The following is a 55,147-nucleotide window of genomic DNA, read 5'->3' as shown; positions in this document are numbered from 1 at the left end:
GAAGTTCTCGGGCCTGCCCGCGAACAAGGTCTGCGGCATGGCTGGCGTGCTCGATTCGGCGCGCTTCCGTCACTTCCTGTCGGTGGAATTCGGCGTGTCCATGAAGGACGTCACCGCCTTCGTTCTGGGTGGCCACGGCGACACCATGGTGCCGTCCGCGCGCTACTCGACCGTTGCGGGCATCCCGCTGCCGGATCTGGTGGAGATGGGCTGGACCACTCAGGACAAGCTCGACGCGATCATCCAGCGCACCCGTGACGGCGGCGCCGAAATCGTCGGCCTGCTGAAGACCGGTTCGGCCTACTACGCCCCGGCGACCTCGGCGATCGAGATGGCAGAGGCCTACCTGAAGGACCAGAAGCGCGTTCTGCCCTGCGCCGCCTATTGCGACGGCGACCTGGGCGTGAAGGACATGTACGTGGGTGTTCCGACGGTGATCGGTGCCGGCGGCATCGAGCGCGTGGTGAACATCAAGCTCAACAAGGAAGAGCAGGAGATGTTCGACGTCTCCGTGAAGGCCGTGCAGGGTCTCGTGGAGGCCTGCAAGGGCATCGACAGCTCGCTGGCGTAAGCCTTCGAACCTTGGAAATCGAGGGACCCCGGCCATTGCGCCGGGGTCTTTTCTTTGGAGCCCCGGGTGCGAAACTTGGGGGAGGTTTCGCGGCGAAGCCTCCGATTGCTCAAACCATATTTGCACAACCTTACGATTTACGACCGAAGGGTTAATGCCCGCGACGCGCGCTCTTTCGACACGCGCGACTCACCGAAATGAATCGCACGGAGTCGGAGAAACTGCCCGTGACTCGCCCCTGAATCGCTGCTCGGCGCTAACAATTTCCAAACATGTGATCACACATTTTAAGGCTGTGATCACATATGCCCGAAAGTAACCCTTTTTTGACGCTGTGCAGCATTTTTCGTTTAACCCGCCCCCCCGCACAGGCCTATATCCATGCCAAATCGCAGCAAAACGGGGGTCAAGACCCATGAACATCCACGAATACCAGGCCAAGGCACTGCTTCGCTCGTACGGTGCACCGGTGTCCGACGGACGTGCCGTCCTGAAGGCAGAAGATGCCAAGTCGGCAGCAGGCGAGCTGGACGGCCCGCTCTGGGTGGTCAAGGCGCAGATCCACGCAGGTGGTCGCGGCAAGGGCCATTTCAAGGAAGCCGAAGCCGGTGAAAAGGGCGGTGTCCGCCTCGCGCGTTCGGTGCAGGAAGCCGCCGACGAAGCCAAGAAGATGCTGGGCAAGACGCTGGTGACGCACCAGACCGGCCCGGAAGGCAAGCAGGTCAACCGCATCTACATCGAAGACGGTTCTGACATCGAGCGCGAGTTGTACCTCGCGCTGCTGGTGGATCGCCAGACCTCGCGCATCTCCTTCGTGTGCTCGACCGAGGGCGGTATGGACATCGAGGAAGTCGCGGCGTCGACCCCGGAAAAGATCCTGTCGTTCTCCGTCGATCCGGCCACCGGCTACCAGCCGTTCCACGGCCGCCGCATCGCGTTCTCGCTGGGTCTGACCGGCACGCAGGTGAAGGAATGCGTCAAGCTGATGGGCATCCTCTACAAGGCGTTCACCGAGCGCGACATGGAGATGCTGGAAATCAACCCGCTGATCGTCATGACCAACGGGTCGCTGAAGGTGCTGGACGCCAAGCTGGGTTTCGACGGCAACGCCATGTACCGCCAGCCGGAAGTGTCGGAACTGCGCGACACCACCGAGGAAGACCCCAAGGAACTGGAAGCGTCCAAGTACGACCTGAACTACATCGCGCTCGACGGCGAGATCGGTTGCATGGTGAACGGCGCGGGTCTGGCCATGGCGACCATGGACATCATCAAGCTGTACGGCGCGGAGCCGGCCAACTTCCTCGACGTGGGCGGTGGCGCCACCAAGGAGAAGGTGACCGAGGCGTTCAAGATCATCACCTCTGACCCGAACGTCAAAGGCATCCTCGTCAACATCTTCGGCGGCATCATGCGCTGCGACGTCATCGCCGAGGGCGTGATCGCCGCGGTGAAGGAAGTCGGCCTGCAGGTTCCGCTGGTCGTGCGTCTGGAAGGCACCAACGTCGAGAAGGGCAAGGAGATCATCGCGACCTCCGGCCTGAACGTGATCGCGGCGGACAACCTGTCCGACGGTGCCGAGAAGATCGTGAAGGCGGTGAAGGGCTGAGGCCCTTCGCGGATACGGGAGACGGAACAGTGACCTTGCACGGATTTCAACAGGACAGTTCTGCCGCACGCGCCCTTTGCGTGGCGGTGACGGCTGCCCTGTCGGAACCCGTGCGGGGTGTCGCGGGTTACCCCCTCAACGGAGGTATTCGCGATGCTGAACAAACTGCGCAACCGCAAGATGGACGAGATCAAGGAAGCCGCCCTGCCGGTGCCGAGCAAGCGCGCGCGCTTGTCGCCGCTGGTCTACGGGGCGGGCATGATCGCCGCCGGGCTGCTGCTGAAAAAGGTCAATCCGCGCTTTGGCACGGTGCCCAATCCGCTGCAATTCGGAGCCTCGGAGGGCACCAGTCGGCGTCTGAAGAGCGCGGCCTTTGCGCGGGATCGCGCGGCGTCCTTTGCGCCGTCGAACATCACGGACAAGCTGGGTTCGTCGCTGATGCTGGGCGGGATCGCCATGGTAACGGCGCGCGTGCTGGACGAGGCCGTGGGGCGCAAGCTGTAATTCTCGTATCGCTTGAACAACATGACGACCCCGCCGGTTCGCGGCGCGGGTCGTTTTCGCATGTCTCGGGACATGCATCGCATTTGGCCGGGTCTGCCCCGGCCTCCATATAACCTTCGAAAGAAAGCGACAGACATGGCCGTTCTTATCGACGAAAATACCAAGGTCATCTGCCAGGGCTTCACCGGCTCGCAGGGGACCTTCCACTCGGAACAGGCGATTGCCTATGGCACCAAGATGGTCGGCGGCGTGACGCCGGGCAAAGGTGGCACCACCCATCTGGACCTGCCGGTGTTCAACTCCGTGCACGAGGCCAAGCATGTGACCGAGGCGAATGCTTCGGTGATCTACGTGCCGCCGCCGTTTGCTGCCGACTCGATCCTCGAAGCGATCGACGCCGAGATGGAGCTGATCGTCTGCATCACCGAGGGCATCCCGGTGCTGGACATGATGAAGGTGAAGCGCGCGCTGGAAACGTCGAAGTCGCGCCTGATCGGCCCGAACTGCCCCGGTGTCATCACGCCGGACGCCTGCAAGATCGGCATCATGCCGGGTCACATCCACAAGCGCGGCTCGGTTGGCGTGGTGTCGCGTTCGGGCACGCTGACCTACGAGGCGGTCAAGCAGACCTCGGACATCGGCCTGGGCCAGTCGTCTGCCGTGGGCATCGGCGGCGACCCGATCAAGGGCACCGAGCACATCGACGTGCTGGAGATGTTCCTCGCGGACCCGGAAACCCAGTCGATCATCATGATCGGTGAGATCGGCGGCTCCGCCGAGGAAGAGGCCGCGCAGTTCCTGAAGGACGAAGCCAAGAAGGGCCGCAGCAAGCCGACCGCCGGTTTCATCGCTGGCCGCACCGCTCCTCCGGGACGCCGCATGGGCCACGCGGGCGCGATCGTCGCCGGTGGCAAGGGCGGTGCCGAGGACAAGATCGAGGCGATGCGTTCGGCCGGGATCATTGTGGCGGACAGCCCGGCGACCCTGGGCGAAGCGGTGCTGAAGGCCATCGGCTGAGGCGTCTCGCCTTTGAGAGATCGGTTCCGGCCGGGCCTTCGGGTCCGGCCTGAGCCACATACCCCTCCGGTTTCACCGCCGGAGTGACACGACGGAAACCCGGAACCGGGTCTCCCTTTTGCCACTCCGCTGGTCGCACATAAAAGGACGTCGCTCATGACCGACCAAAGCTCCAACGATCTGTTCCATGCTTCCAGCTTCATGCAGGGGCATAACGCCGAGTACCTCGAGCAGATGTACGCGCGTTATGCTGCTGACCCGAGCGCGGTGGATGATGCCTGGCAGGCGTTTTTCCGTCAGCTGGGGGATGACGAGGTAAGCGTGAAGCGCGAGGCCGAGGGGCCGTCCTGGGCGCGCGCCGACTGGCCGCCGATGCCGGGCGACGACCTGACCGCCGCGCTGACCGGCGAGTGGCCGATGCCTGTGGTCCCTGCCGAGGCGAAGGGCGCGGCGAAGAAGATCGCGGAGAAGGCCGCCGAGAAGGGCGTGAGCCTGTCGGACGCGGTGATCCAGCGGGCGGTGCTGGATTCGATCCGGGCGCTGATGATCATCCGGGCCTATCGCATCCGTGGCCACTTGGCGGCGGATCTGGACCCGCTGGGGCTGCGCGATACTTCGAACCACCCGGAGCTGGACCCGAAGTCCTATGGCTTCACCGAGGCGGACATGGATCGCCCGATCTTCATCGACAACGTGCTGGGGCTTCAGATCGCCTCGCTGCGCGAGATCGTGTCGATCGTGAAGCGGACCTACTGCGGGACGTTTGCGCTCCAGTACATGCATATCTCGGACCCCGAGCAGGCGTCCTGGCTAAAGGAGCGCATCGAGGGCTACGGCAAGGAAATCGCGTTCACCCGTGAGGGCCGCAAGGCGATCCTGAACAAGATGGTCGAGGCCGAGGGCTTCGAGAAGTTCCTGCATGTGAAGTACATGGGGACCAAGCGGTTCGGCCTGGACGGCGGTGAAAGCCTGATCCCCGCGATGGAGCAGATCATCAAGCGCGGCGGCAACCTTGGCGTGAAGGAAATCGTCATCGGGATGCCGCACCGCGGGCGTCTGTCGGTCTTGGCGAACGTGATGAACAAGCCGTATAAGGCGATCTTCAACGAATTCCAGGGCGGCAGCTTCAAGCCCGAGGATGTCGACGGGTCGGGCGACGTGAAGTACCACCTGGGTGCTTCATCGGACCGCGAGTTCGACGGCCATCCGGTGCACCTGTCGCTGACGGCGAACCCCTCGCACCTCGAGGCCGTCAACCCGGTTGTTCTGGGCAAGGTCCGCGCCAAGCAGGACCAGATGAACGACGTGAACCGCACGCAGGTCATGCCGATCCTGCTGCACGGGGACGCAGCATTCGCCGGTCAGGGCGTCGTGGCGGAATGCTTTGCCCTGTCGGGCCTGCGCGGTCACCGCACCGGCGGCACGATGCACATCATCGTCAACAACCAGATCGGTTTCACGACGGCTCCGCACTTCAGCCGCTCGTCCCCCTACCCCACCGACAACGCGCTGGTGGTCGAGGCGCCGATCTTCCACGTCAACGGTGACGATCCGGAGGCGGTGGTCCACGCCGCGAAGGTCGCGACCGAGTTCCGCCAGAAGTTCGGCAAGGACGTGGTCATCGACATGTTCTGCTACCGCCGCTTTGGTCACAACGAGGGCGACGAGCCCATGTTCACCAACCCGGTGATGTACAACAAGATCAAGAAGCAGAAGACCACGCTGACGCTGTACACCGAGCGACTGGTGAAGGACGGCCTGATCCCCGAGGGCGAGATCGAGGACATGAAGGCGGCCTTCCAGGCGCAGCTCAACGAGGAATTCGAGGCCGGCAAGGTCTACAAGCCCAACAAGGCCGACTGGCTGGACGGGCGCTGGTCGCACCTCGACCGCCAGAAGGAAGGCAAGTACCAGCGCGGCAAGACCGCCATCAAGCCGGAGACCCTGGCCGAAGTGGGCGGCGCGCTGACCCGCATCCCCGAGGGCTTCCCGATCCACAAGACCGTGGCGCGACTGGTGGAAAGCCGGGCGCAGATGGTCGAGACCGGCAAGGGCTTTGACTGGGCGACTGCCGAGGCGCTGGCATTCGGCTCACTGCAACTCGAAGGGTATCCGGTGCGTCTGGCCGGTCAGGACTCGACGCGCGGCACCTTCTCGCAGCGGCACTCGGCCTTCATCGATCAGGAGACCGAAGAGCGGTACTACCCGCTGAACAACATCCGCGAGGGTCAGGCGCGCTACGAAGTGATCGACTCGGCGCTGTCGGAATACGCGGTTCTGGGGTTCGAATACGGCTATTCGCTGGCAGAACCCAACGCGCTGACCCTGTGGGAAGCGCAGTTCGGCGACTTTGCCAACGGCGCGCAGATCATGTTCGACCAGTTCATCTCGTCGGGTGAATCGAAGTGGCTGCGCATGTCGGGCCTTGTCTGCCTGATGCCGCACGGCTTCGAAGGTCAGGGGCCGGAGCACTCGTCGGCGCGTCTGGAACGCTTCCTGCAACTGTGTGGTCAGGACAACTGGATCGTGGCGAACTGCTCGACCCCGGCGAACTACTTCCACATCCTGCGCCGCCAGCTGCACCGCTCGTTCCGCAAGCCCCTGATGCTGATGACGCCGAAGTCGCTGCTGCGTCACAAGCTGTGCATCTCGGACGCCGACATGTTCACGACCGGGTCGTCCTTCCACCGCGTGTTGTGGGACGATGCCGAGAAGGGCAATTCGGAGACCAAGCTGAAGCCGGACGCCGAGATCAAGCGCGTGGTGATGTGTTCGGGCAAGGTCTACTACGACCTGCTCGAGGAACGCGATGCGCGCGGGCTGGATGACGTCTACCTGCTGCGGATCGAGCAGTTCTACCCGTTCCCGGCTATTTCGCTGGTGCGCGAGCTGGAGCGTTTCCCGCAGGCCGAGATGATCTGGTGCCAGGAAGAGCCCAAGAACCAGGGCGCCTGGTCCTTCATCGAGCCGAACATCGAATGGGTGCTGGGCCGCATCAAGGCCGCGCATCCGCGCCCGCGTTACGTGGGTCGCGCGACTTCCGCCTCGCCCGCGACGGGTCTGGCGTCCACTCACAAGGCACAACAAGCGGCGCTCGTGAACGAAGCGCTGACGATTGAATAACCCCACGGGGCTTTGAAAGGATTGATGAAATGACCGAAGTACGTGTCCCCACCCTGGGTGAATCCGTGACCGAGGCCACCGTGGCCACCTGGTTCAAGAAGCCCGGTGACAGCGTTGCGGTGGACGAGATGCTGTGCGAGCTGGAAACCGACAAGGTGACGGTCGAAGTGCCGTCGCCGGTGGCCGGGACCCTGTCCGACATCGTCGCGGGCGAAGGCGAGACGGTGGGCGTGGATGCCCTGCTGGCGAACATCGCCGAGGGTGACAGCGGGTCCGCATCTGCGCCGAAGGCCAAGGAAGCCGCAGCCGATGCCCCCAAGGCGTCTGGTGGCGAGGCGTCGTCGTCGGTGGACGTTATGGTGCCGACCTTGGGTGAATCGGTGTCCGAGGCGACCGTGTCGACCTGGTTCAAGAAGGTCGGCGACAGCGTGGCGCAGGACGAGATGCTCTGCGAGCTGGAGACCGACAAGGTGTCGGTCGAGGTGCCGTCCCCCGCAGCGGGCGTGCTGGCCGAGATCGTCGCCGCCGAGGGCGCGACGGTGCAGGCCAACGGCAAGCTGGCGGTGATTTCCGGTGGCGCAGGGGCTTCGGCTTCGGCTGCTTCGGCTCCGGCGGATACGCAGTATTCCACGCCTCCGGCAGGGAATGCTGGCCCCGGTAAAGATATCAAGGACGGTCCGGCAGCCGAAAAGGCCATGGCAGAGGCCGGGATTTCCCGTGACCAGGTGCAGGGCACGGGCCGTGACGGTCGCGCGACCAAGTCCGACGTGGCAGCGGCTGTTGCGGCGGCCTCGGCTGCGCCGAAGGCGACGGCGGCCCCGGCGTCTGCCCCGCGTGCGCCGGTGCATGCCGATGACGCGGCGCGCGAAGAGCGGGTGAAGATGACCCGCCTGCGCCAGACCATCGCCAAGCGTCTGAAGGACGCGCAGAACACCGCCGCGATCCTGACCACCTACAACGAGGTGGACATGACCGAGGTCATGGCCCTGCGCAACACCTACAAGGATGCCTTCGAGAAGAAGCACGGCGTGCGCATGGGCTTCATGTCCTTCTTCACCAAGGCCTGCTGCCATGCTCTGAAAGAGGTCCCCGAGGTCAACGCCGAGATCGACGGCACCGACATCGTGTACAAGAACTTCGTGCACATGGGTGTCGCTGCTGGCACGCCGCAGGGTCTGGTCGTTCCGGTCATCCGCGACGCTGACCAGATGTCCTTTGCCGAGATCGAGAAGGCCATCGCCGAAAAGGGCAAGCGCGCCCGTGACGGCAAGCTGTCCATGGCGGAGATGCAGGGCGGCACCTTCACGATTTCGAACGGCGGTGTGTATGGCTCGCTGATGTCCTCGCCGATCCTGAACCCCCCGCAGTCGGGTATCCTCGGCATGCACAAGATCCAGGACCGCCCGATGGTGGTGAACGGCCAGATCGTCATCCGCCCGATGATGTACCTCGCCCTGTCCTACGATCACCGCATCGTCGACGGCAAGGGCGCCGTGACCTTCCTTGTGCGCGTCAAAGAAGCGCTGGAAGACCCGCGCCGGTTGTTGATGGACCTGTAATCAAGGTCGAAACCTCTACGGCAGGCGCGTCACGGCGCGCCTGCCTCCCCCCGGCGCATTTCGGCGCCCATACCCGGCAGCGTAGAAGGTTCCGAATGGCCGTCGCCCGTCACGAAAATTCCGAAGGGAAGCGTGCTCATGCCGACGCCATCCGCCGCCGCCGCGCCTTCTCCCTCCCCGGTTACCGTACCTTGGCGGAGGAAGGGTTCGACGGCGACTATGTCTCGCCCATCCAGATGACCTCCGGCAACCTGACCGGCCCCATGCTGATCTCGAAGGACTGGCTGGATGCGCCCTCCGCGCGGCTGAACCGCTCTGTCCTGAGCGAACGCGGCTACCTGCCCACCAACCCCTACAACCGCGTGATCGACAAGGTGCTGGCGCTGGTCGGCCTCCAACGCGCCGATATCTACATCACGCCGATCTTTGCGCTGCTCACGGCGAAACGCTCCTCTGTCATCCCGATGAAGGACCGCAAGGCCTCTTTCGAGGCGGTCGGTCAGTATGAAATCCTGAACCGCCGTCCCATTGCCCTCGGGACAGACGCCGCCTCCGTCCTACGTTGGTTCGGTATCGACCATATCGAAACCATCCACCCGTCGGCGCGCGGCCTCACCTTCGACGCCCGCGCCGCCCGGATCGCCAAGGCACTGGAGGCCGCATGAGCACGCAACTACTGATGAAATATGATCAATTCGACCAATCCGCCTTTGACACCGACGCCGAGGCGCGCGGTCAGGCGGGGCTGACGGTCCTGCAACTGTGGTCCGAAGGCGCGCAGACGCGCTGGGTCCTGCTGCAGGTCAGCGACAAGGCGCGGGCGCAGGCCTGGCTGGACAAGGAACGCGGTCTGGGCCACCCGCCCGCCGCCGCCCACATGCTGGAGACCGCCTGACATGACCGCCCCGGCCCGGACAGCGCTGGTCGCCTGCATGAAGGACGAAGGCATCTTCGTCCTCGAATGGCTGGCCTATCACGCCGGGCTGGGGTTCGACCGCATCGTCGTGGCAACCAACGGCTGTACCGATGGCTCGGACGCGCTGCTGGCGCATCTGGCCGCGCGAGGCATCCTGCACCATATCGACCACGACCCGCAGGGCCGCCCGCCGCAGGACGCCGCCATGGACCGTGTGCTGGAATGGGCGCGTGACACCCTCATCACCCACCTGCTGCACATCGACAGCGACGAGTTCCTCGTGCTGCTGGACGGCACGCTACACGACCTGCTGGAACGCACCCAAAAGGCCGACGTCGTCCCCCTGCCCTGGCGGCTGTTCGGCGACAGCGGCGTGATGGACTGGACGCCCGGCGATCTGGTCCTCGACCGCAACACCATGGCCGAGGAGGCCCCCGCCCCCGGCGAGGCCAAGTTCAAATGCCTCTTCAAACTCGCGAGCTTTGCCCGCGCCACGGATCACAACCCGCTGGACCCGCAAGTGGCCGACCCCGTGGTGCTGACCCCGGACGGCGACCCGCTGTCCAACGCCTCGCTCTACCAGAAGAAATCGAGCCGTTTCCGCCCGCATGACGTGGCCGCCCGCGCCCGCAGCGCGCAGGTCTACCACTACGCCGTGCGCTCCGAGGACGTGTTCCTGATGAAGAACGACCGCGGCGACGGACAGGGCAAGGAAGGCGACACGAAATACCACCTGAACAGCCATTGGCACCGCATGGCCAACCGCAACGACACCCACGCGCCGCAGATGCGCGCCCACCTCGCGCGCGTCAACGCGCAGCTGGCCGAATGGCGCGCCGATCCGGAAACGCGGCGGCTGGAACGCGCCTGCCAAGACTGGTTCGAAACCCGCCGCGACGCGGTGCTGACGGATGAAAACCGCCGCGCCTGGACACGAAAGGCCATGGCATGATCCGCGCCCTGCTGTTCACCCTCGCCGCCACCCCGGCCATGGCCGACCACCCCGCCCGGCTGCTACCCGGTGACTTCGTCATAATGTCGCATGACTGGAACCACGAAACCGACACCTGGGATCTGGCCGATCCAAAGGTCGCGACCTCCTGCTGGGAAGTTACCGCCCGCACCGAGGCGGAAATCGCCATGGTGCTGCGGGCGGGCGCCTACCACCCATGGTGGTCCGACGCACCAAAGGATATCGGGTTCTCCGACGCATGGATCGGCAACTCGGACGCCTACCTCGAGGCCCATCCCGACGCGCCGCCCTTTGAACTGACCGAAGGCCTGTTCACCACCATCCCCGATTGCGAGGCCAAATGACCCCGGAACTGACCGCCCTCACCCTCGCCGCCCTGCTGCAATGCCTGCAATTCGCGCTGTATTCCGTGCTGGCCCAGAAACAGGTCGGCTCGAAATACGCGGCATCCGCGCGGGATGAACCGCGCCAGCTGACCGGCATCGCCGGCCGCGCGCAGCGCGCGTTGAACAACCATTTCGAGGGGCTGATCCTGTTTGGCATCGCCGTGATGGTCGTCACCTACGCCGACCGGGGCAGCAAGGAAACCGCGCTCGCCGCCCTCCTCTACCTCGCCGCGCGCGTGCTTTACGTGCCCGCCTACCTCTTTGGCTGGACGCCATGGCGCTCGCTGATCTGGTTCGTGGGCTTCCTCGCCACCGTCTTCCTTCTGGTCTGGAGCCTCCTGTGACCCGGACCCACGCCCGCATCTTCTTTGGTTTTGAAAATACCTCGGGGGAGTCGCCGCTAGGCGACGGGGGCAGCGCCCCCTCCCCCCTCTGACAGAAAGGAACACCCCATGTCCCAATACGATCTCATCGTCATCGGCGCAGGCCCCGGCGGTTACGTGGCCGCGATCCGCGCCGCGCAGCTGGGCCTGAAGACCGCTTGCGTCGAGGGCCGCGAAACGCTCGGCGGCACCTGCCTGAACGTGGGCTGCATCCCGTCCAAGGCGCTGCTGCACGCGTCGCATTCCCTGCACGAGGCCGAGCACAACTTTGCCAAGATGGGGCTCAAGGGCAAGGCGCCCTCCGTCGACTGGAAGCAGATGCTGGCCTACAAGGACGACGTGATCGGCCAGAACACCAAGGGCATCGAGTTCCTGTTCAAGAAGAACAAGGTCGACTGGCTGAAGGGCTGGGCGTCGATCCCCGAAGCGGGCAAGGTCAAGGTGGGCGACGAGGTCTACGAGACCAAGAACATCATCATCGCCTCGGGGTCGGAGGTCGCGTCGGTGCCGGGTGCGGACGTGACGGTGGACAATGACGCGGGCGTCGTGGTGGACAGCACCGGCGCGCTGGCCCTGCCGAAGATCCCCAAGAAGATGGTCGTCATCGGCGCGGGTGTGATCGGGCTGGAGATGGGTTCGGTTTACAAGCGGCTCGGCGCGGATGTGCAGGTGATCGAGTATCTCGACCACATCACCCCGGGCATGGATGCCGAGGTGCAGAAGACCTTCCAGCGCATCCTGTCCAAGCAGGGGCTGGAGTTCACCATGGGCGCCGCCGTGTCCAAGGTCGAGGCCAACAAGAACAAAGCCAAGGTCACTTACAAGCTGCGCAAGGATGACAGCGAACACACCGTGGACGCGGATTGCGTGCTGGTGGCGACGGGCCGCAAGCCCTTCGTGGACGGTCTGGGGCTGGATGCCCTCGGCGTCGAGATGACCAAGCGCGGCCAGATCGCGGTGGATGGTCATTGGAAGACCAACGTGGCGGGCATCTATGCCATCGGCGACGTGGTCGAGGGCCCGATGCTGGCGCACAAGGCCGAGGACGAAGGCATGGCCTGCGCCGAGGTGATCGCGGGCAAGCATGGGCACGTGAACTACGACGTGATCCCGGGCGTGATCTACACCGCGCCCGAAGTGGCCGCCGTGGGCAAGACCGAGGACCAGCTGAAGGCCGAGGGCGCGTCCTACAAGGTGGGCAAGTTCTCGTTCATGGGCAATGGCCGGGCGAAGGCGGTGTTCCAGGGCGAGGGCTTCGTCAAGATGCTGGTGGACAAGGAAACCGACCGCATCCTCGGCTGCCACATCATCGGCCCGGCGGCGGGCGACCTGATCCACGAGATCTGCGTCGGCATGGAGTTCGGAGCGACCGCCGAGGACATCGCGCTGACGTGCCACGCGCACCCGACCTTCTCGGAGGCCGTGCGCGAGGCGGCGCTGGCTTGCGGCGATGGGGCGATTCACGCCTGACCCTGTCCTATAGGGACAGATCGAAGCCGCGCCCTTCCCCGGGCGCGGCTTTTTTCGTTGCACTCGGCGAACAATCAAAAAGATTCTTGCACCTACGGCAACTCGCCCCATAGGCTGGGCGCGGAAGGATTTCGCATGACCGATGACATTGCCAAAAGCGCCGAGGCGGTGGCGCTTGCCAGCCTCAGGACCTCCGAGAACATCTCGAAGATGCTGCTGGACTCCGTTGCGCAGCAGCAGGAGCGCCAGCACCGCCACATGCAGGAAACTGCCGAGATCGTTGCCCGACTGCTGACCCCGCAGCACTGAGAAAGGACACTCATGCCGACCAAGGAGACCACAGACCCCGATACGGACGCCATCACCGCGCCCAATACCCGCGTGCTGGGCGATGCGCCCGCCATGGCCATGGCCAGCCTGTTCCAGACCTCGGGCCATGCGCTGGGGATGGCGGCGGAGAACGCCGCGAGCGCGCAGAACAACGGCTTTGCCGTTGTCGAAGCGGCCACGACGCAGTTGGTCGAGGTCCTGACGAGACGGGCGGTGAATGCCCGCAAAGAGGAGGCAAGCTGATGGCCTTTCCGACGGCAGTGAACGACCAGATCACCGACAGCATCACGCAGGCGAATGTCTCGGTGCTGGGCACCGCACCCGCGATGGCGGTGGGCAACCTCTATGTCGCCACCGCGCAGGCCATGTCCAACGCGGCGCATAACGCGACCAACCAGCAGCAACAGGCCAACATCACGGCGCAGGCGGCGACGGTCATGGGCGTGGCAACGCTGTACAAGATCGACACCGCCTCGACCGGGGTGGCGACGGCCAGCGTTCTGAAAGGGGGCAACTGATGGCGATCCCGACATTGGTCAACGGACAGATCACCGACGCGGTCAGCCAGTCGACCCTGACGGTGCTGGGCACCTCGGGCGCGACGGCGGTGGCGGCAGTGCAACAGGCGGCCAGCCAGTCGGCGGGCCTGCGGATGCAGGGGGCACAGGCCGCTTCGGGGCGGCTGGACATGCTGCGGCAAGCCGTGGCGGCGCGCGCCGCCGCGCGGCTGATGGATTGAGGAGGACGCAATGGCCATTCCAACACCAGTCAACGGCGTCATCACCGACACGGTGAGCCAGACCAGCCTGATGACCCTCGGGGCCGCTGGCAGCACCGCACGGGCGATGCTGGCGCAATCGCTGGCCGACACGCTGGCGCTTGCGTCGGAAGGCGCCCGCGCACAGGCCGAGGCCACGCAGGTCATGGCGGATGCCGCGCTGAGTGCCGCCCTGACCCGCATGACCGGAGGGACCCGCCATGACGACTGAAAGCACGACTGAAGCCACGACTCCCGCCGAGGGTCTGACCCAGCAGGCCGGGGGCGAAACCGCCTGCGCCGAGGACCGGATTACCGCGCTCAACGACCAGATCGTGCACACGCTCGAACGGCTACGCAACGACGCCCCCGCCGAGGCCCGGGCCCTGTCGGAGGTGGCCGAGGCGTCGGCGCGATCCGTCGCGCATACGCTGGCCTTGCAGGATGCGGTGGCGCACCTGCGGCGGATGCAGGTGCTGGCCGAGAGCGCCTTTGCCATCGCCGTGGAGCGGCAGGCCGGGGGCGCCGTGGATCAGGGCGAGGCGATCCTGAAAGCGGCGCACACCGCGCTGGACCAGGCGCGCGCCATGGTCAGGGAGGCCAATGACTTTGCCCTTGTCGCGGGTCAGGATGCGCCGGGCAGGTAAACGGCGGCATTGCCTCCGGAGGATTGATCCGCCGGGGGCTGGCCCTCGGGCGGCGGGCCACCGGCGGGGCCGCCTGCTGGACCACCGGGCATGCCGACATCCTCGGAAACCGCCTGCGGGTTGATGCCCACCACCAGCGCTGCGTCGTAATACGCCTTCTGCTCGCGGATGGCGGCAAAGGCGCCCTCGCCCGCCTGCTCGGCGATGCTGTCTGTGCCGTTCATCGTGTCCCGCGTCGCGCCGCGTTCGTTGTAGGGCGCGACGTTGCGGAAGAGGTATTCCGACAGCGTGTCAGGGAAGAAGATCTGCGAGGTCAGGACGGTCGTCTCGTCGAGGAAGACCTTGTAGTGGATGTGCGTGGTGCGCCCGCGATACCAGCCGGGATAGATCGTCTGGAAGGTCGTGATGCCGCGCGCGTCGGTCATCTGCGTGCCGCGCAGGAAGGTTTGCCCGGAGGTGTCCGCACTACCGCCAAGGCTGTTCACACCGGAATATAACCCGCGTGCATCGCAGTGCCAGACGTCCACGCGGGCGCCTTCGACGGGCGTGCAATCGGCGGTGACCACCTGCATCTGGAGCCGCATGGGAATGCCCTCGCGGTCCTCGGTGATGTCGGCGCGGACGAGGTCGGGGTCGATGTAATAGGGGCCTTCGGTGACTTCGGTGGAGACCATGCAGACGTTCGGGGTCAGCAGTCCCATGGCGCTGGCCTGTGCGCGTGCGGCGGTGGGGAAGGCACCGATGCCGGTGGCGACGAAGGGGGAGGCGGCGAAACCTGCCAGCAAGGCGCGGCGGTCGAGTGTGGAACGCATGACGTTTCCTTTCGGGATTGTTCACGGGTGGAACGTATGGCGACAGGAGAACCGTCTGTGCGCGGATGCAGAGGTGAACTGCGCGCGTGCGGCCGGATCGGGAAGTTTGATTTGCAACCTTGGATTGGGTACCCTTGCGTCAATTTTATAGTTAAAGGAGATTTGAGATGGCGGACGAATCCGCAGACGCACCGCCCGAGGTGCAGAAGGACCGCCCTGCCCGCGCGGCTCTTGGGTTGGCGCTGCTGGTGATCGGCGCGGCCATCGTGATCGTGGTGCCGCCGCTTCTGGGCCAGGACAGCGCCTATTTCGCGACCCAGTCCGAGTACCTGCGCGTGGCGGTGGTGCTGCTGTTTTCCTTTGGCGCGCTGCTGACGTTCAGCGCGTTCTTCCATCTCGATCTCGAGGGGTCCCTGCCGATACCGGGACTGAAAGACAGTTCGGTCAAGGCGGTGGGTGCGATCCTCGCGGTGTCGGTGCTGGGCTTTGCCCTGTACAAGGTGCTTCCGGCGTTGCAGGCGGAGCGGGCAAAGCCCGACCCGCTTGCCGGTATCGCCACGCTGCTGGAGCAGAACCAGGCGGCGCTTCTGGCGAAGATCGACGAGCGCGGGCCGCAGAACCTGATCTCGGCCCTGGGGTCGGACAAGAAGGTGGTGGAATACGACCGGCTGCTGACGGACATGCTGACGGACAAGGACAGCCCGCTGAAGTTGCAGACGCATGTCTATATCTCGCCGGAGTCGCTGTCGGTGGACAGCAACTTTCGCAAGGTGGTGAACGCGCAGAAGGGACCGGGGATCGTGGCGCGGCTGACGCAGGACGCCAGTGGATTCGTCGCGGGGGATACGCCGCAGGTGCTGCGCCCGGTCCGGCATCAGGATGTGTTGCAGGAGGCGTATTTCGTCTTCGACCAGGCACCGGAGGAGGATGCGGACCTGCGGTCGGGCATCGCCTATGCCGAGCTCGACCCGGCCACGATGGAGCTGAACCTGTTCTTCGTGTTGTCGGGCAAGACGATCCGGACGGTGCTGGAAAAGGAGGAACGCGCGCAACGCCAGTCCGGCGGCGGCAGCGTCGGCGGCAAGGAGGTCTTGGAATGAAACGGGCGGGCATGGCCGCCAAGTGGCGGGCAACGGTGGTGGCCGCGATGACGGCTGGCGCGGTGGTGGTGTCTCAGGCTGCCGCAGCCGAAGAAGAGGTGCTGCCCGTGCTCTTGGCTGATCTGGCGGGCGGTGGCAGTGATGCGTCGTCACGGCTGATTGCGCATCTCGACGCGTTGTCCGGCAATACGCGCACCGATGCGGTGCGACAGGTGCTGGCCGAATGGGACCGCATGGAGGCGGATCGAGGCGATACCCTGCCGCTGGCCACGGTGTTGTGCAAGGTGGCCCCCATCGACCTGCCGGCCGAGGACGCCAGGGCGGCGCAAGCGGCACTGTTCGGGGCCTTTGACCGGGTGATGCGGGGCAGCGTGGAGGATATGGACCAGCGCGACGCGGGGCTGGCGCGCTACCTCGATTGCGCGGCGCACAATATCGCGCCCGGGTATTTCTCGGTCAGCGGTGCGCTGGACGGGCTGATGCCCTTCCAGCAATGCGACAGCGCGCGGGCGCTGCGGGAGCCGGAGCTGGCGCGGCTGGCGGAGGACTTGGGGGCCATCACTGCGGCGGATGGCGCGGGGCGCAGTTACTACACGCTGCGCTCGGCCTATTTCGCGGCGACGGTCGAGGTGGCGCGGGCCATGGCCGGTGCGGCGGAGTGGGAGACGCAGCGGGCGCGCATCGGCGCGGCGGGCGCGGCCCTGCTGGAGCGAACGGCGGATGCGGGGACTGTGCAGGCGCGCAATGGCTGGCGCAACCTGAACGACCTGACCTATTTCGGCGCGCTTTATGCGCTGGTGGATACGGCGCCGGACAGCCCCGAGCGGGCGGAGACGGTGGCGCAGTTGCAGGCGCTGACCGCCCTGCCCCCGGCGGTGGAGGACGCGCGGCTGGCCGGGGCCATGGAGCCCTGGGTCCGGGCCGAGATCGCGGCGTCAGCCCCGGGCTATGTCGATCCGGTGCATGTCCTGCGCCTGTTCCCCGGCGCGCAGCGCGATGCGGAGGCCGATTGCCGTCTGAACCGCAAGCAGTCCATCGAGACGGCGGATCTGGCAAGGGGCACGCTGGCCTGCCTTGCCAGCGACGATCCCTACGGGTCGCGGGAGGCCTTTCAGGCGTTCGACCGGTGCCTGGGCCGGATCGAAAGCCCGGTCTGGTGGGTACAGGTCGGAGCCTATCGCACCATGGACACGGCAGAGGAGGCCAAGGGGTATTTCGAGACCACCTACGGCCTGCAACTGGGCGCGGACAAGGGGGCGATCGACTTCGACATTGCCGCGCCGGACGCGGAAAGCACGCTGTACCGGGTGCGCACCGGGTCGCCGCTAAGCCGCTCGGACGCGGGGGTGCTGGCCGACCAGATGAAGCTGGACAAGCGCAGCGTGCTGCTGGGGCGGGAAAAGGTGTACTGAGGCGACGGAGGCGCGGGGACCTCACCACATGCGCGGCGCGGCCTTTTCGGCGTAGGTTTCGTCGTAGTCCGCGCCGCCGTCGATGCCGCCCGAGGCCTCGGCCAGAATGTCCCCGGTGCGCGGGACGCTGGCGCGGTCGTCGCGGGTCCAGAGGCCCGAGCGCAGCAGCGCCTTGGCGCATTGCGTGTAGACCTGTTCGATCTGAATGACGATGACGGTTGCGGGCTGGCGCGTGCCCTTGGCAAAGCTGGCGCGCAGCGCCGCGTCGTCCGTCAGGAACGCCTGACCGTTGACACGGATCGTCGTGGGGTTGCCCGGCACCATGAACAACAGCGCCACGCGCCCGTCTGTGACGATGTCGCGCAGCGCTTCGAGCCGGTAGTTCCCCCTCCAGTCAGGCAGCAGCAGCGTGTGGTCGTCCTGAACCCGCACGACCGGGCCATCGTCGCCACGCGGGGTGCCGTGGACGCGGTCACCGGCAGTGGAGAGGATGCAGAAGCGCGCGGCCTCGATCCATTTCCGGTAGAGCGGTGTCAGGTGGTCCGCTTCCTTGCGCAGCGCCGCCGGGACGATGTCCGACGGGTAAAGCGCCTCAAGCGCCGCGATACTCGTGATCCGGTTCAAAGCCTGCCTCCCGCATCAGCCGGTTGGAGGCCTCTTCGACCTCGGATTCCAGCCGGATCATGAAGGTTTCGCGACCCAGCCCCGGTTCAATCTGCGGTAGAAATTCGACGACGGCAAGGCCCGGCTTGCGCCATGTGCCCTTGCGCGGCCAGAACAGCCCGACGTTGGTGGCGGCGGGGACGCAGGTCTGGCCGGTCTGTTCCGACAGAAGCGCCGCACCGACCTTGTAGGGTTTCTCCACGCCGGGGGTGACGCGCGTGCCCTGCGGGTAGATGATGAGCTGGCCGGGATCGGCCTGCCCCTGCTCGACGTCCTTGAGCATCTTGGCAATCGCCGCGCCCCGCTTGCCCCGTTCGACCGGGACGCAGCCGATGCGCCAGGCGTAAAGGCCGAGGATGGGCGCCCACATGAGTTCACGCTTCATGATGAACTTGCCCGCCGGGATCTCGGAGAAGATCATCATGATATCGAGGAAGGACTGGTGTTTCGAGGCGATGATGACTTCGCCCGTGGGGATGGGGCCGCGGACCTCGGTCCTCAGGCCGACCATCCAGCGCGCGGTCCAGCGCACCCAGTAGCAGTAGTGGCGGCAGGTGGTGCGCGCGCCGTGGCGCGAGACGAGCGCCCAAGGGAGGTAGACGATGCCCATGATGAGCATCATCAGGTACATCTGGAAGACGAAGATCGCCGAGCGGACCCATTGCAGGGGGGAAATGGGGGCTTCGATGGGGCGGGTCATGCCAGATCTCCAAGCACGCGCCGCGCGGCGGCAGTCGTTGTCACATAGGCCACGGCGGCGGCCAGCGGCGGCACCAGCAGCGGCCAGAGCCATTGCAACCCCTCGAAGCGCAGCCCGGTGAGCAAGCCTTCGACATCGCCGGAGGTCGGCATGAAGAGCAGGACCAGCATGCCCGCAAGCGTTCCGGCAGCGGCCCCCGCGAGGGTGCGCAGGGTGAAGCGCCGCACGAAGGCCTGCGCGATATAGGTGTCGGTCGCGCCCACCAGCCGCAGCACGGCGATGACCTGCGCGTTGGCGGCCAGCGCCGCATGGGCGGCGAGCGTGACCATGGCGCCGGTCGCCGCGCCGATCAGCAGGATCGACGCCCAGCCCAGCAGGCGCAGGCGCGAAGCCGCGGTCACCAGTGGCTTGCGCCAGCGGGTGTGTTCGTCGAGCACCGCGCCGGGGGCCTCGGCCTGAAGGCGCAGGCGCAGGCCATCGGCGTCGTACCCCTCGGCGGTCTCAACCACGTCGATGAGTTGCGGAACAGGCAGGTCCTCGACCGGCAGCGAGGGACCGAACCAGGGTTCCAGCAGGGCGCGCTGTTCGTCGGCGCTGAGCGCGCGGGAGGAGGCGACGCCGGGGGTCTGTTCAAGCACCACGAGGACGTTGGTGACCTGTTGGGCCATCTGGTCGGCGGGGGCCGAGATGCGGATCGTCGACGACCGGGCCAGTTCTTCGCCCCAGTTGGCTGCGAGCCTGCCAGCAGCCAGCGACAAGGCGAGCGCAAAGATCGTCAGGAACGCCATCGCAGCGGAGGTAAACAGCGTCAGGCGGACAGTAAAACCCGAGGGCGGAACCACGCGGTCCGCGCCACGGTCGCCGCGCAACAGGCTGGTGAGGGCTTCGATACGGGCGTTCACAGGTCGGCCCCCGCGGCTGTCAGGGTTCGGTTGGCGATGCGCAGGACGCGGGCCTGTACGTGGGCCTTGGCGGCGCGGATCAGCCCGAGGTCGTGGGTCGCGATCATCACCGTCTTGCCCATGCGGTTGAGTTCGATCAGCAGGCGCAGGAGGCGTTGCGACATCTCCCAGTCGACGTTGCCGGTGGGCTCGTCCGCAAGGATGACATCGGGCGACAGGATGAGCGCACGGGCCAGCGCCGCGCGCTGGCGCTCGCCGCCGGACAGCGAGGGTGGCAGGGCGTCGAACTTGCCTTGCAGGCCGACCCAGCCCATGAGTTCGTTGAGGTTGGCGGCCTGATCCGGCGTGGCCTGCCCGGAGACCGTCAGCGGAAGCGCAACGTTTTCGGCAATGGGCAGGTGGTCGAGGAACTGGCAATCCTGGTGCACGACGCCGACGCGACGGCGCATGTAGGCGACCTGATCTCGCCCCATGGCAGCCACGTCATCGCCGAAGATCCGCACCTGCCCCTCGGAGGCGGTCAGCGCGCCGTAACAGAGTTTCAGGAAGGTGGTCTTGCCCGAGCCGGACGGCCCGGTCAGGAAGTGGAAGGTCCCCGGCGCAAGCGTCAGCGACATGTCAGTCAGCAGCGCTTCTCCGCTGTAGGAATACGCCACATTGTCCAGCTCGATCACGGGTTGATGCCCTCACCCTCTTGTTGGCCCTGTTGTGCCAGTGCCAGACCTTTAGTGCAACGCGCGCGTGGTGTGAACATTGGACTTTTCCCCATGCGGGAAGCCTCCTATTGTGAGGCTAACGCCTTTTGAGGGGGCGACAGAGAGACAGGACCCGAGCAGTATGCGGTTGATTTGCCCGAATTGCGGAGCGCAATACGACGTCCCGACCGAGGTCATCCCGGAAGGGGGCCGCGACGTGCAATGTTCGAACTGCGGGCACACGTGGTATCAGCGCCACCCCGATCAGGACGCCGAACTGGCCGAAGACCTGAATCTTCCGGTGCCCGATCCCGAATGGACGCCCGAGGCAGAGGACGACGACACCACGCAGCAGGCCCCGTTGCCCGAGGCGCAGCGGCCGATCCCGCGCACGGAACGGCGCGAGGCTGCAGCGTCGGAGCCCGAAGCCGCCGCGATGCCCGAGACCGTCGAAGTCACCGAGACCCCGCGCGTGGAGGAGCCTGCCAAGCCGCGCGGGATCGATCCCGATGTGGCCGAGATCTTCCGCGAGGAACGCGAGTACGAAGCGCGCCGCCGTGCCGCCGACACCTTGGAAAGCCAGCCCGAACTGGGTCTGAACGAACCGGACGAAGACGAGCAGGCCCGCCGCTCGCGACAGGCGCGCGAGCGCATGGCCAAGCTGCGCGGCGCTGAACCAGAGATCACCGCACGCCCTGCCCCGCGCCGCCCGGCTCCGCCCGTCGTGCCGCGCGCGAACGAGGCAGAGACAGCGGTGTCCCAGGAGACGCAACCCGACCGCGCCATTTCCGAGGCGACGGCGGCGGCGGCGGCGGCCAGCTCGCGCCGGGACCTGTTGCCCAACGTGGATGAGATCAACCAGACGCTGCGCTCCACCGCCGAGCCGCGCATGATCGACACCGCCGAGCGCCGCCAGGTGCAACAGCCGGAGGAAAAGAGCGGTTTCGGCAAGGGGTTCTTGCTGGTCGTCGTTCTCGCCGCACTGGGCGTCGGCACATATTCCCAAGCCGGCAAGCTGAGCGAGGCGTTGCCGCAGGCGGCACCGCTACTCGACGGCTATGTTGCCTCGGTGGACAAGGGGCGTGCTTGGCTGGATGGCCAGGTGACGGCCCTGATGCAGATGCTGGACGGCATGAGTTCGGAGGCGGCACAAGAGGCCCCGGCGGAAGACCCGGCACCCGCCGAAGGTGCCGACCCGGTACAACCCGAAACCGGCAATTGATCCGCAGAACTGGTGGCTGGGAGGTTTCGCCTCGCTGACGCGAGGCGACCCGCGCGCCTTTGGCGCGCAAATCTTTTCGGGGGGCCTTCGGCGCGCAAATATGATCGAGGGGCGCCTTCGGCGCGCAAATCTTTTGAGTAGCGCCTTCGGCGCGCGGATGGGGGCTCTGCCCCCGCCCGTTCCGGGCTCCCCCGGAGATATTTGGACCAAGAAGAAGCAGAAGGGCGTTTGGCCCTCCTGCCCGTTCGCTTGGCCCATTGGTTTGGCCCGCCGGGTTGCTTGATCCTGTCAGCTCTTGACCGGGTCGAGGGTGATTTTCCACAGCTCGGTGTCGGCACGGTCCATGAGGCGGACGGTCATCTGCTCGGTCGCGGGGTCGAGGTCCACGAGGCCGAAGAACTGCAACCCCATGGAGGGCGGCAGGTTGGCGCCCTGTTCCTCGGTCGGGGCCTTCACGTATCTGACCTCGGGGCCGAAGGTCATGTCCAGCGCGTTCGGGCCGAAGGTCCCGGCGTGCAGCGGGCCGGAGACGAATTCCCAGAAGGGCTCGAAGTCCTGGAAGGCGGCCTTTTCCGGGTTGTAGTAATGCGCGGCGGTGTAATGCACGTCGGCGGTGAACCAGACGGTGTTGCGGATGCCATTGTCGCGGATGAAGCGCAGGAGATCGGCGATTTCCAACTCGCGGCCCTTGGCAGGCCCGTCCTCGGCATTGGCGACGGCCTCGAACTTTTCACCGTCCCGCACCACCAGGCCGATGGGCATGTCGCAGGCGATGACCTTCCAGGTGGCTGTCGATGCCTTCAGCGCCTGCTGGATCCAGGCCAGCTGGTCCTGACCCAGGATGCGGGAGGCGTCGGTCAGGTCGCTCTGGAGGTTGTCGGAATTCGCGCCGCGATAAGACCGCAGGTCGAGGAAGAAGACGTCCAGCATCGGGCCGTAAGAGACCTTGCGGTAGACGCGGCCCGGCTCGGTCGGGGCGTAGGCGATCGGCGTCATCTCGTGGAAGGCCTTGGCGGCGCGGGACGCCAGCACATGCACGGATTTCTCGGTGTAGCGATCGTCGGCGCTGAGGTCCTTGCTGTCGGACCAGTTGTTCACGACCTCGTGGTCGTCCCACTGGAAGAAGGTCGGGACGGAGGCGTTCATCGCCTGCACGTGGCGGTCCATCAGGTTGTATTTCCACTGGCCGCGGAATTCGTCGAGGGTTTCGGCGACCTTGCGCTTTTCGTCGATGAGGGTGGTGTTCTTCCAGATCACCGCGCCCGCGTCGTTGGTGACCTCGTCCTTCATCGGGCCGTCGGCGTAGATGGTGTCGCCGGAGTGGATGAAGAAATCGGGATTGTGCTGCGCCATGATGGCGTAGGTCAGCATGCCCTCGTCGTCGATGCCCCAGCCCTGGCCGGCAGTGTCGCCAGACCATGCGAAGCGCACCGGCTGACCGGCGGCGGGGGCGCTGCGGAAGCTGCCGGTGATCGGCTCGGAGACGGCGTTGACGTCGGACAGGTCCTGCGCGCTGAAGCGGTAGAACACCTGCTGGCCGGGGGCGAGGCCGTCGACCAGGCGCTTGATGGCGAGGTCATTGCCGGGCTGAGCATAAAGCGGCGCGAGGCGGCGGGCGTCGGAGAAGCTTTCGGTGGTGGCGACCTCCATCATGACCTTGGCGGGGCGGTCGGTGCGGGTCCAGATCATGCCGGAGGTGCCGGTGACATCGCCGGACTGCACGCCATGGGTAAAGACGGGCGCCTGCGCCGCGCGCAGGATGGCCGGGGCGGCCAAGGTCGTGAGGGCAGTACCGGCGGCCAGGAAGCGGCGGCGCGTAAAGGTCAGGCGAGACATGGGGGATCTCCGTCGTTCGCGGTGTGGTGAAGTGCCGCGACGGTCGGAGAGAAGTGTAACGGGCGTCTGATGGTCGGCTGAAGGTTTGGTGAAGGTCTCGTGACAGGTCGGGAGAACCGGCTCAGGTCAGACGCGGCCCTTCCATGGCACCAGCAGCTTTTCCGCCCAGCGCATCAGGATGTCGATGCCAAAGCCGATCACGCCGATCAGGATGATGCCCATGATGACGATGTCGGTGAGCTGGAATTTCGAGGCGACCATGATCATCATGCCCGCGCCCTTCTCTGCCGCCACCAGTTCGGCGGCGACCACGGTGCCCCAGCAGACGCCCATGGCGACACGCGCGCCGGTGAAGATCTCCGGCAGGGAGTTCGGCACAATGACGTGGCGCATGATCTGCCACTTGGACGCGCCCAGCGAATAGGCGGCGTGGACCTTGGAGATGGCCACGCCCGAGACCCCGGCCCGCGCGGCGATGGCCATGATCCAGAGCGCGGCGAGGAACAGCAGGATGATCTTGCCCAGCTCGCCGATGCCGGCCCAGATGATGACCAGCGGGATCAGGGCGAGGGGCGGCACGGGGCGCATGAATTCGACGATCGGGTCGAACCAGCCGCGGAACCAGTTGGACAGGCCCATGGCGTAGCCCAGCGGGATGCCGATCAGAGCGCCGAAGAAGAAGCCGACGATGACGCGGAAGAGCGAATAACCGAGGTGTTCCCAGAGGGTCGAGCCCCGGTAGCCCTCGGAGGCGATGTCCTTGAGCCGGGCCAGCACCGCCTCGGGGGCCGGCAGCCAGATCGGTTCCATCTGCCAGCCCTTGGCGGGTTCGAAATTCAGCGTGCCCTTTGGGGACATGCCGACGCGGCCGAACTCGGTCTGGACGGAGCCGCCGGGCGCGATGGGTTGGCCGTTGACGGCGGTGACGCGGTGGCCCTCGGTCGCCTCGTCGTTGCGGTCCACCCGGATCAGGCCGGAGCGCCATGCGCCCACGGTGTCGGCATCGTTTTTGGCCCAGCCCTCGCCCGGGTCGACCTGCGGCGTGTCGACATCGGTGCCGACCTCGAAGACACGGACCGTGACGGTGGCGTCGTCGGGGGCCACGCCATCGGCCTCGGCGGTGTAGGTGAAGGTCGCGTCACCCATGAAGGGGCCGGGCGCGTGCAGGAAACCGGGCAGCCATGCGGAGCCGGTGAAGGCGCCCCAGAGCAGGAAGATGACGAGGACGGAAACCACGCTGGCGATGCGGTCGGGCTTCACCGCGCTTTCGTCGCCAAAGGTCACGGTCTTGAGCGAGGTGTAATCGGTGGTCGTCTTGCGGACGATGAATTTCACCAGCGCGAAGGAGGCGACGAAGACGAGGGCGTAGATGAGGAAGACGATCATGGCTTACTCCGCGGCCTCGGTGCGGCCCATGATTTCCTCTTCCATGTCCCAGATCATGCTGAGGATCTCCTCGCGTTTCGACCCGAAATCGGGGTGTTTCTTGACCTCGCGCAGGTCGGCGTTCACGCCCATGTCTGCAAACGGCAGACGGTATTCGGTGTGGATGCGGCCCGGGCGCGGGGCCATGACCAGCAGGCGTTCACCCAGCAAAAGCGCCTCTTCGACGGAGTGGGTGATGAGGATGATGGTCTTGCCGGTCTCCTTCCAGAGCTTCAGCACGAGGCCTTGCATCTTTTCGCGGGTCAGCGCGTCGAGCGCGCCGAGCGGTTCGTCCATCAGGATGACGTCGGGATCATTGGCGAGGCAGCGGGCCAAGGCCACGCGCTGCTGCATGCCGCCAGACAGCTCATAAACCGCCTTGTCGTGGAAATCCTTGAGGCCGACCACGTCGAGCAGGTGATCGACGGTGCCCGCCCACTGCTTTTCGCGCTGCCCGGCCATGCGCGGACCGAAGGAGACGTTCTCGCGCACGCTCATCCATTCGAAGAGCGCGCCCTGCTGGAACACCATGCCGCGTTCGGCGTCCGGTCCGGTGACGCGGTGGCCGTTCAGAGTGATCTGGCCGGAGGTCGGCGCGAGGAAGCCCGCGACGATGTTCAGGAGCGTGGTCTTGCCGCAGCCGGAGGGGCCGAGGACCGAGAGCAACTCGCCCTTGTCGAGGTGGAGCGAGACGTCTTTCAGCGCCTGAACGGATTTCCCGTTCGGCAGGTCGAAGCGCATGGAGATGTTTTCGATGCTGAGACCGCTCATGGGGTGCCTCTTGGTGGGCGTTGTCGTGGGGGCGCATGATCTTTGACAAAGACCATGCGACCGGGTCGGTGGGGGGGGCATGATCTTCGGTCGAAGATCATGCCTGCCGTTCACATGCCGTTCGCGGCGGACAGCGGGCCGGTGTTGACGTTCTCGGCATAGCTGTCGAGCGCCGCGTCGATGGAGCCCGCGTTCACGAAGACGTCCGCCACGCCCTTCATGAAGTCCTGCGCGCCGCCGCCCAGCCATTTCGCGCCGAGCTGGTCCTCGACCGTCGGGAAGACGAAGGTGGCCATGGTCTCGGCGGTGGCCGCTTCGTCCATGCCTGCGTCCTTGGCGATGACAGGGAGCATCTTGGCGTGGTTGGCCTCGTCCGCCCACATGGCGTTGGCGTCTGCCGTCACCTTGAGGAATTTCGCCACGAGGTCGGAGTTCTCGGCCACCCAGCCCGCCGGGCCAGAGGTCACGTCGAAGACGAGGATGCCGAGGTCTTCCTTTTCCGCCCCGGTCAGCAGGACGTTGCCGTGCTCCTTCATGCGGCGCAGCGAGCCGCCCCAGCCGCAGGCCATGTCGACGGAGCCCTGTGCCAGAGCCGCCGCGCCATCCGGCGGCGCCATGTCGACGATTTCGAGGCTGTCGAGGGCGACGCCGAAGTGGTCCATCTGCTTGAGGAAGCCGTAATGCGCGGCGGTGCCCAGCGGCACGGCAACCTTCTTGCCGGCGAGTTCCCCGGCGGAGTCTTTGTCGATCTCCAGCGCTTCGGCCACGACGCAGTTGTCGTTGTCGGCGTAGCTGACGGCCACGTCGAGCACCTGAAGGTCCTGCCCGGCGGAGGTCGCCACCACAAACGGCGGCACGCCTTGGCTCACGGACAGGTGCACATCGCCCGAGGCCATGGCGGCGCTCATGGCGGTGCCGGTGTCGAAGCTGACCCAGTTGATGTCCACGCCCATGGCCTCGTCATACATGCCTTCGGCCTTGGCGTACTCAAAAGGCATCGGCCATTCGAGGAAGTAGCCCACGGTGATGGTCTCCGCCTGAGCGGCTCCCGCCAACATGGCCGAGGCGGCCACGGCGCTGAGAAGCATCTTTTTCATGTCGAAAGTCTCCCTGTGTTCGGTGCGCCTCGTGCCGGACGCTATGGTTGATCCGACCAGTAAACAGGCAATGGATCAACGATTTTTCCGGCACATGCGGCTGAACGCGGCGGATTGTCGGGGTAACTTGGGCGGCAGGAAAGCGACAACCCTAGGATTTCGTGGTAAAATCATCATCGGGTGGCATGACAGGGCGGAAATCTGGCACTACAAGCGCGCACCAACTGGCCCTATAAGCCGCCCAATTTTCGCGCCAACTGGAGGCAAACAGCCCCTTAAGGAGTCCTTCGCCATGGACGGCACCTACTCACAGAACGATCTCAGCCACGTTGTCGCCGCCGACAAGGCGCATGTCTGGCATCACCTCGTGCAGCACAAGGGGTTCGAGACCAAGGACCCGAACATCATCATCGAGGGCAAGGGCATGCGCGTCTGGAACCAGGCGGGCAAGGAGCATCTGGACGCCGTGTCCGGCGGGGTCTGGACGGTGAACGTGGGCTACGGGCGCGAGCGCATCGCCAAGGCGGTCTATGACCAGCTCCTGCGGATGAACTATTTCGCAGGCGCGGCCGGGTCCGTGCCGGGCGCGCTGTTCGCGGAAAAGCTGATCGAGAAGATGCCGGGGCTGACGCGGGTCTATTACACCAACTCGGGGTCCGAGGCGAACGAGAAGGCCTTCAAGATGATCCGCCAGATCGCGCACAAGCGGTATGGTGGCAAGAAGTCCAAAATCCTCTACCGCGACCGCGATTACCACGGCACGACGATTGCCTGCCTGTCGGCGGGCGGTCAGGACGAGCGCAACGCGCAATACGGTCCGTTCACGCCGGATTTCGTGCGCGTGCCGCATTGCCTGGAATACCGCAAGCACGAGCAGGACGGTGCGCCGGTCGACAACTACGGCCTCTGGGCGGCGGAGCAGATCGAGGCGGTGATCCTGCGCGAGGGGCCGGACACCATCGGCGGCCTGTGCCTTGAACCGGTGACGGCGGGCGGCGGCGTGATCCCCGCGCCCGAGGGCTACTGGCAAAAGGTGCAGGATATCTGCCGCAAGTACGAAATCCTTCTGCACATCGACGAGGTGGTCTGCGGCGTGGGCCGCACGGGGACGTGGTTCGGTTACCAGCATTACGGCATCGAGCCGGATTTCGTGACCATGGCCAAGGGCGTGGCCTCGGGCTACGCGGCGATTGCCTGCTGTGTCACGTCGGAGCGGGTGTTCGACCTGTTCAAGGACGACGCGTCGGACCCGCTGAACTATTTCCGCGACATCTCGACCTTCGGGGGCTGCACGGCGGGGCCTGCGGCGGCGATCGAGAACATGGCGATCATCGAGGACGAGGACCTGCTGGGCAACACCGTGGCCATGGGTGACTACATGATGGACCAGTTGCGCGCGTTGCAGGACCGTCACGCCATCATCGGTGACGTGCGCGGCAAGGGGCTGTTCCTGGGCGCGGAACTGGTGACGGATCGCGAGACCAAGGAGGTCGCCCCCGAGGCGCAGGTGCAGGCGGTCGTGTCCGACTGCATGGGCCAGGGTGTCATCATCGGCGCGACCAACCGCTCGGTGCCGGGGCGCAACAACACGCTCTGTTTCTCGCCTGCGTTGATTGCCACGAAGGACGATATCGACCAGATCGTCTCGGCCGTGGACGGGGCATTGGGCCGCGTCTTTGGCTGAGTGATACCGGAGTACTCATGGACTATCGTGTGAACGACTTCGGGCAGCCCATCGGGTTGCCCGTCGACCTGCCCCTGCCCCGCCCCTTCCCGACGCATGCGGTGCTGAACGGTCGCCACGTGACCCTCGTCCCCATGGCCGAGGATCATGCCGAGGATTTTTACGAGGTTTTCGACGATCCGGCGGGGTGGACCTACCTCGGGGATGAACAGCCCTTCGCGGACCTGAACGACGCGCGGGCGCGTGTGGCGGCTTTCGTGCCCAGCCGCGACCCGCTGTTCTACACGGCACTGGTGGAAGGCCGCGCGGTGGGCTTCCTGTCGCTGTTGCGGATCAACCCTGGCGCGGCCTCGATCGAGGTGGGGTTCATCCACCTGTCGCCCGCGCTGCAAGGCACCGTTGCCGCGACCGAAGCGCAGTACCTGTTGATGCGGCACGTCTTCGACGACCTGGGCTATCGCCGCTACGAGTGGAAATGCGACGCGCTGAATGCGCCCTCGCGCAGCGCGGCGCTGCGTCTGGGCTTCACCTTCGAGGGGATTTTCCGGCAGGCGCTGGTCTACAAGGGACGCAACCGGGACACGGCGTGGTTCTCGGTCATCGACGGCGAGTGGCCCGCGTTGCGCGCCCGGTTCGAGCGCTGGCTTGACCCGGCGAATTTCGACGCGGACGGACGGCAAAAGGCGCGGCTCAACGACCTCTGAGCCGCGCAAACGCACCGTTTCCGGCGGATTGAAGGTATTTCGCGTCGCGTTGGCGCAAGTCGTTCAGGATCGGTCAACCTCTTGCGTGCCACAAATCCGGGCAATTCACCGCGAACCGTGATCAGCCCGGAGGGTCCTCGTATGCCAGCCCGTTACCCCAGTTACCCATATGTGGAACCCGTCGCCGCCAAAGTGACGCAGGATGAGATCGACTCCACCATCGCCGATCTGCTTGCGAACAATCCCGGGGTCTGCCTGCGGCAGGGTCCGCTGGACGGGCTTTGCCGCGCCCTGAATGTGGATATCGAGTATTCCACCCCCCCACACGAAATGATGCTGGATGTCCCTCTGGAAAAACGTGCGGTGATCTGGCTGCCAAAGAACGGACGGCCGAAACATGACCGCATCGCCGCCGCCATCGGGATCGGCCATTGGATCATGCACGTGCCTGTCACGCGCGAAAAACACCCCGGATGCGGCATTCAGGCCCTGCATCGCCCCACCGACATGGCCGCGCAAAAGGAAGCACGCCGCTTTGCCTACGCGCTCCTGTTGCCAGCGGATGATTTCAAGAACCTCTGGTACGAGGGTCGCGGCGGCGCCGTTGCGGACGTTCTGAACGTGCCGACGCAGGTGGTCTATGAGCGCGCCTCGATGCTGGACCTGACGCAGCCGGACGGTGGCGGCGACAAGTACGAGTGGAAGGAACGGCCCGCAATCGGCGGCTATTGACGGCAGTTCCAACGAAAAAGGGCCGCCTCTGGCGACCCCTCAATTCATTTCGGCGCAGTGCCGTGGCACCCTGCGCGAGGTTCGGGGACACTCCCCCGATACACGCCTTACGCGTTGACGCTGTCCTTCAGGGCCTTCGCGATGGTCATCTTGACCTGCTTGTCGGCCTCTTTCTTGAACTGCTCGCCGGTGGCGGGGTTGCGCACCATGCGCTCGGGGCGCTCGCGGCAGTAGATCTTGCCAACGCCCGGCAGGGTCACGGCGCCACCACCGGACACTTCGGCGGTGATCAGATCGGTCAGTGCGTCCAGAGCCGCGCCTGCGGTCTTCTTGTCGGCATCCATCTTCTCGGCCAGTGCTGCCACCAGCTGAGTCTTGGTCATCGGCTTCGCCATTTCATGGTCTCCTTTACGCGCGCATCTGCTCTATGCTTTAGCGCCTGTTCACCGCCCATTTCCCTTGGGCCTATGGCGCGCATTAAAACCGGATATGGACGCCGAACACAATAATTCGTGGGTTCCTAGCGCCGGATATTGTGCATTTTGTAGCGGTTTCCCCCGCGTCAAAGGAACGCGGTTTCCTCGAACGACCGCAATTTGCGGCTGTGGATGCGTTCCAGCGGCATGTCGCGCAGTGATTCCATGGCGCGAATCCCGATTCTCAAATGCCGCGAGACCTGCGTCTTGTAGAAGTCCGAGGCCATGCCGGGCAGCTTCAGCTCGCCATGCAGCGGCTTGTCCGAGACACAAAGCAGCGTGCCGTAAGGCACCCGGAAGCGAAAGCCGTTCGCCGCGATGGTCGCGGATTCCATGTCCAGCGCCACGGCGCGCGACTGCGACAGGCGCTGCACGGGGCCGGAGGTATCGCGCAACTCCCAGTTGCGGTTGTCCACCGTGGCCACGGTGCCGGTGCGCATGATGCGTTTCAGGTCGTAGCCGTCCAGCTGGGTTTCATGCGCCACGGCACGCTCCAACGCGATCTGGATTTCCGCCAGCGCCGGGATCGGCACCCAGACCGGCAGGTCGTCGTCCAGCACCTTGTCCTCGCGCAGGTAGGCGTGGGCCAGCACGAAGTCGCCCAGAGATTGCGAATTGCGCAGCCCCGCGCAGTGCCCGACCATCAGCCAGGCGTGCGGGCGCAGCACGGCGATGTGGTCGGTGGCGGTCTTGGCGTTGGACGGTCCGACGCCGATGTTGACCAGCGTGATGCCCGAGCCATCGGCGCGTTTCAGGTGGTAGGTCGGCATCTGCGGCAGCCGCGCGGGCTGGCCGAGGTCGCCGTCGGGGGTGGTGATCTCGACATTGCCGGTAGACACGAAGCCGGTGTAGCCACTGTCGGGATCGCCCAGCGCCTCGCGCGCGTAGGCCTCGAACTCGGACACGTAGAACTGGTAGTTGGTAAACAGGACGTGGTTCTGGAAGTGCTCGGGGTCGGTGGCAGTATAATGCGCCAGCCGCGCCAGCGAGTAATCCACCCGCTGCGCCGTGAAGGGCGCAAGCGGCACCGGGTCGCCGGGCAGCGTCACCACCACGCCGTTGACGATGTCATCGTTGGTGGTGCCAAGGTCCGGCACGTCGAACACGTCCCGCAGGACGAAATCGGCCGCGCCCTCCTGCGGGACGGTCACGTCGGGGAAGTTCGCCACGGCGAAATGCACCGGCATGGGCGTCGAGGACAGGCCGATCTGCACCCGCCCGCCATGGTTTGACAGCAAAAGGCCGATCTGCTGGCGCAGGTAGTGGCGGAACATGCGCGGGCGCGTGACGGTGGTGGCATAGGTGCCCGGCCCGGTGACATGGCCGAAGGAGAGCCGCGAGTCGGTCTTGGCGAAACTTGCCACCGAGAACCGCACCTCGGGGTAGTAGGCGCGCAGGCGCTTGCCCGGGTGGCCTTCGTTCATGGCTTGCAGGAAGCGGTCGCGCAGGAAGGTCGCCGCCTGTTCATACAGCTCGCACAGCCGGTCAACTGCCGCACGGGGGTCGTCGAAAAGCTCCGGCTCGGGGGCGGCGGGGGTCTCGAGGTCCAGCTGTTCGACGGTGTCCTGCATGGTCTGATCTTTCTCTTGTTTTGCCGCTGACGTTGACAGCTTGTCGCAGGCTGTGCAACCGCAACGCGGGGACACGACGCGCGGGAACCGCATGGCCCCTTGCGGGGTTTGGCGCATATGAGCCCCTCGTTGACATATTACCCCGACTCGCGCCCCGGCATCCGGCGGGAACGGCGCGGGCGCGGCTTTTCCTACATCGCGCCGGATGGCACGCGGATCGACGCGGCCAAGGAACGACGGCGGATCGAGGCGCTGGCCGTGCCGCCTGCCTACGAGGACGTGTGGATCTGCCCCCTGCCGAAGGGGCACTTGCAGGCGACGGGCCGCGATGCGCGGGAACGCAAGCAGTACCGCTATCACCCGGACTGGCGGGCGTGGCGCGATGCGCAAAAGTATGACCAACTGGCGGCCTTCGGGGACTGCTTGCCGGGATTGCGGCGGCGCATCCGGTCGGTCCTGCGACAGTCCGAGGCAGGCGACCATGATTTCGCGGTGGCGGCGATCCTCGCGCTGCTGGACCGGGCGTCCCTGCGCGTGGGTCACGCGGATTACGCGCGCGAGAACAAGACCTTCGGCGCTACGACCCTGCGGCGGCGGCACCTGCGGCTGGACGGGGATGCCTTGCGGCTGACCTTTCGCGGCAAGGGCAACAAGCTGATCCGCAAGGAGCTGGGGGACGCCACTCTGAACCGGGTGCTGACGAGGTTGGGCGATCTGCCGGGGCCGCAGCTGGTGAGCTGGCTGGACGGCGACACCCCGCGCGCCGTGACCTCGGACGAGGTAAACGCCTGGCTGGCGGACTCTGCGGGCGACGGCGTGACGGCCAAGACCTTCCGCACGTGGAACGGGTCGGTCGCGGCGCTGGAGGCAGCCCTGCGCGCGGAGAAACCGACGATCAAGGGCATGGCCGAAGCCGCGTCGGAGCGGCTGCACAACACGCCGACCATCGCGCGCAATTCCTACATCCACCCGCAGGTCATCGCGCTGGCCCTGACGCCTGTCGCATTGGCCGATGCGCCCTCGGTGCGCGGTCTGCGGCGGGCGGAGGCGCAACTGCTGCACCTGTTGCGTTGACATCCCCCGGCGTGGCGCGTTCGATAGCGCAACCAAAGGAGGCCCCCCATGAACGCACCCAGCACCCGCGCGAACCTCGATCACTGGCAAGAGCGCGTCGACCTCGCCGCCGCCTTTCGCTGGACCGTCCGGCTGAACATGCACGAGGCGGTGGCGAACCACTTCAGCCTCGCCATCAACGACGAGGGCACGAAGTTCCTGATGAACCCCAACCAGGTGCATTTCCAGCGCATCAAGGCATCCGACCTGCTGGTGATCGACGCCAACGACCCCGAGACGCTGAACCGCCCCGGCGCGCCAGATCCCACGGCCTGGGGACTGCACGGCGGGCTGCACCGCCACTGCCCGCACGCGCGCTGCGCCATGCATGTGCATTCCGCCTATGCCACGGTGCTGGCGAGCCTGAAGGACAAGCGCCTGCCGCCGATCGACCAGAACTGCGCCACCTTCTTCAACCGCATCGCCATCGACGACAATTACGGCGGTCTGGCCTTCGAGGAAGAGGGCGAACGCTGCGCCCAGCTGCTGTCCGACCCGAAGGTCAAGACGCTCATCATGGGCAACCACGGCGTCATGGTCATCGGCAATACCGTGGCCGAGACCTTCAACCGGCTGTATTATTTCGAGCGCGCGGCGCAGACCTACATCATGGCTCTGCAAACGGGGCGCGAGCTGCACGTGCTGTCGGACGAAGTGGCGGAAAAGACCGCCTCGGAGATCGAGGACTACCCCGAGCAGGACATCCGCCACCTCGCGGAACTCAAGGCCATCCTCGACGAGGAAGGCTCGAATTACGCGACCTGAGACCCGCGCTTGCGCAACCACAGAAGGCGGCTCATGTCCCCGGCATGGCCGCCTTGTGAGTCTTGGCCGTAGATGCGCACCTCGCGCCAGCCCATCTCGGACACCTCCAACGCATCGACCGCCAACGCATACCCTTTGGCGTGCCAGTGCTCGGCATTGACCGAGATCACCGCCAGCCCGCCGGGGGCCAGCACGCGCAGCACCTCGGGCAAGGCCTCCGGCCCGACATGGCCATGGGTGAAGGTGCCGGAACAGGTCACGCCACTGTACGCGCCATTCTCCACCGGCAGACGTTCCACCAGGTTGCCCGTGAACAGCCGCGCGTAAACGCCCTTGCGCGCCGACACGTCCAACATTTCCTGAGACAGATCGGTGGCCTCGACTGGCCCCAGACCCAGCGCGACGAGCGCCTCGCCACACAGGCCCGTCCCCGCTCCCATGTCCAGCACCGGCCCGGTGCCACCCAGCGCGCGAAACAATTCGGCCACGCGCAGCGGCAGGACGTAATCCATGTCGCGCGCAAAGGACGTGTCATAGGTCTCTGCCCAGTCGCGGTAGAGCCGCAAATTATCGTCGGGGGTCTCCAGCCCGTAGGCCGCATCCAGATCCTGTGCCATGCCCGCCAGCCTGCCCGCGAACCAGCGTTCAGGCAAGCCCCGCCCCTGCTTCTTTGGTTTTCCAAATACCTCGGGGGGTGAGGCCCGGTCCGCGCTTGCGCGGTGAAGGGTCCGGGGGACCCTTCAAGGGCCGAACGGGGCGGAGCCCCCACCTGCCCCGGTCCGCGCGAGCGCGGTGAAAGGTCCGGGGGACCTTCCAAGGGCCGAACGGGGCAGAGCCCCAGCAAGGCGCAGACGGGGGCAGCCCCCTACCCCGCGGCCACACGACGCCGCTCAGCCCTTGCGCAGGCCGGTCTCGACCAGCAGGCCCTTGCGCTTGGCCTCGTAGTAATAGCCGCGCGCGTACCACTTGATGGCGTCGTCCCAATCGCCGTCCGAGACGATATAGGCGCCCTTGAGGTACTTCAGCGCGTATTTCAGGTTGATGTTCGCATCCAGCAACTCCTGGTTCGTGCCCTTGAATCCCATGCCGCGCGCCGTCTCCGGCAGGATCTGGAACAGACCCCAGTACGGCCCGTTGCGGGCGGCGGGGTTGTGGGTGCTTTCGCGGATCGCGAGGCGGTGGACAAGGCCACGGGGCAGTTCGTAGTGGTCGGACCAGTGGTTGATGGCAGCCCTGAGCTCCGGCGTCTCGTTGGGGAACAGCGGCAGCGCGTCGGGCACCGCCTGTTCCACCACGGTCTCTGAAACCGGTTTCGTGGCGCAGCCCGCCAGCATCGTGGCCAGCGCCACCCCAAGGGCCACCGCGCCCACCCGTCCCGTCACTCGCAGCATGTTTCCCTCATGCAACATTTCTCACGACCGGCTTGATACTCTGGAAACCACGATCCGGGGAGTCCGGGGATGACGCATCGGCAATCACCCGCTCAGGGGTTGGGGGGAACCCGCCACCCTTGCCAAATCGCCGCCACGGGGCCACCTATGCGGCATGGACAAGACATTGCTTTCGCTGGGCCACGGCTTCTCTGCCCGTTTCCTCGCCTCGGACTTGCTGGCCGAAGGCGGCTGGCGCGTGATCGGCACCACCCGCTCGCCGGACAAGCTGGACGCCCTGCGCGCCACGGGGATCGACGCGATTCTCTGGGAACATGACGCCGTGGCGGGTGCCTTGGCGCAGGCCACGCATGTGCTGATGAGCGCCGCGCCCGATGCCGACGGCGACCCGGCCTTGCAGCTGATCGGGCCGGAACTGGCGGCAGCGGCGGATCGGCTCGACTGGGTCGGCTACCTGTCCACCACCGGCGTCTACGGCAATGCCGATGGGGCCTGGGTGGACGAGAGCGCGCCGCTGAACGGCCATTCCAGACGCGCCCGCGCCCGGATCAAGGCCGAGGCCGACTGGCGCGCCATCCCCGGCCTGCCGCTGCACAGCTTTCGCCTTGCGGGCATCTACGGCCCCGGACGCGGCCCTTTCGAGAAGGTCCGCAACGGCACGGCGCGGCGGATCATCAAGGAGGACCAGGTCTTTTCGCGCATCCATGGCGAGGATATCGCGCAGGTCTTGCGGGCCTCCATGGCGCGGCCGAACCCCGGTGCCGCCTACAACGTCTGCGACAACGACCCCGCCCCGCCGCAGGACGTGCTGAGCTACGCCGCCGAACTGCTGGGCATGCCGCCGCCCCCCGAGGTCTGTTTCGAAGAGGCCGAGATGTCGCCCATGGCGCGCAGCTTTTACGCCGACAACAAGCGCGTCGACAACACGCGCATCCGCGAGGAACTGGGTGTCGCGCTGAAATATCCCGACTATCGCAGCGGCTTGCGGGCGGTGCTGGCGGCCGAGGGCTGAGCCATGCCCGCGATCCCGGCGGTGGACCGCCCCTCCCCCGAAAGCCTGACCGATCTGCTGGCCGTGCTGCGCCCCGGACCCGAGGACGACCGCATTTCGGTCGAGGACGCGCTGGCGCGGGTGGGCAGCCGGTCCTTTCCTGCCGTGATCCTCGTGCCGGCGGTGCTGGTGGTCTCGCCCCTGTCGGGCATCCCGACGATGCCGAGCCTCAGCGGTCTGCTGGTGCTGTTCATCACTTTGCAGGTGCTGTTGGGGCGCAAACACCTGTGGCTGCCGGGGTTCATCACGCGCCGCTCGATATCGGCGTCCAAGATGACCCGCGCGCTGGACTGGCTGGCGCGGCCCGCCGCCTTCATGGACCGGCACAGCCACGATCGGCTGCGCTTTCTGGTGCGTGGCCCGACGCGAGTCTTCGCCTATATCGCCACGGCGGTACTGGCGGCAGGCTGGCCCCTGCTGGAGATCCTGCCCTTCGTCACCAGCTTTGCCGCCGGGGCGGTGTCGATGATCATGTACGGCCTGATGGTGCGCGACGGGTTCTACACGCTCTGGGGCTACGTGCAGGGCGCGCTTCTCTACGGCGCGGTGCTGATGGTCTGGGTGGGGATCGTGTGAGGGCGTAGGTCGGGGCTGTGCCCCGACTCGCCTCAGGCCCGCTTGTCCATCACTTCAACGCCTAGCGTGGTCAGCACCTTCGCCTCGATATCCGAGGCGTTCAGCTTGGCCACGGCGTACATGTCGCGGGGGCTGGCCTGGTCGATGAAGATGTCGGGCAGGACCATGGAGCGGTACTTCAGCCCCCGGTCGAACACCGCGTTTTCCGCCAGGCATTGCGCCACGTGGCTGCCGAAGCCGCCAATCGCGCCCTCCTCGACCGTGATGAGCGCCTCGTGGTTGCGGGCCAGTTGCAGGACCAATGCCTCGTCCAGCGGTTTGGCAAAGCGCGCATCCGCCACGGTGACGGAGACGCCGCGTGCCTCCAGCGCTTCGGCGGCGCTCAGGCATTCCGCCAGACGCGTGCCGAAGGACAAGAGCGCCACGCGCGCGCCTTCCTTCATCACACGGCCCTTGCCGATCTCCAGCACCCGACCGCGTTCGGGCATCTCGACGCCCACGCCCTCGCCGCGCGGGTAGCGGAAGGCGATGGGGCCGTCGTCATGGGCGGCGGCGGTGGCAACCATGTGCTTCAGCTCGGCCTCGTCGGCGGCGGCCATGACCACGATCCCCGGCAGATTGGCAAGGAACGCCGTGTCAAACGACCCGGCGTGCGTCGCCCCATCGGCCCCCACCAGCCCGGCGCGGTCGATGGCAAAGCGCACCGGCAGGCGCTGGATCGCCACGTCATGCACCACTTGGTCATACCCGCGTTGCAGGAAGGTCGAATACATCGCGCAGAAGGGCTTCATCCCCCCCGCCGCGAGCCCGGCGCAGAAGGTCACGCCGTGCTGCTCGGCAATGCCCACGTCGAAGGTGCGCGTGGGAAAGCGTTCGGCGAAGAGGTCCAGCCCGGTGCCATCCGGCATGGCGGCGGTCACTGCCACGATGCGCGGGTCAAAGCCCGCCTCCTGGATCAGCGCATCGGCAAAGACGCGGGTGTAAGAGGGCGCGTTCGACGGCGCCTTGTGCTGCTTGCCGGTGATGACGTCGAATTTCGCCCGGGCGTGGCCCTTGTCGGCGGCGTGTTCGGCGTGGCTGTAGCCCTTGCCCTTCTTCGTCAGGGCGTGGATCAGGATCGGCCCGGTGGCGCGCGCCTTGACCGTGCGCAGCAGCGGCAGAAGCTGGTCGAGGTCGTGCCCGTCGATCGGCCCCACGTAAGAGAACCCCAGTTCCTCGAAGAGCGTCCCGCCCACGGTCATGCCCTTGAGCATCTCCTTGGCGCGCTTCGCGCCCTCTTGGAAGGGCGGCGGCAAAAAGCCGATGGCCCCCTTGGCCACGGCCTTGAGGTCCTGGAAAGGTTGTTCGGCGTAGAGCCGCGTCAGGTAGGACGACAGCGCGCCGGTGGGCGGTGCGATGGACATTTCGTTGTCGTTGAGGATGACGATCAGGCGCTTTTTCAGATGGCCCGCGTTGTTCATCGCTTCAAACGCCATGCCCGCGCTCATCGACCCGTCGCCGATCACCGCGATGGCATCGCCAAGCCCGGTCTCGCAGGCCCCGCCCAGATCGCGCGCCACGGCAAAGCCCAGCGCCGCGCTGATCGATGTGGAGCTATGCGCCGCGCCAAAGGGATCGTAGGGCGACTCGGACCGCTTGGTGAAACCCGACAGCCCGCCCTTCGTCCGCAGGGTGCGAATGCGGTCGCGCCGCCCGGTCAGGATCTTGTGCGGGTAACACTGGTGCGAGACGTCCCAGATGATCTTGTCCTTGGGCGCATCGAACACGGCGTGCAGGGCAACCGTCAGTTCCACCACGCCCAGCCCCGCGCCAAGGTGGCCGCCGGTCTCGGAGACGGCGGAGATGGTCTCGGCCCGCAGTTCCTGCGCCACCTGCTTCAGCTGGGCGTCGGTGAACCCTTTCAGGTCGGACGGGTACTGGACGCGGTCCAGAAGGGGCGTTTCGGGTCGCTGGGACATTCGGTCCTCCGCTCGGTCACTCCTGTCCCCATGTAAGCCTTTGCTGCGCGCAGGCCAGTGCGGGAAAGGATCAGTTTCGGCGCGAGATAACGAAGCGGGCGGCCTCCCGCAAGCACTCGGCCCGCTCCCCGTATACATCCAATGATGTGCAGGCTTCGTGCACAAGTTCTGCAGCGCGACGTTTTGCGCCGTCGAGGCCGAGGAGGCTAACAAAGGTCGCCTTGCCGCGCGCGTCGTCCTTGCCAACGGCCTTGCCCACGGTCTCGGCGTCGCCCTCGACGTCCAGCACATCGTCCCAGATCTGGAAGGCAAGGCCAAGGGCGTCGCCATAGCGCCGCAGCGGTTGCGGGCTTTCGCCCGCCATGACCGCACCGGCGGTGCAGGACCACGAAATCAGCGCCCCCGTCTTGCCCGCCTGAAGCGCGGTGATGTCGGCCAGGGTCAGCGGTTCCGACGCGGTCTCTGCGGCGATGTCCAGCGCCTGCCCGCCCACCATGCCGCGCAACCCCGCCGCATGGGCAAGGCCAAGCACCAGGTCCAGCCGCCGCGCGGCGGTGCAGGCGGTTTCCGCCACCAGTTGAAAGGCCAGCGCCTGCAAGGCATCGCCCGCCAGAACGGCGGTGGTCTCGTCCCACTGGCGGTGCACCGTGGGTTTGCCGCGCCGCAGGTCGTCATCGTCCATGCAGGGCAAGTCGTCATGCACCAGACTGTAGGCGTGCAGCGCCTCGATCCCGCCCGCCGCCGGAGCCGCGTGGTCAGGGTCGATGCCGAACACCCGCGCGCTCTCGATCACGAGGAAGGCGCGCAGCCCCTTGCCGCCCTCGACGGCATAGCGCATCGCCTCTGCCACGGTGCCGGGCACGCCCGCCGTGGCATGGCGGATCTGGCCGAACGCCATTTCCCCGGCGCGCGGCAGGGCCTCGGTAAAATGGGGCGCGTCAGACACTTACAGCCCCTCGACAGCCTTCGTGCCCACCGGGTTGCCCTCGCCGTCGAGCGTGATCGCGGCGACCTTCTCTTCGGCTTCCTTCAGTTTCTGGTCGCAACGCTTCTTCAGCGCCGCGCCGCGTTCATACAGCTTGATCGAATCCTCAAGCGCCACGTCGCCGCGTTCCAGCGCGCCCACGACGCGCTCCAACTCGGCCATGGCCTGCTCGAACGACATTTCTTCCACGGCCATCTCGCTCATGCGCCCGCCTCCATCAGTGCCTCGACATGCGCCTTCGCCGAGGCGCTCAATCCGGCCAGATCATAGCCGCCTTCGAGGACCGATACCACCCGGCCCCCGGCTGTCTGCGCGGCGATCTTGCAAAGCTCGCGGGTGATCCAGCGGAAGTCATCCACCGTCCAGTTCAGGTTCGCCAGCGGGTCGTCCTGATGCGCATCGAAGCCGGCCGAGATGATCAACAGCTCGGGCTGGAAGGCGCGCAGGCGGGGAAAGGCCTCGGCCTCGTAGCGCTGGCGCATCTCGGCCCCGCCCGATTCCGGCGGCAAGGGCAGGTTCAGCACGTTGTCATGGGCGCCGCGCTCGTCGGGCGCACCGGTGCCGGGCCACAGCGGCATCTGCTGCGAGGTCACCAGCAGCGCACGCGCCTCGTTCCACAACAGGTCCTGCGTGCCGTTGCCGTGATGCACATCGAAATCCACCACCGCGACGCGGCTCAACCCGTGCGCCTCAAGCGCATGTTTCGCCGCGATCGCCGCGTTGCCGAACAGGCAGAACCCCATGGGCGTCTCGGTCTCGGCATGGTGGCCCGGCGGGCGCATGGCGACAAAGGCATTGGCCACGTCGCCGTCCACCACCATGTCCACCGCCTGACAGGCGCCGCCCGCCGCGCGCATGGCCGCCCGGAAGGACCCCGGCGACACCCAGGTATCGGCGTCCAGCTGGTGCTGGCCGCTGGCCGGAATGGCCGCGCGAATCCGGTCAATGTAGCGCTGAGGGTGGCAGCGGAGCAATTCCTCGTCGCTGGCTTCGCGTGCCGTGTGGCGCACCAGATCCAGCCCTTCAAGCGCGTGCAGCAGGTGCTCCAGCCGCGCGACGCGTTCCGGGTGGCCGTCCGGTGTCACGTGCTCCAGCCCATCCGCGTGGGTGATCAATGCCGTCGCCATGGACGCCCCTCCCTTGTGCTTTTTCTTGGTAAAAATATCCAAATTCCGACGCCGGGGCCAGAGGCCCACCAATCAGTCGGGCGCCAACATATATCCGGCCCCGCGCACCGTCTGCAGGTAGCGCGGCTGTTTCGGGTCGTTCTCCAGCTTGCGCCGCAACCTTGTGATCTGCACGTCCACCGCGCGTTCCTGCGCCTGCCCCTTGTCGCGGCCCAATTCCTCGACGAGGTTCGTGCGACTCAGCGCCTCGCCCGGGCGGGCCGAGAAGATGCGCATCAGCTGCGCCTCGGTGGCGGTCAGCCGCACGAGGTCCTCGCCGCGCCACATCTCGCCGCGCTCGATGTCATAGCGGATCTCGCCCAGTGTCAGCAGCTTGGGCGCGGATTCCTGCGAACCGACCTCGGGCATGCGCCGCAGGATCGCATTGATCCGCAGCAGCAACTCCTTGGGTTCAAAGGGTTTTGCCAGATAGTCGTCGGCCCCGGCCTCCAACCCCTTGATGCGGTCCTCGATCTCGGACCGGGCGGTCAGCAGCAGGATCGGCACGGTCGAAGTCTCGCGGATGCCAGCCGTCAGGCTGACGCCGTCCTCGCCCGGCATCATCACGTCACAGACGATCATGTCGAAATCCAGGCCCGACAGCAGTCGTCGCGCATGGGCCGCGTCGCGCGCGGCACTGACCAGGAATCCGTTCCGGATCAGGAACTTCTGCAACAGCCCGCGGATCCGCTCGTCATCGTCGACGATCAGCAGATGGGCGTCCGTCTCACTCATGTCTCACTCATCCACGGCCTTCCCTGAGCCTTTGATACTGAAGACGCTGCTCCGGGTCCATCATTGCTTCAAGCACACGACGAAAGCCCGCGACGGCCTCGGGTCCGGCATCGCGAAAGGCCGCGCGCATCCGCAGCCTCTGCGCGTCGGTCAACTCGCGCTCCAGCCGCTCGCCTTCTTCGGTTAGGTAAAGGTGACGCTCGCGCTTGTCGGTGCGCCCCACGCGGCTTTCGACCAGCCCGTCTTCGACCAGCGTACGCAACACCCGGTTGAGCGATTGTTTCGTGACACCGAGAATATTCAACAGGTTGTTCACCGTCGTCCCCGGCGCGCCGTGGATAAAGTGCAGCGCCCGGTGGTGCGCGCGCCCGTAGTGCAGCCCGGCCAGAATGCGGTCCGGGTCAGCGGTAAAGCCGCGATAGGCAAAGAACATGGCCTCCTGGCCCTGCCGCAACTGCTCATCGGTCAGGTACAGCAGGGTTTCGCCCTGCCCCGATCGTCCTTCGGACATTCTTGCCTCCGTCTTTGCAGGCATTTTAAGTCAGCCTTGTTGACATTCCAAGTCTGAATTGGTAGCCACGCGCGACTTTGACGCAACTTTATGTCCGCACCGGACGCGGTTTGCGCAACATTCACGAAAACGCCTGAGTGCAAACGAGGAGAGACGCGATGGCAGACGGAGCCTATGACGACCGCGACGGCAAGATCTGGCTGGACGGCAAACTGGTGGAGTGGCGCTCGGCGCAGGTCCACGTCCTGACGCACGGGCTGCACTATGCGTCGTCGGTTTTCGAAGGCGAGCGCGCCTACAACGGCAAGATCTTCCTCTCGCGCAAGCACTCGGAACGGCTGCATTTTTCCGCCTCCTGCCTCGATTTCGAAATCCCCTTCACGGTCGACCAGATCGAGGCCGCCAAGGAAGAAGTGCTGAAGGCCAACGGCTTCACCGACGCCTATGTGCGTGCGGTGGCGTGGCGTGGGGCGGGTCCGGACATGGGCGTTTCGTCGGCGCGTAACCCGGTGCGGCTGGCCATCGCGGCCTGGGCCTGGGGCAACTACTATGGCGACGCCAAGATGAAAGGCGCGAAGCTGGACATTTCCAAGTGGAAGCGCCCCTCGCCCGAGACCATTCCCGTGCATGCCAAGGCGGCCGGCCTGTACATGATCTGCACCACCTCCAAGCACGCGGCCGAGGCCAAAGGCTGCTCGGACGCGCTGTTCATGGATTATCGTGGCTACGTGGCCGAGGCGACCGGCGCGAACATCTTCTTCGTCAAGGACGGCGAGATCCACACGCCGCTGCCCGATTGCTTCCTGAACGGCCTGACCCGCCAGACCGTCATCGAAATGCTCAAGAAGAAGGGCCTGACCGTGCATGAACGCCACATCATGCCCGAGGAAATGGAAGGCTTCGAGCAGTGCTGGCTGACCGGCACCGCCGCCGAGGTCACGCCCGTGGGCCAGATCGGCGACTACACCTTCGAGGTGGGCGCAATCACCCGTGAGATCGCCGAGGACTACGAAAAGCTGGTCCGCGCCTGAGTATCGCAGAGACCCGGTAACGCGGGTCCCGTATTTCCAGAGCCCGGTCGCTTTGACCGGGCTTTTTACGTGGCGGGTCCGATGGGGTCACGATTCTTGAATTCAGGAAGAACTTTATACGATCACCCATGCCTCGCGTCGTCAGCAGATCCTTTTCTATCCAGACCCCGTCTTGGGCGAGGAACAGCCCGACCCTCGCGAACGCCGGGAAACACCTTGCTACAACAGACTACGCAGCATTGCCGTGTTCCCTTGAATGACAGAGTTCAATTCCACGACACGCGCCAACCGCGCCTCGATTTCGTCCTGGCACTCGTCCAGTTGTTCGACGATTCCGGCCAGCGCCGTCCCTGAGTTGTTCAATGTTGCGCTTTCGATCTTGCACATCATCCGGGTGCTGCTCAGTCCCGTCACATAGCGCTTCATGTCGAGGACACTGCGGGCAAAGCGCTTCGCCTCGGCCTCGACTGCGCCCAGCGAGTCCGCCGTTTCCTTCATGAAGTGCCCACGCATTTCCGTGCAGGCCAGGACCTCCTTGGACGGCTCGACTCCCTGCGGATAAGCGTCAGGGGTTGTCGTCATTTCCTGCTCGAAGATGTCGATCATCTCATCCTCGAACGCTGTCGCAAAACCCAGGAACTGGCCCTTGAGAATCGCGTCCCTGATCCGGGCAAAGACACAGGCTTCGCCGTCTACAAAGGTATCGACCCAGGTCGACATCTCTTCCAGCATCTGGCTGTAATTGACGGAGATCGCGCTTATCGGCCCACCCGCGCTCTCGAGCCTGGAGGCGATGATGCGCATGTTCATGGGAACCGTCCGGATGGCCTTGAATGCCTCTGTCATCTCGGTCGTCTCGGCGTGAACCTGTGCAATCGCGCGCGCCATGTCGTGGAAACGGCGTTGGAGCGGGTTGAGTTGGCGCCCCAATTGCTGCGCACGCGCTTCCGCCTCCGTCGCCAGTGCATGACTTTGAAACGCATCGTAGCTGTTGAACCCGGCGTCCTTCACTGCCTTCAGCAGTTCCTCCGCGCTGGCCGCTGGCTTCAGCCCATCTTCCTGCTCGCGTTTCAGGATGGCCTTGTAGATCTGCTCCACGCTGTCCTTGAGCGGAGACGCCGGCTTCAATCGAGTGGAGATAAAGCCCCCTTCTACAGGCGCAATCAGTGCGAAGACCCAGTAGTAGCGCCCATTCTTGCAGCGGTTCTTGACGTAGGCGCCCGTTGGCTTCCCGGCCTTGATCCGGTTCCAAACCAGTTCAAAGGCTGCTTTCGGCATGTCAGGGTGGCGAATGATCTTGTGCGGAGCGCCAAGCATTTCGTCCCATTCGTAGCCGGCTATACGCTGGAAAACGGTGTTTCCGGCCTTGATGATACCGCGTTCGTCGGTGCGGGAATAAAACAGCTCTGTCAGATGGAACTGCGCCTCAGACCCTGAATAGGTACTGTCGGCTGTGAAGCGCGAGGGCAGTTCAGACATTCGAAAAACCTCCGGAAGAACAGGTTCCTGCGCGCCACCTTTTTTCGACAGCGCATTTTCTGCGGTTCACGTCCATGCGCTCAGATGATCGAGCGCAGCATCGCGCTGTGCCCTTGGATGTTGGTGTTCAGTTCCACCACGCGCGCCAGACGTCGCTCGATCTCGTCCTGGCGCTCATCCAATTGCTCGACGATGCCGTTCAATGCGGTATCGGAATTGCCCAAAGACGCACTCTCGATCTTGCACATCATCCGGGTGCTGCTCAGTCCCGTCACATAGCGTTTCATGTCCAGAACGCTGCGGCTCAGTCGCCGGACCTCGGATTCGATCATTTTCAGGGAATCATGGGCCTCCTGGTCGAACTTTCTCGCCTCGCGCTCCAAGGTTTCCTTGTCTTCCATCAAGGCGGTCTTGTCCGTCGCACCGGCAATGTCTTTCGCGAACATCTTGGACATGTTGCTTTGCAGCGATGAGGCACAGACCAGGAACTGGCCTTCCAGAATGGCCGCCTTGATCCGCGCAAAGGTGCAATCCGGACCGTGTGCGAAGTCCTTGATCCAGGTCGACATCTCTTCGAGCATCTGGCTGTAGTTCACGGAAATCGCGCTGATCGGTCCGCCCACGTTTTCAAGCCGCGAGGCAAGGATGCGCATGTTCATCGGAACCGTCCGAATGGCGCGAATGACCTCCACCAGCCCCTCCACCTCTTCGCCCAGGTCACGAATGGTGTCGTACATCGCGAAAAATCGCTGCTGAGCGTTGGTCAAAGGCGTGTGCGACAGCTTTGCCGCCTGCTCCAACTCCTGACGCAAGGCGTGCCCCATGAAAGCATCGTAATCGCGAAAGCCCATGTCCTGCACGGCCTTCAACAAGCGCTCGCTGCTCTGGGCCGGTGTCAGACCGTCCTCCTGCTCTGCCTTCAGCAGCGTCTTGTAAAGCGCCTCGATCTGGTCACGCAGTTCGGACGTCGGTTTGACGCGGACCGACAGATACCCTTCGGGGATTGGCCAACTGAGCGCGATCACCCAGTAATACCGACCGTCCTTCGCCTTGTTCTTGACGTAGGCCACGATCTTTTCGCCACGCTGGATACGCTCCCACATCAGGTAGAACACACCCTTTGGCATATCCGGATGCCGGACCAGTTTGTGCGGCGCGCCCTTCAGTTCTGACCAGCCATACCCGGATATTCGCCGGAAAACGCTGTTCCCCTCGATGATGACCCCGCGCTTGTCCGTACGGGAGTAAAAGATTTCACCGGGTTCGAAAGGCACCTCGCCGCCAAGACTTGTGCGCGTTTGGGTGTTCAGTGACGTGTCATGCAGGCTCATGCCGGAATCCTCGGACGGTTTGCGCCAGCATCCGTCGCAATCCTTTGCGGAGTATGAAAAAGGGCGGGACCATCGCGGCCCCGCCCATCTTTCTCTGCATAAAATTGCCGAGTTAATCGCCTGTTAGGCAATCACCTCCATCACGTCGGGCTCATGCCCCGCAACCGCTCGGAGCGGCGACGCAGCATCTCGACGGCCGCCAGAAGGCAGATCGAAATCGCCACGAGGATCGTCGCCACGGCGAGAATGACGGGGCTGATCTGCTCGCGCAGGCCGGTAAACATCTGCCATGGCAGGGTTTGTTGTTGCGCCGACCCGACGAACAGGACCACCACCACTTCGTCGAACGACGTGATGAAGGCGAACAGCCCGCCCGACACCACCCCCGGCAGGATCAGCGGCATCTGCACGCGGAAGAAGGTCGTCACCGGGTTCGCGCCCATGTTCGCCGCCGCCCGCGTCAAAGAGCGGTCAAAGCCCACCAGCGTCGCCGTCACGGTGATGATGACAAAGGGAATCCCCAGAGCCGCATGCGCCAGCACCACCCCCGCCAGTGTCCCCTGCAGACCGATCCGCGAGTAGAAGAAGTACATGCCCGCCGCCGAGATGATCAGCGGCACGATCATCGGCGAAATCAGGATCGCCATGATCGCCCGACGGAACGGCACATGCTCAGACGAAAGCCCGATTGCGGCCAGTGTCCCGAAACTCACCGACAACAGCGTCGCCAGCGGTGCGATGATGAGCGAATTCCTGACCGCAGCCTGCCAATCCGACGAGTTGAAGAACTCGCGGTAGTGCTTCAGCGAATAGCCCGCCGGGTCAAAGTGCAGCATCTCCGGCGTGAAGGTAAAGAAGTTCTCGGCGTTGAAGGACAGCGGCATCACGACAAGGATCGGCGTGATGAGGAAGATGAAGATCGCCCCGCAGATCGTCCGGAAGCTGTAGTGCCACAGCACCTGCCCGGACGTCAGATAGGGCGGCAGCGGCACGCGGTAGCGCCCCATGCCGACCCAGTAGATCAGCACGCCGAAGATGTAGCCAAAGATGGCACCCATCACGGCTCCTGGCACTTCGCTCAGCACCCAGCCCAGCACGGCAAAACCGACCACGATGGCCCATTTCACAGCCGTTTCGAGCTTTGCATCGACCGACATCGCCCCAGCGGCCAGGACCGCGAGCAGGATGAAGCCCACGACGATCCCGGTCAGCACCGAGCCATGGGCAGCCCCGACGAACACCCCGGCCAGCGCGCCGAAGCCTCCCATGACGGCGGCGGTGAAGCCCAGCGGTTTCTTGATGGCTTGTGATTCAACAGCCATGGATCAGCCCCCCAGCTTCACGTTGTCGATGCCGACGATCTTGTCGTAGGCCCAGTAGAGGATGAGCACGACCGCCAGCAGGATCGTCCCCAGCGCGGCCGCGAGGCCCCAGTTCAGCGAAGACGAGATGTGGTAGGCGATACGGTTCGAGATGAACGTGCCGGTGGTGCCGCCGACAATCTCCGGCGTGATGTAATAGCCGATGGCGAGGATGAACACGAGGATCGACCCCGCCCCGATGCCCGGAACCGACTGCGGGAAGTAGACCCGCCAGAAGGACGTCCAGTTCGTCGCACCCAGCGATTTCGCCGCGCGGACGTAATAGGGCGGGATGGTCGACATCACCGAATACATCGGCAGGATCATGAAGGGCAGCAGGATGTGCGTCATGGCGATGATCGTGCCCAGCTGGTTGTTGATCATCACAAGCCGGTTGGCATCGTCCACCAGCCCGATCCAGACCAGCACGTCGTTGATGACGCCCTGCTGTTGCAGCATGACCTTCCAGGCCGAGGTCCGCACCAGCAGCGAGGTCCAGAACGGCAGCAGCACGAGGATCATCAGCAGATTCGCCGTGCGCGCAGGCAGGTTCGACAGCAGGAAGGCCACCGGGTAGGCCAGCGCGATGCAGCTGAAGGTGATGACCAGCGACATGAACATGGTGCGCTTGAACAGCAGGCCGTAGATCTGCTCGCTTTCGGGGCGCATCACCGGACCCTCGGGCGACTTCTGCATATCAATGGCATTCAGGAAGTAGCCGTCGGTGTAATTCGGCGAGTAGGTCTTGATCGTCTGCCAGACCTCGACATCCAGCCAGTCCTTGTCGATGTCCTGGAACGCCGCCTTGAAATCCACGGTCGGGAAATCGGGCGTGTCGACCAGTGCATCGGCGGCCTTCAGCATCTCGGCGCGCGGGCCGGTGTAGCCGGACATGTCGCCTGCCTTCAGGTCCTCGTAGAGCATGGTGTGCACCAGCGTCCAAGGCTCTTCCTTCAGCAGGCTCTTTTCCTCTTCGACCCGCTGGAAGCGTGCGAAGTCCTGATAAGCCTCGGAGGTCAGCGGCAGCAGGTCTGCCATCCCCTCGCGCAGTTCGAAACGGGGCAGAGCATCGCCCTTCTTCCAGGCGCGCGCCTTTTCAAGGAATGCGTCCGATCCCATCAACTCGACCCAGGGCTCGCCCTTGTCCCAATCCTTGTCGAGACCCTTGAATTCGTCCTGATAGACCTCGCCGATGTCATCCAGTCCCCTGCCCGACTTGCGGAACAGCGACGAGACGCCGGTCAATTCGTAGTTCAGGCGGGTGCCCAGACGGGTGTGCAGCTTTTTTTCTGCTGCGATGAAAATGTCCTCATAGGCGGCAAAGAACACGTCGTCACCGGGCAATTCGCCCGATGTGCCGTCCCAGTCCTCCAGTGCCACGACGGTGCGCGGCAGGGTCTCGGACACGATCTGGTTCTCGACCGAGCGGAACAGCATGTCCACGATCGGCGCGATGAAGGTGAGCAGCACAAAGATCAGCAGCGGTGCGATCAGCGCCAGCGCGCGCAGCTTCTGCGCCCGCAGCGCGCGGGCCAGCGACCGCTTCAGCGGCGTGCCATCGGCCGCCAGCATCGGGCCCTTCTTTTCTACGGATGTATCGGTCATTCTGCCCCCTCGACCACGAGGATCACGCTGTCCGCCGTGTTGTGGCGGATCTGGGCGACCTCCTGGTACTCCGGATCGTTGTAAGCGGCCAGAGCGGCCTCGTAGCTTGGAAATTCGATGACCACGTGACGGTCATGGGTGGTGCCCTCGACGACCTGCGACTGCCCGCCACGCACGATGAAGCGCCCGCCCAGCCGATGCAGGATCGGCGTGTCGCGTTCGACATATTCCCGGTACGCGTCCGGGTCCTTCACTGTGATATGGCCGATGATATAGCCCTTGGGCATGTGTCCCACCCTGTTTTGGGGTTCTTGTTGACCCGTGGCACCGCTGTCGTGCGCCACGGGCATGTTCATGCGCAGGTCGGGGTCAACCCCGACCCACCCGGCTTATTGCGCCAGCCAGGCCTGGAACTTCGCGTCGATGTCGTCGCGGTAGTCGGCCCAGAACTCGTAGTTGTAGAGGAACGTGTTCTGCGCGTTGGCCGGATCGGTCGGCATGTGCGGACCCATGTCGATGCCCAGATCGGCGTGCTGGCCAACCATCGGCGCCGAGGACTGGCGTGCCGGACCGTAGGAGATGTACTTGGCCTGATCGGCCAGACGCTGGGTGTCGGTGGCGAACTTGACGAAGTCCATCACGCGCGCCAGGCGATCCTCGGGCAGACCCGCCGGGATGATCCAGCCGTCAAGGTCAAAGACCTGCGCGTCCCACATCATCGCCACCGGCTGCTTCTGCTCTTCGATGACCGAGAACAGGCGACCGTTGTAGGTCGAGCCCATGAATACCTCGCCGTCGGCCAGCAGCTGCGGCGTGTCGGCACCCGCCGACCACCAGACCACCTGGTCCTTGATGGTGTCGAGCTTTGCCAGCGCCTGGTTCTGGCCGTCTTCGGTCTCCAGCACGTCGTAGACGTCGGCCTTGGCCACGCCGTCACAGAGCAGCGCCCATTCCATGTTGTTGATTGGGCGCTTTTCCAGCGCGCGCTTGCCCGGGTATTTCTCCAGGTCGAAGACGTCGCAGATCTGGCTCGGCGGCTCGGTGCCCTCGGGCACGAGGTCGGTGCGATAGCCGAAGGTCGTCGAATAGACGATCTGCGGGATGTAGCAGTCGGACACGATCAGGTCGCCGAAATCATCCGAGGCCGACGTGCCATCCGGCGCGGCGGCCAGCATCGCGTCGTGGTCGATTTCCATCGCCAGACCTTCGTCGCACAGGCGGATGGCGTCCGAGGCCACCACGTCGACCAGATCCCAGGTCACGTTGCCGGCTTCGTTCATCGCGCGCAGCTTGGCCACGGCCTCGTTCGAGGATTCGTCCCAGGTCGCGGTCACGCCGGGGTTCGCCTCGAGATAGGGCTCGACATAGGCCTTCTGCTGCGACGCCTGATAGGCACCGCCCCAGCTGACGAGGGTCATGTCATTGTTCATGTTGCCGTGGCTCTCGGCAAAGGCACCGGCTGCGGCGACAGTCAGTGCGGTCGAGGCCAGCAGTGTCTTGGTCAGTTTCATCGTCTTCTCCCTTTGCGCGGGGCGGGTTGGTCACCCCCCTCGCTGTTCACGGCGGCCCGGTTGGCTCCGGCACCCCCCTGTCGGATACACGGCCTCATGCCGCGATCCGGGACGTGTCGCGGGGCAGTCGAAACCGCCCCGCGATGTCACATCACTTCACCAGCCAGGACTGGAACTTGGCTTCCACGTCGTCCTGGTTGTCCGACCACCACTCGATGTTGTTGACCAAGAAGTTCTTCTGGTTCTCGGGGTTGGTCGGCATGTGCGGTGCCATGTCGATGCCCAGCTCGGCATGCTGACCCACCAGCGGCTGCGAGGAGGCGCGGGCCGGGCCGTAAGAGATGTACTTGGCCTGATCGGCCAGGCGCTGGGTGTCGGTGGCGAACTTGACGAAGTCCAGCACGCGGTTCAGGCGATCCTCGGGCAGGTCGGCGGGGATGATCCAGCCGTCAAAGTCGAACACTTCGTAATCCCACAGCATCGACACCGGCTGCTTCTGCTCTTCGATGACCGAGAACAGGCGGCCGTTGTAGGTCGAGCCCATCACGACTTCGCCGTCGGCCAGCAGCTGCGGCGTGTCGGCACCAGCCGACCACCAGACCACCTGGTCCTTGATGGTGTCGAGCTTGGCCAGCGCGCGGTCCACGCCGCCTTCGCCGTCGAGCACTTCATAGAGGTCTTCCTTGGCAACGCCGTCACACAGCAGCGCCCACTCGAGGTTCTTCTTGGGGCGCTTTTCCAGCGAACGCTTGCCCGGGAAGGTCTCGGTGTCGAAGATCGCGCAGACGGAGTCCGGCGTCGCGCCGTTCCACTCTGCCACGTCGTTGCGGTAACCAAAGGTGGTCGAGAACACGATCTGCGGGATGAAGCAGTCGTTGATCATCGACGGGCCAAAGTCGTCGGTCGCGGTCGAGCCGTCGTTACCTGCCGCCAGCTGCTCGTCGAAGTCGATTTCCATCGCCAGGCCTTCGTCGCACAGACGCTGGCTGTCGGGGCCTTCCACGTCGACGAGGTCCCAGGTCACGTTGCCGGCCTCGGCCTGCGCGCGCAGCTTGGCCACCGCTTCGTTGGACGATTCGTCCCACGTGATGGTCACACCCGGGTTCGCCGCCATGTAAGGCTCGGCATAGGCCTTGATCTGGCTGTTCTGGTAGGCACCGCCCCAGCTGACGATGGTCAGGCTGTCGGCCATCGGGCCGTGGGATTCCGCCACAGCCACACCTGCCGCGAGGGTCAGGCAGGTCGTCGCCAGAAGGGTTTTCGTGAGTGTCATTCGTATCTCCCTGATAACACCCGTTACACAAAGGACCGGCGTCCGGGTTGCACTCCCGGTCCCGTTGGTGTCCTCGCGGGTGCGCCTCTGCGGCGCACGCGGAGGCATTTGAAAGGTCAGGTCGCGTCCAGCGCGCGGCAGTCGCGCGGCAGCCAGCCGATGTCGATCATCGTGCCCGGTTGCAGCTTGACCTGATCCGGCGCGTTGCGCGTCTTGATGACGAAATCGTCGTTGCCCGCCACCCGCAGGCGCGTGCGGAAGATGTCACCCATGTAGACGAATTCCAGCACCTCGGCCTTAAGCGTATGCGCGCCCGGTTGCAGGCGGCCCTTGTCGATCTCGACACGCTCGGGGCGAATGGACACCTTGGTGCGTTCACCGACCTTGGACACGTTCACAGGGGTCGCGTCGATCACCTCGCCGCCGTCCAGCTTGACGACGCATTTGTCGCCCTGGATCTCCTGCACCACACCTTCCAGCGTGTTGTTCTCGCCGATAAACTGCGCAACGAAGGAGTTCTGCGGTTCTTCGTACAGCTCGTCCGGCGGAGCCAGCTGCTGGATGCGGCCATCGTTGAACACCGCGACGCGGTCCGACATGGTCAGCGCCTCGGTCTGGTCGTGGGTCACGTAGACCGTGGTGATGCCCAGCTCATGTGCCAGACGCGTGATCTCGAACTGCATGTGCTCGCGCAGCTGCTTGTCCAGCGCGCCGAGCGGTTCGTCCATCAGCACCAGCTCCGGTTCGAACACCAGCGCACGCGCCAGCGCAATCCGCTGCTGCTGACCACCCGAGAGCTGCGCCGGACGACGCCCACCAAAGGCCCCCATCTGCACCATGTCCAGCGCGCGCTTGACCTTGGCCTCGCGGTCGGACTTGCCCATCTTGCGCACTTCCAGCGGGAAGGACAGGTTCTCGGCGACGGTCATATGCGGGAACAGCGCGTAGTTCTGGAACACCATGCCGATGCCGCGCTTGTGCGGGGGGATGTTGTTGATCGACACGCCGTCCAGCTTGATCTCGCCGTAAGTGGCTGTCTCGAAGCCCGCCAGCATCATCAGGCAGGTCGTCTTGCCAGACCCGGACGGTCCGAGCATCGTCAGAAACTCGCCCTTCGGCATGGAGAGGTTGAGGTCTTTTACGACCAGCGTCTCGCCGTCGTAACTCTTTTGAACGCGCTCAAAGGCGACGAACGCATCGCCGTTCGATCCATCAGCCAAAGGTTGGCTCCCCGTGTTGTTATCCCGCGGCTTTTGCCGCTGTACTTGGCCTCAGACTAAACCGCACCGGGGCCGCGACTGCAAGCATCTCCCCGGAAGCTGCTCAAACGCTGCGCAAATCCGGCACTTTCGATCAGGAAAACGGCATTCATCGCGGCATTCGGCGCGCGAAATCCGACGCGGCAGGCGAATTGCCTGCGGACATTTCGCGTCAATCGCAGGCGTTCCGTTGACCGGTCGCTCAAAAGCCGCCGCAAAGGTTGCACCTTCGGTGCAGCCAGTGCCTTGAAATCACGCAAAACCCTCGCCTCGGCGATCAGATTTCGCCCGTTCAGAATAAAGCCGCGGGTCAACACGCCACTTTTGGGCGCAGACCTCTGCGGTAGCGTTACCAGCCCTCGTCAGCGACTCACCGGGTAACATCCGGCAACACCGATTCGCCGCGAGACCAGCCTGATCCGGCGTCGGATCCGGTCGATCTGACGCGCGTCACGCCCCCTCAGCCCCTCCAAACCACGCCGCTTTGCCTGTCGCTGGCCCCTCGGTCGCGCGCCCTGCGGCGACCTCGGAGCTCCTTGGACCGGATGCCGCGCCACGCTTGCCCCCCGCCCTTGCGCACATGGCCCTGGCGAAAAAAGCGGCAGGGCTGGCGACGAACGTCATCCCATGTCGCTTTCGGACAGCCCCGGCGCGCTGAAAACGCTTTGCTGGGGGTCTACCGCCAAAGGAGACCTCCATGCCCAAGGCCCTGCCCTTCAGCCGCGCCGAATACAGCCGTCGTTTGACCAAGGTCCGCGCCGCCATGTCCGCACGCGACCTCGACGTTCTGCTGGTCACTGACCCATCGAACATGGCCTGGCTGACCGGCTACGACGGCTGGTCCTTCTACGTCCATCAGGGCGTGCTGGTCTTCCCGGATGCCGATCCGATCTGGTGGGGCCGCCACATGGACGGCGCGGGCGCGCTGCGCACCGTCTGGATGGACGATGACCGCATCGCCCGCTACGACGACAGTTACATCCAGTCGACCGAACGCCATCCCATGCAGGACCTCGCCGCACGCCTGTCCGACCTCGGGCTCGATCACGCGCACATCGGCGTCGAACTTGAAAACTACTACTTCTCCGCCAAGGCCTGGCTGACCCTGCGCAACGCCCTGCCCGCCGCGCATTTCGAAGACGCCACCGCATTGGTGAACTGGCAGCGCACGGTGAAAAGCGACGAGGAACTGGCCTACATCCGCGCCGCCGCCCGCATCTCCGAGAAGATCATCGACGGCCTTCTGGAGCGCGTCGAACCGGGCATCCCCAAAAACGAAGTGGTGGCCGAGGCCTATCGCGACGCCATCCGCGGCACCGAAGGCCAATGGGGCGACTACCCCGCCATCGTGCCGCTTCTGCCCTCAGGCGCGGATGCCTCCGCCTCGCACCTGACCTGGGACGGGCGGCCCTTCGTGTCCGGCGAGGCAACGTTCTTCGAGATCTCCGGCTGCGTGCGTCGCTACCATGCGCCCTTCTGCCGGACGATCTACCTCGGCACGCCGCCCGACGACATCCTGCGCGCGGAAACCGCGGTGGCCGAAGGTATCGAGGCCGGCCTGCAGGCGGCCCGCGCCGGGAACCGTGCCTGCGACATCGCCAATGCGCTGGGAGAGACGCTGAAGAAGCACGGCATCGACCGGACGGGACGCTGCGGCTACCCCATCGGCCTCAGCTATCCCCCGGATTGGGGCGAGCGCACCATATCGATTCGCCCCGAGGACGAAAGCGTCCTCGAACCCGGCATGACCTTCCACTTCATGCCCGGCCTGTGGATGGACGACTGGGGGCTGGAGATCACCGAAACCATCCTGATCCGCGAAGACGGCGCGGCGGAATGCCTGTGTGACCGGCCCCGCAAGCTGTTCGTGAAATAGTTTCGCCGCGCTGCGCGCGTCGATCCACGCGCGCGCCTTCGGCGCGCGCCGGGGGGGGGGGGGGGGGGGGGGGGGGCGCGCCGCGCGCCCGGCGCCAGCGGAAAAGAAACAGCACACGGACGG

At 65.3% G+C, this 55,147-nt stretch carries 58 protein-coding genes (1 of these 58 cut by a window edge); 30 read left to right on the top strand and 28 right to left on the bottom strand.

The genetic code is table 11. The features are described 5' to 3' along the window. The 18 genes from mdh to ACP16H_RS08765 all read left to right on the top strand — a co-directional run. Positions 1–571, top strand: partial view of a malate dehydrogenase gene (gene mdh, locus ACP16H_RS08850; protein ID WP_425071921.1) — the 3' portion only. 392 nt of this gene lie to the left of the window's left edge; the window shows 571 of its 963 coding nt (coding positions 393–963); its start codon lies off the left edge, out of view; its stop codon occupies positions 569–571. Between the two features lie 415 nt (positions 572–986). Then, complete coding sequence (gene sucC / locus ACP16H_RS08845; RefSeq protein ID WP_425071920.1) at positions 987–2,180, top strand: ADP-forming succinate--CoA ligase subunit beta; 1,194 nt, start codon at positions 987–989, stop codon at positions 2,178–2,180. 153 nt (positions 2,181–2,333) lie between these two features. Beyond that, on the top strand, positions 2,334–2,684 hold the full coding sequence (locus ACP16H_RS08840) for a hypothetical protein (protein ID WP_425071919.1): 351 nt from the start codon (positions 2,334–2,336) through the stop codon (positions 2,682–2,684). A gap of 135 nt (positions 2,685–2,819) precedes the next feature. Continuing rightward, positions 2,820–3,701, top strand: a complete 882-nt coding sequence (sucD, locus tag ACP16H_RS08835; RefSeq protein WP_425071918.1) for a succinate--CoA ligase subunit alpha — start codon at positions 2,820–2,822, stop codon at positions 3,699–3,701. Positions 3,702–3,857: 156 nt separating this feature from the next. Then, the gene (locus tag ACP16H_RS08830; RefSeq protein ID WP_425071917.1) at positions 3,858–6,824 is read left to right on the top strand and encodes a 2-oxoglutarate dehydrogenase E1 component; all 2,967 of its coding nucleotides are present in this window, start codon (positions 3,858–3,860) and stop codon (positions 6,822–6,824) included. 29 nt (positions 6,825–6,853) lie between these two features. Next, positions 6,854–8,383 carry a 2-oxoglutarate dehydrogenase complex dihydrolipoyllysine-residue succinyltransferase gene (gene odhB, locus ACP16H_RS08825; protein ID WP_425071916.1) on the top strand — a complete coding sequence of 510 codons (1,530 nt, stop codon included), beginning with the start codon at positions 6,854–6,856 and terminating at the stop codon, positions 8,381–8,383. Positions 8,384–8,478: 95 nt separating this feature from the next. Continuing rightward, the gene (locus ACP16H_RS08820) at positions 8,479–9,048 is read left to right on the top strand and encodes a hypothetical protein (RefSeq protein ID WP_425071915.1); all 570 of its coding nucleotides are present in this window, start codon (positions 8,479–8,481) and stop codon (positions 9,046–9,048) included. Further along, a complete protein-coding gene (locus ACP16H_RS08815; RefSeq protein WP_425071914.1) occupies positions 9,045–9,278 on the top strand; it encodes a hypothetical protein in 234 nt (77 codons plus the stop codon). Before ACP16H_RS08820 ends, ACP16H_RS08815 begins: the two co-directional genes overlap by 4 nt. Position 9,279: 1 nt before the next feature. Further along, complete coding sequence (locus tag ACP16H_RS08810; RefSeq protein WP_425071913.1) at positions 9,280–10,251, top strand: glycosyltransferase family 2 protein; 972 nt, start codon at positions 9,280–9,282, stop codon at positions 10,249–10,251. Continuing rightward, positions 10,248–10,616, top strand: a complete 369-nt coding sequence (locus ACP16H_RS08805; protein ID WP_425071912.1) for a hypothetical protein — start codon at positions 10,248–10,250, stop codon at positions 10,614–10,616. Before ACP16H_RS08810 ends, ACP16H_RS08805 begins: the two co-directional genes overlap by 4 nt. Beyond that, complete coding sequence (locus tag ACP16H_RS08800; RefSeq protein WP_425071911.1) at positions 10,613–11,002, top strand: MAPEG family protein; 390 nt, start codon at positions 10,613–10,615, stop codon at positions 11,000–11,002. Before ACP16H_RS08805 ends, ACP16H_RS08800 begins: the two co-directional genes overlap by 4 nt. 108 nt (positions 11,003–11,110) lie before the next feature. Next, positions 11,111–12,511 (top strand): dihydrolipoyl dehydrogenase, encoded by a 1,401-nt coding sequence (gene lpdA, locus ACP16H_RS08795; RefSeq protein WP_425071910.1) that lies wholly within the window; start codon positions 11,111–11,113, stop codon positions 12,509–12,511. Between the two features lie 135 nt (positions 12,512–12,646). Further along, entirely contained in the window at positions 12,647–12,820 is a 174-nt protein-coding gene (locus ACP16H_RS08790; protein ID WP_425071909.1) for a hypothetical protein, read from the top strand. A gap of 12 nt (positions 12,821–12,832) precedes the next feature. Beyond that, positions 12,833–13,084 carry a RebB family R body protein gene (locus ACP16H_RS08785; protein ID WP_425071908.1) on the top strand — a complete coding sequence of 84 codons (252 nt, stop codon included), beginning with the start codon at positions 12,833–12,835 and terminating at the stop codon, positions 13,082–13,084. Further along, positions 13,084–13,359: a RebB family R body protein gene (locus ACP16H_RS08780; RefSeq protein ID WP_425071907.1), complete on the top strand. Its 276-nt coding sequence runs from the start codon at positions 13,084–13,086 to the stop codon at positions 13,357–13,359. The genes ACP16H_RS08785 and ACP16H_RS08780 overlap by 1 nt, the downstream gene beginning before the upstream one ends. Next, positions 13,359–13,580, top strand: a complete 222-nt coding sequence (locus ACP16H_RS08775) for a RebB family R body protein (RefSeq protein ID WP_425071906.1) — start codon at positions 13,359–13,361, stop codon at positions 13,578–13,580. Before ACP16H_RS08780 ends, ACP16H_RS08775 begins: the two co-directional genes overlap by 1 nt. 10 nt (positions 13,581–13,590) lie before the next feature. Then, positions 13,591–13,830 (top strand): RebB family R body protein, encoded by a 240-nt coding sequence (locus ACP16H_RS08770; protein ID WP_425071905.1) that lies wholly within the window; start codon positions 13,591–13,593, stop codon positions 13,828–13,830. Further along, positions 13,820–14,245: a hypothetical protein gene (locus ACP16H_RS08765; RefSeq protein WP_425071904.1), complete on the top strand. Its 426-nt coding sequence runs from the start codon at positions 13,820–13,822 to the stop codon at positions 14,243–14,245. The genes ACP16H_RS08770 and ACP16H_RS08765 overlap by 11 nt, the downstream gene beginning before the upstream one ends. Here the strand turns inward: ACP16H_RS08765 and ACP16H_RS08760 are convergent. Further along, complete coding sequence (locus ACP16H_RS08760) at positions 14,224–15,057, bottom strand: intradiol ring-cleavage dioxygenase (RefSeq protein WP_425071903.1); 834 nt, start codon at positions 15,055–15,057, stop codon at positions 14,224–14,226. The two genes, ACP16H_RS08765 and ACP16H_RS08760, sit on opposite strands and share 22 nt — an antisense overlap. Before the next feature lie 167 nt (positions 15,058–15,224). On the opposite strand from ACP16H_RS08760, the gene ACP16H_RS08755 reads away from it, so the two are divergent. After that, on the top strand, positions 15,225–16,157 hold the full coding sequence (locus tag ACP16H_RS08755; protein WP_425071902.1) for a hypothetical protein: 933 nt from the start codon (positions 15,225–15,227) through the stop codon (positions 16,155–16,157). Beyond that, positions 16,154–17,569: an SPOR domain-containing protein gene (locus ACP16H_RS08750; protein WP_425071901.1), complete on the top strand. Its 1,416-nt coding sequence runs from the start codon at positions 16,154–16,156 to the stop codon at positions 17,567–17,569. The genes ACP16H_RS08755 and ACP16H_RS08750 overlap by 4 nt, the downstream gene beginning before the upstream one ends. A gap of 21 nt (positions 17,570–17,590) precedes the next feature. On the opposite strand, the gene ACP16H_RS08745 is transcribed toward ACP16H_RS08750, so the two are convergent. Genes ACP16H_RS08745 through ACP16H_RS08730 form a run of 4 tightly spaced genes read right to left on the bottom strand, consistent with a single transcriptional unit; the run spans position 17,591 to position 20,508 of the window. Beyond that, a complete protein-coding gene (locus ACP16H_RS08745; RefSeq protein ID WP_425071900.1) occupies positions 17,591–18,193 on the bottom strand; it encodes an MSMEG_1061 family FMN-dependent PPOX-type flavoprotein in 603 nt (200 codons plus the stop codon). Further along, entirely contained in the window at positions 18,162–18,932 is a 771-nt protein-coding gene (locus ACP16H_RS08740) for a lysophospholipid acyltransferase family protein (RefSeq protein WP_425071899.1), read from the bottom strand. Before ACP16H_RS08740 ends, ACP16H_RS08745 begins: the two co-directional genes overlap by 32 nt. Then, positions 18,929–19,834 carry a cell division protein FtsX gene (locus ACP16H_RS08735; protein WP_425071898.1) on the bottom strand — a complete coding sequence of 302 codons (906 nt, stop codon included), beginning with the start codon at positions 19,832–19,834 and terminating at the stop codon, positions 18,929–18,931. Before ACP16H_RS08735 ends, ACP16H_RS08740 begins: the two co-directional genes overlap by 4 nt. After that, positions 19,831–20,508: a cell division ATP-binding protein FtsE gene (locus tag ACP16H_RS08730; RefSeq protein WP_425071897.1), complete on the bottom strand. Its 678-nt coding sequence runs from the start codon at positions 20,506–20,508 to the stop codon at positions 19,831–19,833. Before ACP16H_RS08730 ends, ACP16H_RS08735 begins: the two co-directional genes overlap by 4 nt. Before the next feature lie 163 nt (positions 20,509–20,671). Between ACP16H_RS08730 and ACP16H_RS08725 the strand changes: the two genes are divergently transcribed. Further along, the gene (locus tag ACP16H_RS08725; RefSeq protein WP_425071896.1) at positions 20,672–21,751 is read left to right on the top strand and encodes a zinc-ribbon domain-containing protein; all 1,080 of its coding nucleotides are present in this window, start codon (positions 20,672–20,674) and stop codon (positions 21,749–21,751) included. 288 nt (positions 21,752–22,039) lie between these two features. On the opposite strand, the gene ACP16H_RS08720 is transcribed toward ACP16H_RS08725, so the two are convergent. From ACP16H_RS08720 to ACP16H_RS08705, 4 genes are all read right to left on the bottom strand, one after another. Continuing rightward, complete coding sequence (locus ACP16H_RS08720; RefSeq protein ID WP_425071895.1) at positions 22,040–23,587, bottom strand: alkaline phosphatase D family protein; 1,548 nt, start codon at positions 23,585–23,587, stop codon at positions 22,040–22,042. 126 nt (positions 23,588–23,713) lie between these two features. After that, entirely contained in the window at positions 23,714–24,973 is a 1,260-nt protein-coding gene (locus ACP16H_RS08715) for an ABC transporter permease (RefSeq protein WP_425071894.1), read from the bottom strand. Between the two features lie 3 nt (positions 24,974–24,976). After that, a complete protein-coding gene (locus ACP16H_RS08710; RefSeq protein ID WP_425071893.1) occupies positions 24,977–25,783 on the bottom strand; it encodes a taurine ABC transporter ATP-binding protein in 807 nt (268 codons plus the stop codon). Positions 25,784–25,893: 110 nt separating this feature from the next. Next, positions 25,894–26,880 (bottom strand): ABC transporter substrate-binding protein, encoded by a 987-nt coding sequence (locus ACP16H_RS08705; protein WP_425071892.1) that lies wholly within the window; start codon positions 26,878–26,880, stop codon positions 25,894–25,896. Positions 26,881–27,172: 292 nt separating this feature from the next. Between ACP16H_RS08705 and ACP16H_RS08700 the strand changes: the two genes are divergently transcribed. From ACP16H_RS08700 to ACP16H_RS08690, 3 genes are all read left to right on the top strand, one after another. Next, on the top strand, positions 27,173–28,564 hold the full coding sequence (locus tag ACP16H_RS08700; RefSeq protein WP_425071891.1) for an aspartate aminotransferase family protein: 1,392 nt from the start codon (positions 27,173–27,175) through the stop codon (positions 28,562–28,564). A 17-nt stretch (positions 28,565–28,581) separates the two neighbouring features. Continuing rightward, positions 28,582–29,268 (top strand): GNAT family N-acetyltransferase, encoded by a 687-nt coding sequence (locus ACP16H_RS08695; RefSeq protein WP_425071890.1) that lies wholly within the window; start codon positions 28,582–28,584, stop codon positions 29,266–29,268. Between the two features lie 141 nt (positions 29,269–29,409). Beyond that, on the top strand, positions 29,410–30,000 hold the full coding sequence (locus ACP16H_RS08690) for an ImmA/IrrE family metallo-endopeptidase (RefSeq protein ID WP_425071889.1): 591 nt from the start codon (positions 29,410–29,412) through the stop codon (positions 29,998–30,000). Positions 30,001–30,107: 107 nt separating this feature from the next. Here ACP16H_RS08690 and ACP16H_RS08685 read toward each other — a convergent pair whose 3' ends face one another. After that, on the bottom strand, positions 30,108–30,395 hold the full coding sequence (locus ACP16H_RS08685; RefSeq protein WP_425071888.1) for an HU family DNA-binding protein: 288 nt from the start codon (positions 30,393–30,395) through the stop codon (positions 30,108–30,110). A gap of 167 nt (positions 30,396–30,562) precedes the next feature. Then, positions 30,563–32,047 carry an AMP nucleosidase gene (locus tag ACP16H_RS08680; protein ID WP_425071887.1) on the bottom strand — a complete coding sequence of 495 codons (1,485 nt, stop codon included), beginning with the start codon at positions 32,045–32,047 and terminating at the stop codon, positions 30,563–30,565. Between the two features lie 117 nt (positions 32,048–32,164). Between ACP16H_RS08680 and ACP16H_RS08675 the strand changes: the two genes are divergently transcribed. Next, complete coding sequence (locus tag ACP16H_RS08675; RefSeq protein WP_425071886.1) at positions 32,165–33,121, top strand: DNA topoisomerase IB; 957 nt, start codon at positions 32,165–32,167, stop codon at positions 33,119–33,121. 48 nt (positions 33,122–33,169) lie between these two features. After that, on the top strand, positions 33,170–33,925 hold the full coding sequence (locus ACP16H_RS08670) for a class II aldolase and adducin N-terminal domain-containing protein (protein WP_425071885.1): 756 nt from the start codon (positions 33,170–33,172) through the stop codon (positions 33,923–33,925). On the opposite strand, the gene ACP16H_RS08665 is transcribed toward ACP16H_RS08670, so the two are convergent. Further along, entirely contained in the window at positions 33,913–34,578 is a 666-nt protein-coding gene (locus ACP16H_RS08665) for a class I SAM-dependent DNA methyltransferase (RefSeq protein ID WP_425071884.1), read from the bottom strand. The two genes, ACP16H_RS08670 and ACP16H_RS08665, sit on opposite strands and share 13 nt — an antisense overlap. Positions 34,579–34,815: 237 nt before the next feature. Next, positions 34,816–35,316 carry a transglycosylase SLT domain-containing protein gene (locus tag ACP16H_RS08660; RefSeq protein WP_425071883.1) on the bottom strand — a complete coding sequence of 167 codons (501 nt, stop codon included), beginning with the start codon at positions 35,314–35,316 and terminating at the stop codon, positions 34,816–34,818. A 154-nt stretch (positions 35,317–35,470) separates the two neighbouring features. On the opposite strand from ACP16H_RS08660, the gene ACP16H_RS08655 reads away from it, so the two are divergent. Next, the gene (locus tag ACP16H_RS08655; RefSeq protein WP_425071882.1) at positions 35,471–36,328 is read left to right on the top strand and encodes an SDR family oxidoreductase; all 858 of its coding nucleotides are present in this window, start codon (positions 35,471–35,473) and stop codon (positions 36,326–36,328) included. Positions 36,329–36,331: 3 nt separating this feature from the next. Continuing rightward, positions 36,332–36,943 (top strand): exopolysaccharide biosynthesis protein, encoded by a 612-nt coding sequence (locus tag ACP16H_RS08650; RefSeq protein WP_425071881.1) that lies wholly within the window; start codon positions 36,332–36,334, stop codon positions 36,941–36,943. Between the two features lie 32 nt (positions 36,944–36,975). Here ACP16H_RS08650 and dxs read toward each other — a convergent pair whose 3' ends face one another. The 6 genes from dxs to ACP16H_RS08620 all read right to left on the bottom strand — a co-directional run bounded on the left by dxs (position 36,976) and on the right by ACP16H_RS08620 (position 42,298). After that, positions 36,976–38,901 (bottom strand): 1-deoxy-D-xylulose-5-phosphate synthase, encoded by a 1,926-nt coding sequence (gene dxs, locus ACP16H_RS08645; protein ID WP_425071880.1) that lies wholly within the window; start codon positions 38,899–38,901, stop codon positions 36,976–36,978. A 70-nt stretch (positions 38,902–38,971) separates the two neighbouring features. Further along, a complete protein-coding gene (locus ACP16H_RS08640) occupies positions 38,972–39,799 on the bottom strand; it encodes a polyprenyl synthetase family protein (protein ID WP_425072007.1) in 828 nt (275 codons plus the stop codon). Positions 39,800–39,847: 48 nt separating this feature from the next. Beyond that, on the bottom strand, positions 39,848–40,090 hold the full coding sequence (locus ACP16H_RS08635; RefSeq protein ID WP_425071879.1) for an exodeoxyribonuclease VII small subunit: 243 nt from the start codon (positions 40,088–40,090) through the stop codon (positions 39,848–39,850). After that, positions 40,087–41,013, bottom strand: coding sequence for a histone deacetylase family protein (locus tag ACP16H_RS08630; protein WP_425071878.1), 927 nt, complete (start codon positions 41,011–41,013; stop codon positions 40,087–40,089). Before ACP16H_RS08630 ends, ACP16H_RS08635 begins: the two co-directional genes overlap by 4 nt. A gap of 72 nt (positions 41,014–41,085) precedes the next feature. Next, positions 41,086–41,787: a response regulator gene (locus ACP16H_RS08625; protein WP_425071877.1), complete on the bottom strand. Its 702-nt coding sequence runs from the start codon at positions 41,785–41,787 to the stop codon at positions 41,086–41,088. A gap of 7 nt (positions 41,788–41,794) precedes the next feature. Continuing rightward, positions 41,795–42,298 carry a MarR family winged helix-turn-helix transcriptional regulator gene (locus ACP16H_RS08620; RefSeq protein WP_425071876.1) on the bottom strand — a complete coding sequence of 168 codons (504 nt, stop codon included), beginning with the start codon at positions 42,296–42,298 and terminating at the stop codon, positions 41,795–41,797. 158 nt (positions 42,299–42,456) lie between these two features. On the opposite strand from ACP16H_RS08620, the gene ACP16H_RS08615 reads away from it, so the two are divergent. Then, positions 42,457–43,329 (top strand): branched-chain amino acid aminotransferase, encoded by an 873-nt coding sequence (locus ACP16H_RS08615; protein ID WP_425071875.1) that lies wholly within the window; start codon positions 42,457–42,459, stop codon positions 43,327–43,329. A 219-nt stretch (positions 43,330–43,548) separates the two neighbouring features. Here the strand turns inward: ACP16H_RS08615 and ACP16H_RS08610 are convergent, their stop codons facing one another. From ACP16H_RS08610 to ACP16H_RS08570, 9 genes are all read right to left on the bottom strand, one after another. After that, on the bottom strand, positions 43,549–44,808 hold the full coding sequence (locus ACP16H_RS08610) for a PAS domain-containing protein (RefSeq protein WP_425071874.1): 1,260 nt from the start codon (positions 44,806–44,808) through the stop codon (positions 43,549–43,551). Between the two features lie 80 nt (positions 44,809–44,888). Next, on the bottom strand, positions 44,889–46,139 hold the full coding sequence (locus tag ACP16H_RS08605) for a PAS domain-containing protein (RefSeq protein ID WP_425071873.1): 1,251 nt from the start codon (positions 46,137–46,139) through the stop codon (positions 44,889–44,891). 140 nt (positions 46,140–46,279) lie between these two features. Continuing rightward, positions 46,280–47,461 carry an ABC transporter permease gene (locus ACP16H_RS08600; RefSeq protein WP_425071872.1) on the bottom strand — a complete coding sequence of 394 codons (1,182 nt, stop codon included), beginning with the start codon at positions 47,459–47,461 and terminating at the stop codon, positions 46,280–46,282. 3 nt (positions 47,462–47,464) lie between these two features. Beyond that, the gene (locus ACP16H_RS08595) at positions 47,465–49,105 is read right to left on the bottom strand and encodes an ABC transporter permease (protein ID WP_425071871.1); all 1,641 of its coding nucleotides are present in this window, start codon (positions 49,103–49,105) and stop codon (positions 47,465–47,467) included. Beyond that, positions 49,102–49,392 (bottom strand): DUF1330 domain-containing protein, encoded by a 291-nt coding sequence (locus ACP16H_RS08590; RefSeq protein ID WP_425071870.1) that lies wholly within the window; start codon positions 49,390–49,392, stop codon positions 49,102–49,104. The genes ACP16H_RS08595 and ACP16H_RS08590 overlap by 4 nt, the downstream gene beginning before the upstream one ends. Positions 49,393–49,494: 102 nt before the next feature. Next, positions 49,495–50,616: an extracellular solute-binding protein gene (locus ACP16H_RS08585; protein ID WP_425071869.1), complete on the bottom strand. Its 1,122-nt coding sequence runs from the start codon at positions 50,614–50,616 to the stop codon at positions 49,495–49,497. A 151-nt stretch (positions 50,617–50,767) separates the two neighbouring features. Beyond that, positions 50,768–51,889, bottom strand: a complete 1,122-nt coding sequence (locus ACP16H_RS08580) for an extracellular solute-binding protein (protein WP_425071868.1) — start codon at positions 51,887–51,889, stop codon at positions 50,768–50,770. Between the two features lie 116 nt (positions 51,890–52,005). Continuing rightward, positions 52,006–53,109: an ABC transporter ATP-binding protein gene (locus ACP16H_RS08575; protein WP_425071867.1), complete on the bottom strand. Its 1,104-nt coding sequence runs from the start codon at positions 53,107–53,109 to the stop codon at positions 52,006–52,008. Positions 53,110–53,165: 56 nt separating this feature from the next. After that, positions 53,166–53,462, bottom strand: a complete 297-nt coding sequence (locus tag ACP16H_RS08570; RefSeq protein ID WP_425071866.1) for a hypothetical protein — start codon at positions 53,460–53,462, stop codon at positions 53,166–53,168. Between the two features lie 383 nt (positions 53,463–53,845). Here ACP16H_RS08570 and ACP16H_RS08565 point away from each other — a divergent pair, with 383 nt between their 5' ends. Further along, positions 53,846–55,024, top strand: coding sequence for a M24 family metallopeptidase (locus ACP16H_RS08565; protein WP_425071865.1), 1,179 nt, complete (start codon positions 53,846–53,848; stop codon positions 55,022–55,024). The last annotated feature ends 123 nt before the right edge of the window (positions 55,025–55,147 follow it).

It is taken from the genome of Sagittula sp. S175, assembly GCF_049800975.1.
Taxonomy (GTDB): Bacteria; Pseudomonadota; Alphaproteobacteria; order Rhodobacterales; family Rhodobacteraceae; genus Sagittula.
Note: the sequence above shows the minus strand (reverse complement) of the source record. Positions and strands in the feature narration are given on the sequence as shown.

Bases quoted from the DNA above. Each gene is read 5' to 3' on its own strand.
- odhB (WP_425071916.1), top strand. From the start codon at position 6,854: ATGACCGAAGTACGTGTCCCCACCCTGGGTGAATCCGTGACCGAGGCC.
- ACP16H_RS08565 (WP_425071865.1), top strand. From the start codon at position 53,846: ATGCCCAAGGCCCTGCCCTTCAGCCGCGCCGAATACAGCCGTCGTTTG.
- ACP16H_RS08765 (WP_425071904.1), top strand. From the start codon at position 13,820: ATGACGACTGAAAGCACGACTGAAGCCACGACTCCCGCCGAGGGTCTG.
- ACP16H_RS08805 (WP_425071912.1), top strand. From the start codon at position 10,248: ATGATCCGCGCCCTGCTGTTCACCCTCGCCGCCACCCCGGCCATGGCC.
- ACP16H_RS08830 (WP_425071917.1), top strand. From the start codon at position 3,858: ATGACCGACCAAAGCTCCAACGATCTGTTCCATGCTTCCAGCTTCATG.
- ACP16H_RS08595 (WP_425071871.1), bottom strand. From the start codon at position 49,105: ATGACCGATACATCCGTAGAAAAGAAGGGCCCGATGCTGGCGGCCGAT.
- ACP16H_RS08705 (WP_425071892.1), bottom strand. From the start codon at position 26,880: ATGAAAAAGATGCTTCTCAGCGCCGTGGCCGCCTCGGCCATGTTGGCG.
- ACP16H_RS08670 (WP_425071885.1), top strand. From the start codon at position 33,170: ATGAACGCACCCAGCACCCGCGCGAACCTCGATCACTGGCAAGAGCGC.
- ACP16H_RS08640 (WP_425072007.1), bottom strand. From the start codon at position 39,799: ATGGCGTTCGGCCAGATCCGCCATGCCACGGCGGGCGTGCCCGGCACC.
- ACP16H_RS08600 (WP_425071872.1), bottom strand. From the start codon at position 47,461: ATGGCTGTTGAATCACAAGCCATCAAGAAACCGCTGGGCTTCACCGCC.
- ACP16H_RS08800 (WP_425071911.1), top strand. From the start codon at position 10,613: ATGACCCCGGAACTGACCGCCCTCACCCTCGCCGCCCTGCTGCAATGC.
- ACP16H_RS08755 (WP_425071902.1), top strand. From the start codon at position 15,225: ATGGCGGACGAATCCGCAGACGCACCGCCCGAGGTGCAGAAGGACCGC.
- ACP16H_RS08780 (WP_425071907.1), top strand. From the start codon at position 13,084: ATGGCCTTTCCGACGGCAGTGAACGACCAGATCACCGACAGCATCACG.
- ACP16H_RS08820 (WP_425071915.1), top strand. From the start codon at position 8,479: ATGGCCGTCGCCCGTCACGAAAATTCCGAAGGGAAGCGTGCTCATGCC.
- ACP16H_RS08840 (WP_425071919.1), top strand. From the start codon at position 2,334: ATGCTGAACAAACTGCGCAACCGCAAGATGGACGAGATCAAGGAAGCC.
- ACP16H_RS08695 (WP_425071890.1), top strand. From the start codon at position 28,582: ATGGACTATCGTGTGAACGACTTCGGGCAGCCCATCGGGTTGCCCGTC.
- ACP16H_RS08685 (WP_425071888.1), bottom strand. From the start codon at position 30,395: ATGGCGAAGCCGATGACCAAGACTCAGCTGGTGGCAGCACTGGCCGAG.
- ACP16H_RS08635 (WP_425071879.1), bottom strand. From the start codon at position 40,090: ATGAGCGAGATGGCCGTGGAAGAAATGTCGTTCGAGCAGGCCATGGCC.
- ACP16H_RS08660 (WP_425071883.1), bottom strand. From the start codon at position 35,316: ATGCTGCGAGTGACGGGACGGGTGGGCGCGGTGGCCCTTGGGGTGGCG.
- ACP16H_RS08610 (WP_425071874.1), bottom strand. From the start codon at position 44,808: ATGTCTGAACTGCCCTCGCGCTTCACAGCCGACAGTACCTATTCAGGG.
- ACP16H_RS08815 (WP_425071914.1), top strand. From the start codon at position 9,045: ATGAGCACGCAACTACTGATGAAATATGATCAATTCGACCAATCCGCC.
- ACP16H_RS08785 (WP_425071908.1), top strand. From the start codon at position 12,833: ATGCCGACCAAGGAGACCACAGACCCCGATACGGACGCCATCACCGCG.
- ACP16H_RS08690 (WP_425071889.1), top strand. From the start codon at position 29,410: ATGCCAGCCCGTTACCCCAGTTACCCATATGTGGAACCCGTCGCCGCC.
- ACP16H_RS08725 (WP_425071896.1), top strand. From the start codon at position 20,672: ATGCGGTTGATTTGCCCGAATTGCGGAGCGCAATACGACGTCCCGACC.
- ACP16H_RS08615 (WP_425071875.1), top strand. From the start codon at position 42,457: ATGGCAGACGGAGCCTATGACGACCGCGACGGCAAGATCTGGCTGGAC.
- ACP16H_RS08760 (WP_425071903.1), bottom strand. From the start codon at position 15,057: ATGCGTTCCACACTCGACCGCCGCGCCTTGCTGGCAGGTTTCGCCGCC.
- ACP16H_RS08585 (WP_425071869.1), bottom strand. From the start codon at position 50,616: ATGAAACTGACCAAGACACTGCTGGCCTCGACCGCACTGACTGTCGCC.
- ACP16H_RS08720 (WP_425071895.1), bottom strand. From the start codon at position 23,587: ATGTCTCGCCTGACCTTTACGCGCCGCCGCTTCCTGGCCGCCGGTACT.
- sucC (WP_425071920.1), top strand. From the start codon at position 987: ATGAACATCCACGAATACCAGGCCAAGGCACTGCTTCGCTCGTACGGT.
- ACP16H_RS08790 (WP_425071909.1), top strand. From the start codon at position 12,647: ATGACCGATGACATTGCCAAAAGCGCCGAGGCGGTGGCGCTTGCCAGC.
- ACP16H_RS08590 (WP_425071870.1), bottom strand. From the start codon at position 49,392: ATGCCCAAGGGCTATATCATCGGCCATATCACAGTGAAGGACCCGGAC.
- ACP16H_RS08650 (WP_425071881.1), top strand. From the start codon at position 36,332: ATGCCCGCGATCCCGGCGGTGGACCGCCCCTCCCCCGAAAGCCTGACC.
- ACP16H_RS08775 (WP_425071906.1), top strand. From the start codon at position 13,359: ATGGCGATCCCGACATTGGTCAACGGACAGATCACCGACGCGGTCAGC.
- ACP16H_RS08675 (WP_425071886.1), top strand. From the start codon at position 32,165: ATGAGCCCCTCGTTGACATATTACCCCGACTCGCGCCCCGGCATCCGG.
- ACP16H_RS08580 (WP_425071868.1), bottom strand. From the start codon at position 51,889: ATGACACTCACGAAAACCCTTCTGGCGACGACCTGCCTGACCCTCGCG.
- ACP16H_RS08740 (WP_425071899.1), bottom strand. From the start codon at position 18,932: ATGACCCGCCCCATCGAAGCCCCCATTTCCCCCCTGCAATGGGTCCGC.
- ACP16H_RS08810 (WP_425071913.1), top strand. From the start codon at position 9,280: ATGACCGCCCCGGCCCGGACAGCGCTGGTCGCCTGCATGAAGGACGAA.
- ACP16H_RS08770 (WP_425071905.1), top strand. From the start codon at position 13,591: ATGGCCATTCCAACACCAGTCAACGGCGTCATCACCGACACGGTGAGC.
- ACP16H_RS08715 (WP_425071894.1), bottom strand. From the start codon at position 24,973: ATGATCGTCTTCCTCATCTACGCCCTCGTCTTCGTCGCCTCCTTCGCG.
- ACP16H_RS08750 (WP_425071901.1), top strand. From the start codon at position 16,154: ATGAAACGGGCGGGCATGGCCGCCAAGTGGCGGGCAACGGTGGTGGCC.
- ACP16H_RS08655 (WP_425071882.1), top strand. From the start codon at position 35,471: ATGGACAAGACATTGCTTTCGCTGGGCCACGGCTTCTCTGCCCGTTTC.
- dxs (WP_425071880.1), bottom strand. From the start codon at position 38,901: ATGTCCCAGCGACCCGAAACGCCCCTTCTGGACCGCGTCCAGTACCCG.
- ACP16H_RS08710 (WP_425071893.1), bottom strand. From the start codon at position 25,783: ATGAGCGGTCTCAGCATCGAAAACATCTCCATGCGCTTCGACCTGCCG.
- ACP16H_RS08630 (WP_425071878.1), bottom strand. From the start codon at position 41,013: ATGGCGACGGCATTGATCACCCACGCGGATGGGCTGGAGCACGTGACA.
- ACP16H_RS08625 (WP_425071877.1), bottom strand. From the start codon at position 41,787: ATGAGTGAGACGGACGCCCATCTGCTGATCGTCGACGATGACGAGCGG.
- ACP16H_RS08680 (WP_425071887.1), bottom strand. From the start codon at position 32,047: ATGCAGGACACCGTCGAACAGCTGGACCTCGAGACCCCCGCCGCCCCC.
- lpdA (WP_425071910.1), top strand. From the start codon at position 11,111: ATGTCCCAATACGATCTCATCGTCATCGGCGCAGGCCCCGGCGGTTAC.
- ACP16H_RS08700 (WP_425071891.1), top strand. From the start codon at position 27,173: ATGGACGGCACCTACTCACAGAACGATCTCAGCCACGTTGTCGCCGCC.
- sucD (WP_425071918.1), top strand. From the start codon at position 2,820: ATGGCCGTTCTTATCGACGAAAATACCAAGGTCATCTGCCAGGGCTTC.
- ACP16H_RS08620 (WP_425071876.1), bottom strand. From the start codon at position 42,298: ATGTCCGAAGGACGATCGGGGCAGGGCGAAACCCTGCTGTACCTGACC.
- ACP16H_RS08605 (WP_425071873.1), bottom strand. From the start codon at position 46,139: ATGAGCCTGCATGACACGTCACTGAACACCCAAACGCGCACAAGTCTT.